Source organism: Microbacterium sp. DMC48, from assembly GCF_056313825.1.
Genome location: NZ_JBQUZN010000005.1, coordinates 505,886 through 561,792 on the forward strand (window position 1 = coordinate 505,886; position 55,907 = coordinate 561,792).

Genomic DNA, 55,907 nt, shown 5'->3' on the forward strand with positions numbered 1-55,907 from the left:
ACTCGTGATGGTCCAGACGCAGCCGATGAAGATGGCTGCCGCCGAGGCGATGTTCAACTCGGCCTGCGGGGCCAATGCCTCCTTCTCGATCTTCTCGATCGGCACCCCCGACGGCACCGGTGAAGTGTGGTCGCTGCGCGTTCCGTACGTGCTCGCGTTCCTGTCGACCCACGACTTCAACGGCTGCGTCGAGGGCATCAACGACCTCAACCAGCTGTACACGACGCAGATGTTCCCGCAGTTCGCCGATCAGGTCGGCGGCAACTTCGCGCCCGTCCTGTGGGTCACCTACTGGGCCTTCCGCTGGATGATGGGCTTCGGCCTGCTGTCCACCGCGATCGCGGCCGCGGGCCTCTGGGTCACCCGCAAGAACGCGAAGCGCCCGGTCGCCGGCTGGATGTGGCGGCTCGCCGTCTGGCAGGCGCCGCTGGCCCTGCTCGGCATCCTCGTCGGCTGGATCTTCACCGAGATGGGACGTCAGCCCTGGATCGTGTTCGGTCTCATGCTCACGCAGGACGGCGTCTCGCCGAACGTGCCCGGCTGGACCGTCCTGATCTCGCTGATCGCCTTCACCGCGATCTACGCGATCCTCGCGGTCGTCGAGTTCGGCCTCATCGTCAAGACGGTCAAGGAGGGTCCGCAGCCCCTGCCCGGACCCGATGACCCCGACCCGTCCGATGTCCCGGTCGATCAGACCCCGTCCACGGTGTACTAGGAGCTGACATGGACCTCGCCTACCTCTGGTTCTTCATCGTCGGAGTGCTGTTCGTCGGCTACTTCGTGCTCGACGGCTTCGACTTCGGTGTCGGCATGTCGCTGCCCTTCCTCGGCAAGGACGAGGTGTCGCGACGCCAGGTGATCAACACGATCGGACCGATCTGGGACCTCAACGAGACCTGGGTCATCGTCGCGGGCGCCTGCCTGTTCGCAGCCTTTCCGGAGTGGTACGCCACGCTGTTCAGCGGCTTCTATCTCCCCCTGCTGCTCATCCTGCTCGCGCTGATCGCGCGCGGCGTCTCGTTCGAGTACCGCCACCAGCGCGACGACCTGCGATGGAAGCGCCGTTTCGACTGGATGATCACGATCGGCTCCGCGGTGCCCGCGCTGCTGTGGGGCGTCGCGGTCGCGAACATCGTGCAGGGCGTGCCGATCGACGCCGACAAGAACTTCACCGGCTCGCTCCTCACGCTCCTGAACCCCTACGGGCTCTGGGTCGGCGTGACGACGCTGCTGCTGTTCTTCCTGCACGGCGTCTACTTCGTGGGCCTGAAGACCGACGGTCAGGTGCACCACGACGCGCAGTCGCTCGGCAAGAAGCTCGCGATCCCGACCGTGATCTTCGCGGCCGGAACCGTGGCCTGGACGATCTTCCTCGCCGCCGGTCGCGGCGCCCCGCTGCTGTGGGCGGTCATCGCCTGCGGTGTGATCGCCGCGGTCGCGCTGCTGCTGTCGGTGTGGTTCAACATCGCCGACCGCGACGGCAAGGCGTTCGCGGCCGGGGCGGTCACGATCGTATTCGCCGTGCTCACCCTGTGGCTGGCTCTGTTCCCCTACGTCATGCCGTCGACGACCGATGACGCCTTCAGCCTGACCATCTCGAATGCGTCCAGCACGCCGATGACGCTGCAGATCATGTCGTGGGCCGCGCTCATCTTCCTGCCGCTCGTGCTCGCCTACCAGGCGTGGACGTACTGGATCTTCCGCAAGCGGATCACCCGCACGACGATCGAGAAGGCGGAGCTGACCGCAGCCCACTGACACTCACCGCCGAGCCGCCACATTCTATTCGAGCCGACATGCTTCGGCCGGCCGGAACGTGGCGGCTCGGCCGTGTGATGGCGGCTCGCGGGGGATGAAGGATGAGGCAGGATCGAAGGATGGCAGACACACGCGTGCGGCCCGTCGACCCGCGACTGGTGCGCTACGCGTCGGCATCACGGGCGTTCTTCGCCGCGATCGCGGTGATCGGCGTGCTGCAGACCGCGGTCGTCGTCGCGTTCGCGTGGCTGCTGACGCGCGCGATCACGCGCGCGATCGACGGGATGCCGTGGGCCGAGCTGACCGCACTGCTGACCGCGCTGGCCGCCGTCATCGTCGCCCGTGCGCTGCTGCTCTGGGCGCGCGAAGCCCTCTCGGCGCGCGCCGCCGCGCGCGTGCAGGCGCAGCTGCGCGCGCAGCTCGTGGATGCCGTCGGCATCCTGGGTCCGGGATGGCTCGCCGGACGCAACTCCGCCCAGCTCGCCGTGACCGCCGGACGCGGGCTGGAGGCGCTGGACGCGTACTTCGGACGCTATCTGCCACAGCTCGTGCTCACCGTCATCGCGACCCCGGTACTGGTCGCCGTGATGTGGTGGCAGGACTGGATCTCCGGCCTCACGGTGTTGCTCACCCTCCCCCTGATCCCGTTGTTCATGGTGCTGATCGGCCTCGCGACGCGAACGGTGCAGCAGAAGCAGTGGCGCACTCTGGGGCGTCTGGCCGCCCGCTTCGCCGATACGGTCCAGGGCCTGTCGACACTCAAGGTCTTCGGGCGTCAGCACCGCGCCGTCCGGTCCATCGAGAAGGTCACCGAGACATACCGGGTCGAGACGATGCGGGTGCTGCGCGTGTCGTTCCTGTCGGGATTCGCGCTCGAACTGCTGGCGTCGATCTCGGTGGCGATCGTGGCCGTGTCGATCGGCTTCCGGCTGGTAGACGGGTCGCTGGCGCTGGCCGTCGGCCTGTTCGTGCTGCTGCTGGCGCCTGAGGCCTACCTTCCGCTTCGCCAGGTGGGCGTGCAGTTCCATGCCGCGGCAGAGGGCGTCGCGGCGACCGAGGACGTCTTCGCGGTGCTCGATGAGGCGCGCGCCGCCGGATCGGCGCACGCACGGCGCGGAGTCGCGGCATCATCCGGTCCGGCGCGCCTCGTGCTGCGCGGCCTGAGGGTGCGGCGGGGCGATCTGCTCCTGCCCGCCGTCGATCTCGTGGCCGAGCCCGGCACCGTGACACTGATCGAGGGCCCGAGCGGCGCCGGCAAGTCCAGCGTGTTCGCCGCGTTGCGCGGCGCGGTGGCCTTCGACGGCGACGCACGACTGAACGACACGCCCGTCGACACCCTCTCCCCCGCGACGTGGCTCGCCTGGGCGGGCCAGCACCCGGGCCTGATCGGCGGCACGATCGCCGAGAACGTCGCGCTCGGCGACGACGAGACGGATGCCGCGTCACGCCGCGATCTGGTGCGGCGTGCCCTCGCCGTCGCACAGGCCGACGCCCTCGATCCGGATCAGGACCTCGGCGTCCAGGGCGCCGGCGTGTCGGGCGGGCAGGCCCAGCGGCTGGCGGTGGCGCGCGCCGTGTTCCGCCACCTCCGCGGCCGTGCGCCGGTCATCGCCCTCGACGAGCCGAGCTCCGCACTGGATGCCGCGACGGAGGCGGCCCTGTGGCACGGCATCCGCGGGCTCGCCGACGACGGCGCCACGGTGCTTCTGATCTCGCACCGACGCAGCGCGCGCGAGATCGCCGACCGCGTCGTGACGCTGTCGGCGACGCGAGCGGAGGTCGGCGCATGACCACCACGACGGACGTACTGCGCCGGGCGATGCCGTCGTTGCGACGATTCTGGCCGGGCGCCGCAGCGGGCTTCCTCTCGGAGGCCTCGGCGGTCGCGCTGCTCGCCTGCAGCGCGTGGCTGATCGTCCGTGCCAGTGAGCAGCCTCCGGTGATGTACCTGTCGGCAGCCGTCGTGGGCGTGCGCGCCTTCGCACTCAGTCGGGCCGCCTTCCGCTACACGGAGCGACTCGCGAGCCACGATGCGGCCCTGCGCCAGCTCGCGGTGACCCGCACCGATCTGGTGCGCCGGCTCATTCCGCTCGCCCCGGACGGGCTGACCCGCACCCGGCGCGGCTCGGTGCTCGGAGCGCTCGTCGACGATGTGGACGAGCTGCAGAACCTGCCGCTGCGCGTCGTGCTGCCTCTCGTATCGTCGGCGGCGGTGGCCCTCGGCGCCGTCGTGCTCGTCGGCATCGTCTGGTGGCCCGCGGCGCTCACGCTCCTCGCCTGCCTCGTCGTGGCGGCCATCGTGGCGGTCGGCTGGGGATGGGTCGCCGGCTCCCGCGCGGAGCGTTCCATCGCGCCTTTGCGCGCCGGTCTCGCCGACGCCGTGCTCGATCACCTCGCAAGCCTGGACGTCCTCGCCGCGTACGGCGCCGACGATCAGAGCGCGCGGCGCATCGCCGCGGCGGACGATGCCCTGCGGCGGGCGGTGACCCGCCGCGCCGGGGCGCAGGCGGGCTCCACCGCCGTCGTGTCAGTACTGGCCGGCGCGGCCTCCGTCGTCGCCGTCCTGGCCTCCGTTCCGGCACTCGGCGACGGCACGATCACCGCCCCCGCCTTCGCCGTGGCCGTGCTCGTGCCGATGGCCGTGTTCGAGGTCTTCACCGCGGTTCCGGCCGCGGCGTCATCATGGCGACAGGTACGCGCCGCGGCCACCCGGATCGCCGAAGCCCTGCCGGGCGAGACTCCGGCGGGCATCCCGCCCGAGGTCGCTCACGATGACGATGGTCACGCACGCGAAGCCGTCGCGCTCGGCGATGGCCTCGTCCTGCAGGGCGTCGCGGCGCGCTGGCCGGGAGCCGCTGACGACGCCCTGCAGGCGGTGGATCTGACGGTCGCCCCGGGCGAGCGGATCCTGGTCGTGGGCTCCAGCGGCGCCGGCAAGACCACGGCGGCGCACGTCCTCGTGCGCTTCTTGGAGACGAGCGCCGGCCGGTACACGATCGGCGGGGTCGATGTGCACGACCTCGACCCCGACACCGTCCGTGAGACGGTGGGTCTGTGCGAACAGCAGCCCATGCTTTTCGACGAGGACATCCGGCAGAACCTCCTGTTCGCCCGTGACACGGCGACGGATGCCGAGCTGGAGGCGGTGCTGCACCGCGTGGGCCTCGGTGACTGGCTGAGCGCGCGCGGCGGCCTGGACGCGCGAGTCGGCGAACGCGGGGCGCTCGTGTCGGGCGGGCAGGCCCAGCGCATCGCGCTGGCCCGGGCTCTGCTGCACGGCTTCCCCGTGCTCGTGCTCGATGAGCCGACCGCCGGTGTCGACGTCGACGCGTCCGACGCGCTGCTGGCCGACCTGCTCGGGGCGGTCGGTCCGGATCGTGCCGTCGTGCTGATCTCGCACGTGGACGTTCCCGCCGGCCTCGTCGACCGCACGGTGCGGCTGACCGGCGGGCGCATCGAAGACTGAGTTCAGCCGCCGATCGCGTTCATCCCGCGCGCCGGCTGCAGGAACGACGGGTCATCGATCGCATGTCCCGGAAGCTTGCCGGCGATGCACTCGTGCAACAGCGCGTCGATCGCGACGTCGTCGGCGCCCGCACGCAGCAGCGGCATGAGGTCGTACTCGTCGTTGGAGAACAGGCAGTTGCGCAGCTGCCCGTCGGCGGTGAGCCGCAGGCGGTCGCAGGCGCCGCAGAACGGCGCCGTCACCGAGGCGATCACGCCGACGGAGGCCGGCCCGCCATCGAGCAGGAAGCGCTCCGCGGGTGCGTCGCCGCGGCCGGGGACGGGCTCGAGGTGCCACCGGGTCGAGAGCGCTGCCAGGATCTCCTCGCGGGTCACCATGCGTGTGCGGTCCCACGTGTGCCCGGCATCCAGCGGCATCTGCTCGATGAAGCGCATCTCGGCGCCGTGATCGAGCGCGAAGGCGACGAGGTCGACGAGTTCGTCGTCGTTGATTCCGCGCATCGCGACCGCGTTGAGCTTGAGGGGGCGCAGTCCCGACGCGGATGCCGCGGCGATGCCTGCCACGACCTCGTCGAGGCGGTCGCGGCGGGTGAGGTCGCGGAAGCGGTCGCGGTCGAGGGTGTCGATCGAGATGTTGAGGCGGCGCAGACCGACGTCGATGAGGACGGGCAGTACGTCGCCGAGACGGATGCCGTTCGTCGTGAGGGCAATGTCGACCGGCCCGTCGGGGCCTTCGACCGCGGCGAGCCGTCGCACGACCTCGACGATGTCGGCGCGCAGCAGCGGCTCGCCTCCCGTGAGTCGGAACGTGGAGATCCCGGATGCCGCGGCGATGCGCGCGACGCGCACGATCTCGTCCGTGGAGAGGATGCTCGTGCGCGCGAGCCATTCGTTGCCCTGCTCGGGCATGCAGTACGTGCAGCGCAGGGAGCAGCGATCGGTCAGCGAGATCCGCAAATCGCGGTGCACGCGGCCGAAACGGTCGACGAGCGGCGCGCCGGGGGCCGTCGGCAGCGCTGATGCGGCGCGTCCCGTACGCAGGGTGAGCGGGACGGCGGGCATGGTCCGAGGCTACCCGGCGAATGGAGGGGGAAGGCCGAATGGCGGATTTCGCCCGCCGAGCAGACGGATCGCCGCACGCTCGCGCACGGCTCGCCGGACGCGCCCCACCGTTCTGAGAGGATCGGTGGATGAGTGAGAGCCTCGACGACGAGTTGGACCGTATCTTCGCGGCACGAGATCGCGATGACATGGCGCCGACGGTCGCGGCGCTCGAGGAGATCCACGCGCGGCATCCCGAGCACGCGCGCGTTCTGTACGAGCTCGCGGGGGCATATGACACCGCCGGCGACGAGAGTGCGGCCGCGGCTCTGTATCCACGCGCGCTCGAAGCAGGCCTCACCGGCGACGTCCGCCGCCGATGCCTCTTGCAGTACGCCAGTACGCTGCGCAACCTCGACCGGCTCGACGACTCCCTCCGGGTGTTCGCCGACGCACGCCGCGAGTTTCCCGACGCGATCTCCCTCGCCGTCTTCCAGGCCCTCAGCCGACATGCCGCCGGCCAGGTCCACGCCGCCTTCGCCGAGTTGCTCGACGTCATCGCCGCGCACGCGCCGGCGACGGAACTGGATCGCTATCGCCCGGCTCTGCGGGCAAACGCCGACTTCCTGCGACACCTCGACACCGCTATCGACACCGAGACGTGACACCAGCACGCCGCCGGCGCCGATTCATGCGGCGGCGATCCGCACGTCGGCGGTGTCCACCGACAGGACCACCCGGTCGCCCTCCGCAATCGCCGCGGCCAGCATCTGTGCCACGGTGAGTTCACAGACGATCGCCGGCGACGCCGTGTGCACGCGCGCGCCCGAGGGCGTTGCCTCGATGCGTTCGACGCGCGCCGACCATGTCGCGACGCCATCGATCGAGCCCGGGCCCGCGACGCCGGCATCCGCGGCATCGAGCCGCACGGCACCGATCGGGATGAGCGCCGCGGCGTCGCCCTCGACGCTCGAGGGTGCGGGCAGACGCAGCCGGTCGGCGGCCCACACGCCGTCCTCCACGCGCCCGGCCGCCCGGTTGACGCCGGCGAGCGCCGCGACGAAGTCCGTCGCCGGCGTCGTCAGGACCTCACGCACCGCACCGGACTGCGTCACGCGCCCGGCTTCGAGCACGACGAGGCGATCCGCGACCGCGACGGCATCCACCACGTCGTGCGTGACGAACACCGCCGTGGTGCCGGCGGCGCGCAGCCGCTCGGCGAGCATCCGACGCAGATCGGCCACCGTGACAGGATCGAGCGCCGTGAAGGGCTCATCCAGCAGAAGCACACGCGGGACGGTCGCAAGCGCACGGGCGAGCGCGACCCGCTGCTGCTGACCGCCCGACAGTTCGGCCGGGCGGCGATGGCCGACCCCGGCGAGCCCCACCTCGGCGAGCGCCCGCTCGGCACGCGAGCGACGCTCCACGCGCGCGGCCGCCCGTGCCCGACCGTCCGGCGCACTCATCCCGAAGGCGACGTTGTCGCGCGCACTCACGTGCGGGAACAGATGCGGTTCCTGCCCCAGGAGCACGACGCCACGGCGCTGCGGCGTCACCTGCGCGCGCGGCGAAGAGACGACCTCGCCGGCGACCCGGACGGCGCCATCGCTCAGCGGCGACAGCCCCGCGATCACCGAGACGAGCGTCGATTTCCCCGCACCGCTCGGGCCCATCACCGCGACGACCTCCCCCGCGGATGCCGAGATCTCGGCATCCAGGACGAAGCCTTCCCGGCGCACGACGACGTGCGCCTCGAGCATCGCCCCGCTCATCGCGTCGCCCCCGGCCGCCACGCCCGCACGGCCAACAGCACCGCGAGCGTCGTCACCAGCAGCAGCAGCGAGAGCGCCACGGCGGTGCCCTGCGAGACCCCCGCACCGTTGAAGGCCGTGTAGATCGCGAGCGGCATCGTCTGGGTCACTCCCGGTGCGTTGCCGGCGAACAGCGCCGTCGCGCCGAACTCGCCGATCGCGCGCGCGAAGCACAGCACCACCCCCGCGATGAGGCCGGGCGCCGCCAGCGGCAGCGTGATCCGCCACAGGATGCGCCACCGGCCCGCGCCCAGGGCCGCCGCGGCACGTTCGTAACCGGTGCCGGTCGCCCGGAGCGCCCCTTCGAGCGCCAGCACGAGAAACGGCAGCGCCACGAACGTCTGGGCGATCACCACGGCCGCCGTCGTGAACGGCACCCGCACGCCGATCACCGCCAGCGCCTGCCCGAGCCACCCGTTGCGTCCCAGCAGAAACAGCAGCGCGACCCCGCCCACCATCGGCGGCAGCACGAGCGGCACGGTGATCACGGCCCGCAGCACCCCCGCCAGCCGCGGTCCCGACCGCGCGATCCACAGCGCCAGCGGGATGCCGAGAACGATGCAGACGAGGGTCGCGACCGCTCCCGTCACCAACGACAGCCCGAGCGCCGACAACGCTGCCGGCGAGGTGACGTCGGCCCAGAACGTCGCGACGTCGACACGCCCGACGAGCGCGGTCAACGGCACCACGAGCACCGCGAGGCCCAGCACCGCCGGCACCGCCAGCACGGTCGGGACGAACCCCCGCGGCTGCGCGCGCCGCCCCGCGGTCGCGACCGTCACGGCGTACCGAAGCCGAGGTCGGTGAGCGTGACGCGCGCGGCATCGGAGTGCACGAAGTCCACGAAGGCCCGTGCCGCCGCGGGATTCGCCGCGTCGTCCAGGGCGACGATCGGGTATGTGTTGACCACGGCATCCGCGCCCGGCGTCGCCACCGTCTGCACGGCGGGCGTCGTCGCGGCGTCGGTCACGTACACGAGACCGGCATCCGCCTCTCCGCTGGCCACTTTCGTGAGGACGGCGGTCACGTTCTGCTCGTAGCTGTCGACGGATGCCGCCACGCCCGCCTTCTGCAGGAGCGTCTGCGATGCCGCACCGCACGGCACCTCGGCCGCGCACAGGACGACCCGCAGCGCCGGCGTGGCGAGGTCGGCGAGCCCGTGCACGCCGGCGGGGTTTCCCGACGGGACGATGAGGGTGAGCACGTTCGTGGCGAACGGCTGCGGTGAGGACGCGAGTCCGGCGGCGACGACCTTCTGCATGTTCTTCTCGTCGGCAGAGGCGAAGACGTCGGCCGGTGCCCCCTCGATCAGCTGGGTCGCCAACGTCGACGATCCGTCATAGCTGATCGGACGGATCGTCACCCCCGGGTGCGCCGTCTGGAACTGATCGGCGAGCCGGGTGAAGGCCGCTTTCAATGATGCCGCGGCGAAGACGGTCAGCTCCCCGGAGACCGCGTCCGACGACGCCGTCGCCGCCCCGGAGGCGGTGCGGTCGGCATCCGCCGATCCCCCCGCCGCGCTGCAGCCGGCGAGCGCCACGACCCCGGCGAGGAGGACCGCGAGGACGTATCGCGATCGTGTGCGCATCACCGCTCCCTCGGGGTCTCGACGATGACGGTCGTGGCTTTGATGACCGCGACGGCGAGCGCACCGGGTTCGAGTCCCAGATCGCGCACCGCTTCCGAGGACATCAACGACACGACGCGGTGCGGGCCGGACTGGATGTCGACCTGTGCCATCACGCCGTCCTGCTGCACGCGCGTGACCAGTCCGACGAAGCGGTTGCGGGCGCTCGAGAGCACATCCGCGGGGTCCGCGGCGGCGTGCGCGAGCTCGACCGCTCGTGCGGCGAGGGCGTCACCGGGGATCTCCACCGGAGAGACTCCCGTCGTCGGAAGGATGCCGTGATCGATCCACCGGCGCACGGTGTCGTCGCTCACACCCAGCAGCCGTGCGGCCTCGGTGACACGATACGAACGCATACCGCCGACCATAGCGCGCATCTGCGGCGAGAGGGCAGTCTTCAACGACGCAACTGCGGATTTCTGCCCCGCGGAGGACTTCTCGGTCGTCGACCCCGCGGGCAGACACGGCGGATACGCTGGCTCCGTGCCGCTGCCTCCTCTCGTCGACCCCGTTCCCGCCCTCGCCCCCGCCGAGCGCGCCCGCACTCAGCGCCACCTCGTGCTCAACGGCGTGGGCGATCTCGGTCAGCGCCGGCTGGCGGCCGCGCACATCGCCGTCGTCGGGGCCGGCGGCCTCGGCTCGCCCGTCGTGATGGCGCTCGCTGCCGCCGGTATCGGCACCCTCACGGTCATCGACGACGACGTCGTCGACCTCAGCAACCTCCAGCGGCAGCTCCTGCACCGACACGTCGACATCGGCGCGCGCAAGACCGCGTCGGCGCAGCGCGTCGCTGCGGACCTGTCGCCCGAGACGGTCGTCATCCCGGTCAACGAACGCCTCACGACCGAGAATGCGGGAGATCTGCTCCACGGCGCCGATCTCGTCGTCGACGGCAGCGACACGTTCGACACCCGGGCAGCGGTCGCCGCCGCGTGCGAACGTCTCGGCATCCCGCTCGTCTGGGGCGTGCTGCAGGAGTTCCATGCGCAGGCCACGGTGTTCTGGAGCGCGCCTCCCGCGGGGACGGAGCCGATCGTACTGTCCGACCTGCACCCGGCCGACGCCGCCGGCACCCCACCCACCTGCGCCGAGGTGGGCGTGCTGGGTGCCCTGTGCCTTCAGGTAGGCGGCATTCTCGCGATCGAGGCGGTCAAACTCATCGTCGGCATCGGCGAGCCCCTGTTGGGCCGCGTGCTCGTGATCGACGCGTTGCACGGCACGCAGACCGAGGTGGCGCTGCGGGCGGCCGCTCCCGCCTCGCCGTCGCCGAGCGTCGCCCCGGCAGAAGCGGCGCCCGCGCCGATCCGCGAACTGACGGCGAGCGAGATGCTCGCCGCGCAGGAGGCCGGGGCCACCCTCCTGGACGTGCGCGAGCCGTGGGAGACGCAGACCGGCGTCGTCGCCGGATCGGTTCTGATCCCCCTCGGCGACCTGCTGGACGATCCGGCGCAGATCGACGACGAGCATGTCGTCGTCATCTGCGCGCACGGCATCCGCGCCCGTCACGCTGCCGAAGCCCTCCGCGCTCGCGGCGTCGACGCCGACATCCTGGTGGGCGGTCTCGCCGCGTGGCAGCAGGCATGACCTCCCACGCGCCGTTGCGCACCGTCGAGGAGCAGCTCGCGGACGTGCTCGCCGCCGTGCGCCCCCTGCCCGCCGTGCGCCTCCCCTTGACGGCGGCGACCGGCGCGACACTGCGCGAGCCCGTGCGCGCAGCTCTGGACATCCCCGTCTTCGACAACTCCGCCATGGACGGCTTCGCCGTGCGCTTCGCCGACGTCGCTCACGCGCGCCCAGAGGATCCGGCCATCCTCCGCGTCGTGGCGGATCTTCCCGCCGGCACGTCCGACGATCCCCCGCTGGCCCCCGGCGAGGCCGCGCGCATCATGACGGGTTCGCCGGTGCCCTCGGATGCCGACGCCATCGTGCCCTTCGAAGACACCGCGGGCGGCCTCGCCGACTCCCTTCGGAACACAACCGTGCGCCGTGCGCCGCGCGCCGCGGGAGCATTCGTCCGCCGCGCCGGCGACGACCTCCGCGCGGGCGACGTGGTGCTCGAGGCGGGCGTCGTGCTCGGACCGCTCCAGATCGCCGCGGCAACCGCCGCGGGCCGTACTCACGCGGTCGTCTCGGCGCGTCCGCGGGTCGGCATCGTTTCGACGGGCAGCGAGCTGGCGCCGGCCGGAACGCCGCTGCGACGCGGGCAGATCCCCGAATCCAACGGGGTGCTGCTCGCCGGCCTCGTCGCGGCGGCCGGCGCAGAGGTCGTCGCTCAGGTCGTCGTGGACGATGAGGGCGAAGCTCTGCGCAACGCGGTGGCCGCGCTGCTGGCGGCACCCGTCGATGCGGTCGTCTTCTCCGGTGGCGTCAGCGCCGGCGCATTCGAGGTGGTGCGCACGGAGCTCGCCGCGGCGATGACCTTCACCCGCGTCGCGATGCAGCCGGGCAAGCCACAGGGATTCGGCACCCTGCCGACGCCGACCGGCATCGCACTGCTGTTCGGTCTGCCGGGAAATCCGGTCAGCGCGGCGGTCTCGTTCGAGGTGTTCGTCCGCCCCGCCCTGCTGACGATGCAGGGTCGACGCACCGTCGAGCGGGCGCGTCTGACTCTGCCGGCCGGCACGTCGTGGCGGACCCCGGAGGGACGGCGGCAGTACCTGCCCGCGGTCATCGACACCTCGGCGCCGACGTGGACGGTGCACCCCGCGACCGCGGGCGGTTCGGGATCGCACCTGGCCGGCGGGTTGGGCCTCGCGCGCGCGCTCGCCGTCGTCGCGGCCGACATCGCGGAGGTGCGGGAGGGCGACCCGGTGCAGGTCCACCTGCTGGAAGGATGGGACGCATGAGGTTCACCCACCTGGACGAGGCCGGCCACGCCCGCATGGTCGATGTGACCGAGAAGCAGCCCACGGTGCGCGCCGCGACAGCCGGCGCCGTGGTCCGCTGCGCTCCCGCCGTCGTCGCAGCGCTCCGCGACGGAACGGTGCCCAAGGGCGATGTGCTGGCCGTCGCGCGCATCGCCGGCATCCAGGCCGCCAAGCGCACACCCGAGCTGCTGCCGCTCGCCCACGTGATCGGCGTCCACGGCGCGAGCGTCGGCCTTGCGATCACGGACGACGGCGTCGAGATCACGGCGACCGTCCGCACCGCCGACCGCACCGGGGTGGAGATGGAAGCACTGACGGCGGCAGCGGTGGCCGCGCTCACGATCGTGGACATGGTCAAGGGCATGGACAAGGGCACGTCCATCGAGAACGTCCGCCTCCTCGCGAAGACCGGCGGCAAGTCGGGCGACTGGGTGCGGGAGTCCTGATGCCGCGGGTCCGATACTTCGCCGCCGCCGCGGAGTTCGCCGGGCGTGCCGAGGAGGTGCGAGCCGAGACCGATCTCGACGACCTGCGCGCCGGCTGGGCGCGGGAGTACCCGGCGCTCGGACGCATCCTTCCCCGCTGCGCCGTGCTCGTCGATGGACGACGCACCGACACGTCGACAGTGTTGGGCGACGACACCCTGGTCGACGTGCTCCCGCCGTTCGCCGGCGGGTGAGCCTCAGCCGCCGATGCCCTTCCAGGCGGCGGCGCCGTCGGCCGTGAGCTGACGCTTCCATACCGGCAGTTCACGCTTGACCGCCTCGATGATGGCGCGGCACACCTCGAACGCCTCGGCGCGGTGAGGGGTGGATACCGCGATGACGACGGCGGCTTCGCCGACCTCTACACGTCCGACGCGATGGCTCACAGCGACGGTCGCACGCGTGTCGCCGATGGCGGTCAGCGCGATGTCGTGCAGCGTCGCCTCGGCATCCGGGTGCGAGGAGTATTCCAGCGCGACGACGGCCGTGTCGGCATCGGGGTCGTGATCGCGGACCGTGCCGATGAAGCTCGTGACAGCCCCCGCGCGGGGGTCGTCGACGGCGGCGAGGTGCGCGGCGGCATCCAGCGGTTCGTCGGTGATGCGGGCGATGCGAACGGCAGTCATCAGTGATCTCCTCCGTCGAGCTGATGCACCACGTGAGCGGCGACCGACAGGATGACGGGCATCCCGGAGGCCACGGCCGCGGGCGATCCGGGCAGGTTGACGATCAGGGCGCGCGCCGCGACCCCGGCACGACCGCGGGAGAGCATGCCGGCCGGCTTCTCGGCGACGCCGCGCCGGCGCAGCTCCTCGGAGATGCCGTCGATCGTGCGTTCGATGACGCGATCAGTGCCCTCGGGGGTCTCATCGCGGGCGGCGACACCGGTGCCCCCGGTGGTGACGATGAGACGCGCGCCGTCGGCGAGCGCGGCGCGCAGCGCCGTCTCGACGCTGTCGGCGCCGTCGGCGACGACCCGGGCGTCGGAGCATTCCCACCCCGCCTCGCGCAGCGCCGTGACGGCCAGCGGGCCCGCCGTGTCGGCACGCGCACCCGCAGCCGACCGATCCGACACGGTGATCACGACGGCGAGGCTGCCCACGCCCCCACCCTACGCCCCCGCCCCCTCCCCCCCTCTCCCTCCCCCCTCCCTCCCCCCACGTCTCATCGCCGAGCCGCCACCTTCCGCGCGAGCCGCCATGCTTCGGCGCGACGTATCGTGGCGGGTCGGCGAAAACATGGCGGCTCGGCGAAGAGGCGGGAGGGGCGCTACAGGAGCATGCCGAAGGCGGCGACGTCCGCGGGAGCGTCCAGGCGCGTGAAGCCCAGACGCTCGTAGAACGCGATGGCGCCGGCGTTGGTGCCGGCGGCGACCAGGTGCACCCCCGGCACGCCCGCGGCCCGAAGCCTGTCCCGCAGCGCCTCGATCAGACGGCGCCCCCAACCCTGGCCCTGGAGTTCGGGAAGCAGATCGATGTGCAGGTGCGCGGGGTAGTGGCGCGCGAAGGGCTCCACACCGGGGCGACGTCCGTACGCGTAGGCGAGCACGGAATCCTGGCGGGTCGCCGCCGCGCCCACCGGCGCCGGCCAGCGCTGCGCGAACCGCGGCCACCACTGGTGCTGGAACCACTCCTCGAACCCATCGGTGTCGCCGGTGGCGACGGCGTAGCCCGCGACCCGACCGTCATCGGTCTCGACCACGACGGCCAGTTCGGGGTGGCGCGCGACGTAGGGCAGCACGAAGACGGCCGCCCAGATGTCGTCGTCGTCCAGGATGCCGGTGGCGTCGCTGCCCGTGTCGGCGGTGCGCAGGCAGATCTCGGCGAGGGCGGGCTCGTCGCCGGGGCGGAAAGAACGCAGATGGGCCACGGCGCGAGTCTAGGCCGCAGCGTCCACGTGCTCGGCGGCATCCGCGTGCTCCGCCGCCGCCGTGATGCGGTTGGCCATCCCCCGGAAGATGAACCCGTGGAACGGCAGCACCGCCAGCCAGTACAACCGGCCCGACAGCCCCGACGGGAAGAAGACCGCGCGCTGGCGGTACACGGCGCCGCCGACGGCGCCCGGCTCGCAGCCGAGGTCGAGCCACGCGAGACCCGGCACCTTCATCTCGGCACGCAGGCGCAGCAGTCGCTCCGGCTCGACCTTCTCGACACGCCAGAAGTCGATGACATCGCCGACGGCCACGCGGCTGCGATTGCGCCGTCCGCGCACGAGCCCCACGCCTCCGACGACCCGGTCCATCCAGCCGCGCAGCGCCCACAGCACGGGCGCGGAGTACCAGCCGTTCTCGCCGCCGATCCCTTCGATGACCTCCCAGAGCCGCGCGGGGCTCGCGGTCGTCGTCGCCGTGCGCACGTCGGTGAACACGGTGCGCCCCGACCACTCCGGGTCGGACGGCAGCGGATCCGACGGCACGCCGCTGACCTCGGCATCCTGCCAGCTCGTCTCCACGCTGTCGGCCGCGACGCGCCCCAGGGCCAGCGCGACGGCCCGGCGATAGGGCGTGAGGCCGCCCGCCGGCGGCGGGATGATGGCGTCGATGTCGTGGTCGTCCATGACGCACTCGTTCTGCAGCGAGGCGATGAGCGGGCGCGCGATCGAGCGCGGCACCGGTGTGACGACGTTCACCCAGTGCGATGCCAGTCCCGGCGTGAGCACCGGCAGGGGCGCGATCGGCCGCTGCGGCAGGCCCGCCTCGACCGCGTAGCCGTTCATCATCTGCCCGTAGCGCAGCACGTCGGGTCCGCCGATGTCGACGGCGCGGTTCACGTCGGCGGCGACGCGCGCGGCGCCCAGCAGGTAGTGCATGACGTCGCGGACGGCGATCGGCTGGATGAAATTGCGCACCCACTTGGGGGCGGGCATGTACGGCAGCACCTCGGTGAGGTGGCGGATCATCTCGAACGAGGCCGACCCCGACCCGATCACGACACCGGCCTGCAGCACGAGCGTGGGCACACCGCTGGCGAGGAACACCTCCCCCACCTCGACCCGGGAGCGCAGATGCGGGCTCAGCGGCACGCCCTCCGGGTGCAGCCCGCCCAGGTACACCAGGCGAGCGACGGATGCCGCGGCCGCCGCCGTCGCGACGGCGCGCGCGGCGGCGAGATCGGCCTGCTCGAAACCGGCGCCGGCCGACATCGAGTGGATGAGGTAGTAGAGCACGTCGACGTCGGCGCAGGCCTGCGCGAGCGCCGGTTCGTCGACGGCCGAGCCGACCACCACGTCGACCTCGTCGCCCCAGGAGAACGCGCTCAGGCGTGCCGCGTCGCGCACGAGCACGCGCACGCGGTAACCGGCCGCGATCAGCCGCGGCACCAGCCGTCCCCCGATGTAGCCGGTCGCACCGAGCACGAGCGCACGCGGCGCCGTGCCGTCTGCGCGCGGCACGGCGCGCAGCTCTTCTTCCCGGCCGGTGGGGCTCGACAGCTCGCTCATGTCCGTCACGCTAGACGGCCGCTGCCCGCGGCGCATCCCCTTGCGCACGGGCTCTTCGCCCGCAAGGGCGAACGTCAGCGGCGGCCGGTGCCGAACAGTCCTCGGATCACCGAGTTGAGGATCGTCTGGGTCGACTTCGAGTTCAGCACCTGCTCGAGCGGCGACTTCTGCGACGAACGCGACGTGCGCGTCGTCCGCGTCGAGCCGCCGGTGGAGCGGAGGATCCGGTCGTACTCCTTCTGCCGCTCGCGCGCGGCGGCGGCATCCGCCTTCGCCTGCGCGGCCTGCTGCTTCTCCTGCTCCTTCGCCGCCTGCTCCTGCGCCTCGGCCCGCTCGGCCGCGGCGTCCGCCTCGGCGGCGGCGTTCATCTTCGCGGTGAGGATCTCGCGCGCCGACTCCCGGTCGATCGGCGTCCCGTAACGGGCCAGCAGCGGCGAGGCGTGCACGGCTCGTTCGATATCGGGGTCGGGGGTCGGCGACATGAGGCCCTGCGGCGCGCGCAGTCGGGTCCAGGCGACCGGGGTCGGAGCGCCCTTCTCGTTCATGACGGTGACGATCGCCTCACCGGTGCCGAGCTCCTGCAGCACCCGTTCGAGGTCGTAACCGCTCTTCGGATACGTGCCGACGGTCGCCCGCAGCGCCTTGGCGTCGTCGGGCGTGAAGGCACGGAGGGCATGCTGCACGCGTGAGCCCAGCTGGCCGAGCACGTCGGAGGGAACGTCCTTCGGCGTCTGCGTGACGAAGAACACGCCGACGCCCTTGGAGCGGATGAGGCGGACGGTCTGGGTGATGGCGGACAGGAACGACTTCGACGCATCGCGAAACAGCAGGTGGGCCTCGTCGAAGAAGAACACGAGCTTCGGTGTGTCGAGATCCCCCACCTCCGGGAGGATCTCGAACAGCTCCGCCAGCAGGTACATGAGAAACGTCGAGAACAGGGCCGGCTTGTCGGCGACGCCCGGAACCTCCAGCAGCGAAATCACACCGCGCCCGTCGGCGGCAGTACGCAGGAAGTCGCGCACGTCGAACTCCGGCTCGCCGAAGAAGACGTCGGCCCCGTCGTCGGCGAAGGTGATGAGCTTGCGCAGGATCACGCCGGCGGTCGCCGACGACAGTCCGCCGAGCGCCTTCAGCTCGTCCTTGCCGTCGTCGCTCGTGAGCCAGGTGAGCACGGCGCGCAGATCGGAGAGATCGACCAGGGCCAGCCCGTTGGCGTCCGCGTAGTGGAAGACGAGCCCGAGGCTCGACTCCTGGGTCTCGTTGAGGCCGAGCACCTTGCTGAGCAGCAGCGGTCCGAACCCCGAGACGGTCGCCCGCACCGGCACGCCCTTTCCGACGCCCCCGAGGGCGAAGTACTCGGTGACGGATGCCGCGGGCGTCCACTCCTGACCGATTGCGGCCGTCCGCGCGAGCAGCTTCTCGCTCGGCTCGCCGGGCGTCGCCACGCCCGACAGGTCGCCCTTCATGTCGGCGGCGAAGACGGGCACGCCCTTCGCGGCGAGCTGTTCGGCGAGCCCCTGCAGCGTGCGGGTCTTTCCGGTGCCGGTGGCTCCCGCGACCAGGCCGTGCCGGTTCATCATCCCCAGCGGGATGCGGATCTGCGCCGACGGCACCGGGTCGGTGTTCATCAGCGCGCCGAGATCGAGGGTGAGGCCGTCGAAGGCGTATCCCTTCGCGATCGCCGCAACCTGCGCGTCGTTCAAGGGACCGGATGCCGCGGCATCCGCCGCCGGCGCCTCGGGAACCGTCTGCGCGGCATCCGCCGCCGGCGCTTCGGGAGGAGATACCGCCTCGGGAGGAGTCGATACGCCCGCGTCGACCTCCGGAGCGGAAATCTCCTCCGCAGGCGCACCCCCGGCAGGCCCGGCAGCGGCAGCCCCCGCCGCGGCACCTCCCGCAGCACGCGCGGCTTGGGCGGCGGCGAGCGCGGCTTTGGCCTGGGCGAGCTTCAGCGCGGCCTCCGCCGCTTCCGCCTCGGCCTGCAGTCGGGCAAGTTCTGCGTCATCGACAGCGCTCATGGCGCTCAGCCTAGCGAGCGCACCCGCTCGTTCTCACGCTCGAGCATGCGCGCGCAGATCGCCGCGACCACGAGGGTCGCCCCCACGCCCACGAGGGTACCGCCGACGGTGTCGCTCAGCCAGTGGGCGTGCACCTGGGTGCGGCTGAACGCCATCGCGAACACCCACGCGCCGCCGACCACGGCGACCCACACCCGCGGAAAGAGGATGACCGCGATCGTCGCGACCGTCGCCGCATTGGCGGTGTGTCCGGAGGGGAAGGAGCCGTGATCGGAGAAGACGATCATGTCCTCGGGGCGCGCACGTCCGAACAGCGCCTTCAGCAGCTGCACGAGCGCGACGCTTCCCAGCGACGCGACGACCACGAACAGCGCGCCGCGCGGACGACGCCGGAACAGCAGCAGCGCGACGCCCGCGAGCGGGACGATGAAGGTGGCGAACCATCCGCCGCCGAGGAAGTTCATCGCGAGGGCGACGCCGTCGAGAAAGGCGAAACGGTCGACGAACACGTTCCACCACTCGTCGACGTTCACGTCGGCTTCGACCACCACCTGGATGCCGAGCCACACCGTGGTCGCGATCAACAGCACCCCCACGACGAGCCGCTGCAGCATGATCGTCGTGACGTCGTCGTCCAGGGGCGCTCTCATCGCCCCATTGTGCCGGACGCCGGCGGCTCAGGGCGCGAGCCGCTCCACGGTCCACGGTCGCACGACCGCCCAGAGCGAGACCGCCCCGATCAGTGCGCACCCCACCATGACCGATGCCATCGTCGTCGCCGTGATGCCGGAGTCCCGCGCGACCCATCCGACGATCGGGGAGATCAGCCCCGCGACGCCGAAGTTCGTCGCCCCGAGGATGGATGCCGCGGTGCCGGCGGCCTTGCCGTGGCGATCGAGCGCGAGCACCTGCACGCAGGGGAAGGTGAAGCCGCACGCCGTCATGAACACGAACAGCGGCACCATGGTGCCCCACAGCCCCCACCCGAGCTGGTCGCACGCGATGATCGCGATCGCGGCGAGCACCAGCACACCGGTCGACACCGACAGCACCCACTGCGGGCCGAAGCGGGCCGCGAGCCGCGCGGCCACCTGCACACCGACGACGAGGCCGAGGGAGTTGGCGGCGAACAGCAATCCGTACTGCTGGGCGTCGAAGCCGTAGGTCTCCTGGAAGAGGAACGAGGAGGACGACAGGTACGAGAAGAGACCGCTGAAGGACATGCCCCCGATGATCAGGACACCGACGAACACCCGATCGCTGAAGACGCCGCGGTAGCGCTGCAGCACCGTGGTCGCCCCGCGCTCTTTGCGCCGCGCGGCCGGCAGCGTCTCGGGGATGAGCCAGATCGCCGCCACGAGCATCACCGCACCGTAGAGCGCCAGGACCACGAAGATGCCACGCCACGGCATGACCGACAGCAGAGCGGAGCCGATGAGCGGCGCGACGACGGGTGCTGCTCCCGACACCAGCGCGAGCCGGCTCAGCATGACCACCAGCCGGCGACCTCCGAACAGGTCGCGGACGATCGCCATCGCGACCACGCCACCGGCTGCGGCCCCGACGCCCATGAACACGCGCGCGATCGCGAGGAGCGTGAGATCGGGGGCGAGAGCCGCAGCGGCACTGGCCACGACGTGAAGGGCGGTGACCGCGAGCAGCGGCACGCGGCGTCCGACCTTGTCGCTGAGCGGTCCGACGATCAGCTGACCGAGCGCGAAGCCGACCATCGTGCCGGTCAGGGTGAGCTGGATCGCCGCGGCGGACGTGCGGAAGTCGGCCTGCAACGTCGGGAACGCGGGCAGGTAGAGGTCGATCGTGAAGGGTCCGAGCGCAGTGAGCGCGCCGAGCAGGATGATGTACACCACGCGGCGTGCGGTGGAGATCGCGTCACCGGGGTGCAGGACGACCGGAGCGGTGGCGGGGTGCGATCCGAGCGTGCGGATGGCACCGGTGGCCGTACGCGCAGCCGCGGGCAGGGGTGTCGAGGCAGTTCGGGGGGCGGGGTTTTCGCGCACGGTTTCCAGACGGGTGGGATGGCGGACAGACGGGCGACGCGGATGCCGCAGCGCAGAGCGCCGCGCGGTCGCGAAGAGGCGTCGAGGCGTCGATCGGAGCGCGATGACGCCGGCGAGGAGGTTCGAAACGATTCGAGAGTCCTTCGATCCTAACCGTTTCCCCAGCATCCGAGTCATTCATGCGCATACGATCGGAAGGCACCCCGTGCCTTGATCACCCCGACCGCGACCCGAGCCGAGGATCCATGACCCCCACGCCGTCCGACCGCAAACGCACGAGCGGCAACCCCGCCACGCGTGCGAACATCGAACTGACCGTCAAGCAGCAACGCGAGCTCCAGAAGCAGGAGAAGCTCGCCGAGTACCAGCGTCAGCTCGCGCGCCGGCGGCGCAGCCGTCTGACCTGGTGGATCGTCGGCAGCACCGCAGCCGTCGCCGTCGTCGCGGTCGTCGCGGCATCCATCGCCTTCGCGCCGAAGCCGGTCACCTACCAGGCCGGAGGAACCGGCGCCGTCATCGACGGCGTCGAGACGTTCACGAACGCCACGCAGCACGTCGCCGGCACGGTCGACTATCCGCAGAATCCGCCGGCGGGCGGCCCCCACAACCAGTTCTGGCTGAACTGCGGCATCTACGACCAGCCCCAGCAGAACGAGAACGCCGTGCACTCGCTCGAGCACGGCGCCGTGTGGGTCACCTACGACCAGACGCGCGTCAGCGGCGCCGATCTCGACGCCCTGAAGGCGCAGCTGCCCTCGTCGTACGTGATCCTCTCACCGTACGTCGGCCTGCCCAGCCCGATCGTGCTGAGCGCCTGGAACGCACAGCTCAAGCTCGACAGTGCGAGCGACCCCCGCATCCCGACCTTCTTCGAGGAGTACTGGCGCAACCAGAACGTCCCGGAGCCGACGGCATCCTGCAGCGGCGCGATCGACGGGCCGGGCAAGCAGTCGTGACCGCACCCGAGCCGGCGACCGGACGCACCCTCCCCCCGTGGTGGGCGGTGCTGCTGGTCGCGCTCGCCGTGGCGGCGCTCGCGTTCGCGATCGGGCGTTTCTCCACCTTCGGCGCGGAGGGCGCGGCGGCGCCCACGTCCGACTCCCCCGAGGCCGGGTTCGCCCGCGACATGCAGCTGCATCACGGCCAAGCGGTCGAGATGGCGATGGACATCTACCGCACGACGCAGAACGACGGCGTGCGAGTGCTGGCCTACGACATCGCGACGACGCAGTCGGCGCAGAAGGGCGAGTTCTACGACTGGCTCGTGAAGTGGGGCCTGCCCCAGACCGGCGGTCCGCTGATGGCCTGGATGGATGCCGCGGACTCCTCTCACCAACACGGCGGCGGTGCGACGCGTCCGACCGACGCGGAGCTGATGACGCAGATGGGCATGGCGAGCGCCGCCGAGCTCGCCGCGATGCGGGCACAGTCCGGCACCGCGGCGGACTGCACGTTCCTCGGCCTCATGATCCGACACCACGAGGGCGCGCTACCGATGGCGCAGGCATTGCTGCGGCTCGGACACGAGCCGCGTGCGCTCGCGGTCGCTCAGGGCGTCATCGCGACGCAGTCCGCCGAGATCGACCTGATGACCTCGCTGCGCGCCGGACTCGGCTGCACGGACTGACGCGGCCGCTCACGCGCAGGCGGGGCACGCCGTTGCCCGGCCGCGCTCCGAGCCTGCGTGCGTGTGAGCGCCGACCACCTCACCGGCGCACACCGTCCACGCGGTGCGCGTGAACCCGATCTCCTCGGGCGCGCCGGCGAACGGATCGCGATCGGCCACCGCGAGATCGGCGGCAGCGCCCGCGCGGATCCGTCCGATGGTGCCGTCGCCGATCAGCTCGTGCGAGCCGCTCGTGTATGCGGCCAGCGCCGCGCTCAGCGGCAGCTCCTCGCCGGAACCGAGCGGCTCGGCATCCGCGACGCCGACTTCGCGGCGGGTGACGGCGACGCCGATCGCCGCCCACGGATCGGGGGTCGAGACCGGCCAGTCCGAGCCCATCGCCAGGGCGGCACCCGCGCGACGGAGGGAGCCGAACGGAAACTGCCATGCCGCGCGCACGGGCCCGAGCAGCGGCTCGGTGACCGTGCGCATCACCTCGTTGCGGCAGGCCCAGAAGGCCTGTGCGTTCACCGTGGTTCCGGTCGCGGCGAATCGGGGCACATCCCGCGGATTGACGACCTGCAGATGCGCGATGTGGTTGCGCACACCGGTCGGGGCGGCACCGGCGGCGAACGCGTCGAGCCCCTGGGTGACGGCGGTATCGCCGATCGCGTGCACGTGCACGGCGAGACCGGCCGCGTTCAGCGCGGCGACGACACGATGCACGAGCTCATCGGAGAAGTAGCGCAGACCAGCCGACCCGTCGGGATAGCCGTCCGCGAGCGCGGCGGTCTTCGATTCGATGATCCCGTCCAGCATGAGCTTGGCGGTGCGCGTGGGAAAGCCCGTGGCGTGCGCGGCGTCGGCGCGCTCCCGCACGCCGGCGACGAAGGCATCGACGCCGTCCACGGTGAGGTCGCGAGGCACCCAGATCGCGCCGGTGGGCCGACCGCGCAGTCCTGCGGCGAGCGCGAGATGGTACGCGTCGGTGAAGTCGGGGATGCTGCCGAACGACGCCAGAGCGGCCTCCTGCCAGGCGGTGACACCGAGGGAGATCAGGTGATCGGCGCCCGCGCGGATGCCGGGTGCCAGCGCGGCGGCACTCGGCTCGGGCGCCACGCGTCCGACGAGGTCGACGGCGCCCTCGCGCAGCGTCCCCTGCGGTTCGCCGTCCGCACGGCGGACGATGCGCCCGTCCGGCGGGTCGGGGGTCGTGCGATCGATGCCGGCGAGGGCCAGTGCGCGCGAGTTCGCCCAACCGCCGTGCCTGTCGCTGTCGAGGAGGAGTACGGGCCGGTCGGGAACGATCGCATCGAGCGCCTCCCGCGAGGGCGTACCGCCCGCGAACCACTCCGCGCGCCAGCCGCCGCCGCGCACCCATGCCTGCGGGTCGTCCAGCGAGTCGGCGTGGGTGCGCACCCGCTCCAGACATCCCGCCTCGCTTCCGGCGTCATCGAGGCTGCAGTCCAGCGCCTCGAGGGCCACGAGGCCCAGATGCACGTGGGCGTCGGCGAACGAGGGCGCGATCACGCCGCCCGCGGCATCCAGCTCGTCGGCGCCCGGGGCGGCCGCGCGGGCATCGGCGAGCGATCCCACCGCGACGATGATCCCGTCGCGCACCGCGACGGCCGTCGCCGGGATCAGTCGCTCCCCGTCGAACACCGGTCCGCCGGTGACGATCAGCGCCGTCATGACCCGGCTCGCAGGACGGGACGAAAGAAGCGGTTCGCCGGCGGTGCCCACACCGCCACGAGCACCGCGGCGTAGACGACGACCTGGGCGACGGACCAGCCGTCCCAGTCGTGGTCGACGACGAGGCTCCACAGCTGCAGGCCGACGAGGGCGACCGCGAGCACGCTGATGAACAGGCGCGACAGTCCGCTGCCGCGGCCCAGCCCGGCGGCGGCGGCCACCGACAGCAGCCCGAACAGGATGATGCCGGCGCCGATCAGCGACACGCTCATCACCAGCGAGCCGGGGACGTCGTAGCGGGTGAGCAGGAACAGGATCCCGAACATGGCGTTCGCCAGGCCGCCGACGTAGACGAGCGCCACGGCGATGGTCACCGGCACCGGCCGCGACACCTCTCGGGTGTGCGAGATGGCGTGCGGCGCGGCATCCTGCAGCGCTCGGGCGACGTAGCGGCGCTGCACCGCCCGCACGATCTCGATCAGCACGATGGCGCCGATGCAGCCGGCCGTCACGACTAGTGCCGTCGTCTGGCCGGGGTCGACGAGCATGAAGAACTGGCGCGAGAGGGCCACCGAGAAGATCACGACCAGAGCGATGAACATGCCTCCCACGACCGCGCCCTTGAAGCGGTTGAGCGGCCGGCTCAGCACCGCGAGGATCCAGATGCCCACGACGGCCAGGATGATCGTCGCCCCCGTCCGCACCTCGTCGACCGGCGTCTCGGCACCCCGCACGATGAGGGTGTAGAGGGTGAGGGTGACCGCCACGATCACGCCCGCCGGAACGGCGAAGCTCAGCGAACGTCGCAGGAACCCCGGAATGTAACGCTGCGCGTTGGGCATGAGCGCGAGGAAGAACGCCGGGATGCCGATGGTCAGCCCGTCGGTGATCGAGAGCTGGCGGGGCAGGAAGGGGAACTCCAGCACGAGCACGCCGAACAGGAGCGCCAGCAGCGTCGCGTACGTCGTCTTGGTGAGGAACAGCATCGAGACGCGCTCGATGTTGGCGATGACCTGCCGCCCCTCGGCGACGACGTCGGGCAGGTGTGAGAACCGCCCGTCGAGCAGCACGAGCCGCGCGACCGCCTTCGTCGCCGCCGCGCCCGAGTTCATGGCGATGCCGATGTCGGCGGTCTTGATCGCGAGCGCATCGTTGACACCGTCGCCCGTCATCGCGACGGTGTGCCCGCGGGACTGGAGAGCGAGCACCATGCGCTTCTTCTGATCCGGCGTGACGCGACCGAAGACGGTGTGCTCCTCCAGCACCGCAGCGAGCGCCTCGTCGTCGTCCGGGAGCGCGCGGGCGTCGTAGCCCTCCTCGGCATCCACGCCCACCTCGCGCGCGATGGCGGCCACGGTGCGCGGGTTGTCGCCGGAGATGATGCGGATGCCGACGCCCTGCGCGCGGAAGTACTCGAGCGTCTGCGCGGCGTCGGTGCGCACCTTCTCGCGGAAGGTCAGCACCGCGACGGCCACGAGCTCGTCGGGCAGGCTCTCCGCCTCGACATCGGCCGTCGTCAGCGGTCGCGGCGAGAAGGCGAGCACGAGGGTGCGGCGGCCGGTCGAGGCGCGCTCGACCACGGCCGCTCCGAGCGGGTCGGCGACGTCGGTCGCGGCGGCGCCGAACACCATCTCGGGCGCTCCGAGCACCCACGTTCCCGCCGGATCGCCGTCGTCGTCGAACGCCACCGCGCTCCACTTGCGCGCCGACGAGAACGCGATGCTCGCCCGCGCGGTGCGCGGCCGGTCCTCCGCCTCGGAAGCGAACGGCTCCCGGAGCGTGCGCGCCGTCGCGTTCGCGTCCGGAGCGCTGCCGTACCAACCGAGCGTCCGCCGCCAGCCGGCGACCTCGTCGAGCAGGTGGGCGTCGTCGTAGGCGATCTCGCCCTCGGTCAGGGTGCCGGTCTTGTCGAGGCAGATCACGTCGACCCGGGCGAGACCCTCCACGGCGGGCAGCTCGTTGACGAGCACCTGACGCGCCGCCAGGCGCGCGGCTCCCACCGCGAAGGTGATCGAGGTCATCAGCACCAGCCCGAGCGGGATCATCGCCGTCAGCGATGCGATCGTATTGACGACGGCCTGCACCCAGCTGCCGGACTCCCACGCGGCGCGCCATCCGCCAGCGACCTGCATCTGAGCGTTCAGCACCAGCAGACCGATCGGGCCGATCGCCCAGCCGACCCAGCTCAGCACACGGTTGATCGAGTCGCGCAGCTCGGAGCCCACGAGGGAGAACCGCTTCGCCTCATCGGCGAACGCATTCGCGTAGGCGTCGGCGCCCACACGGACGACCTGCGCATCGCCCTCGCCCCCGACCACGATCGACCCCGACAGCGCCTCGTCTCCAGGGTGCTTGTCGACGGCATCCGACTCGCCCGTCAGCATCGACTCGTCGATCTGCAGACCTCGCGAGCGCACGATGCGCGCATCGGCCGGCACCTGGTCACCGGCGCGCAGCACGAGGATGTCGGCGAGCACGACGGCCGATTGCGCGACCTCCTGCTCCACGGCGTCGCGTCGCACACGCGCCTGCGCGGCGTTCAGCAGCGCGAGCTTGTCGAGGGCGGCTTTGGCCCGGAACTCCTGCACCGAACCGATGACCGCGTTGGCGACGGCGGCGAAGCCGAAGAGGGCGTCCTGCCAGCGTCCGAGCGCGAAGAGGATGCCGAAGCACGCGAAGACGATGCCGTTGAACAGCGTGAACACGTTGGCGCGGATGATGCTCAACGCACTGCGACTGGTCTCGGCGCGGTAGGCGTTGGACCGACCATCGGCCGTCCGAACATCGACCTCCGCGGCGCGCAGTCCGACCGCGGGATCGACCTCCTCGATCGGTGCGGGCGCCGTGGCGCCGGGGCTGCTCATGGCTTCACACTAAAGGAGCGGCGCGGCTCGCGTGCTCGCGAATCCCGCGCCGCTCCCGAAGTGCCCAGCCGAAAATCAGCCCTTCGTCGCCCCCGCCAGAAGTCCCCGCACGAAGAAGCGCTGCAGGGCGAAGAAGACGACCAGCGGCACGATGATCGAGATGAACGTGCCCGCGGCCTGCAGGAACCACTGATCACCCCACGTCCCCGACAGCGAGTTGAGCGACTGGGTGATCGGAAGCGATGACGACGGAGCGAAGATCGTCGCCACCAGCAGGTCGTTCCACACCCAGATGAATTCGAGGACGGCGAACGACGCGAGCGCCGGCGCCGCCAACGGCAGGATCATCCGGAAGAAGATCTGGCCGTGGCCGGCGCCGTCCACCCGCGCCGCCTCGATCACCTCGCTGGGGATCTCCGCGATGAAGTTGTGCAGCAGGAACACCGCCAGCGGCAGCGCGAAGATCGTGTGCGCGATCCACACCGTCGCGAAACTGTGCTCGAGTCCGCGCAGATCCAGCGCCGGGAAGACGGTGACGTCGCCGATCGTCATCCCTCGGGAGAACAGGCTCAGCAGGGGCACCAGCGCCATCTGCAGCGGCACGATCTGCAGGGCGAACACCGCGATGAACGCGAGGTTGCGCCCCTTGAAGTCGATCCAGGCGAAGGCGTAGGCGAGCAGCGAGGCCACCGCCAGCGCGAAGAACACGACCGGGATCGTGATCGCGAGCGAGTTGAGGAACGACTGGCCCAGAGTCAGCGCGGTGCCGCCCGAGGTCAGCGCCTTCTGGTAGTTCTCCAGCGTGAACGACGGGTCGGTGAACACCGTCCACCAACCGGTGCTCTGCACGTCCGAGCCGGGGCGCAGCGAGGTGACGAACAGGCCGAAGGTCGGGATGGTCCAGAAGATCGCGATGACCAGCGCCGCGATCGTCGCCCCCTTGGAGGTCAGGCGCTTACGCGCCATGGCCTCGTGCTTGCGCGTGTCGCGGGAGACCTGTCGAGCCGAGCGGGTGTCGGTGACGGGCTCGATGATGTCGACTCCGGTGCTCATCGGATCTCCCTCTGCTTGCGGATCTGGATGATGTTGAACACGATCAGCGGCGTCACGAAGATGAACAGCACGACGGCCAGCGCCGCCGCGTGCCCGTAGCTCTGGAAGCGCTGCTGCTGGTTGACCATCTCGAAGGCGAGCACGGAGGTGTTCGCGCGACCGCCGGTCATGACGGCGACGATGTCGTAGATCTTCAGCGACGCGATGGCGACGGTGGTCACCACGACGACGATCGACGAGCGGATGCCGGGGACGGTCACGTTCCTGAACCGCTCCCACGCGTTCGCGCCGTCCAGCTCCGCGGCCTCGACCTGCTCCGGCGGAACCGCCTTGATCGCGGCGGAGAGGATGACCATCGCAAGTCCCGTCTGGCTCCAGATGAAGACGACCATCAGCAGCAGGCTGTTCACGAGCGGCGTGACGCTGAGCCAGGCGACGGGGTCGCCCCCGAACGCCGTGATGATGGCGTTGAGCAGACCCAGCTGGTCGCCCTGACGGTAGTCGTACATGAACTTCCAGATGATGCCCGCGCCGACGAACGAGATCGCGAAGGGCATGAAGATCAGCACTTTCAAGAACCGCTCGCCCGCGGCGCGATCGATGAACACGGCGTAGGCGAGACCCACGATGGTGGCGATCGTCGGGCAGATGAGCACCCAGATGACGGTGTTGATGACCGACCAGGTGCCCTCGGGCTGCGTGAAGACCCACACGTAGTTGTCGAAGCCCACGAACTCGGCACCCGTCTTGTCGAAGAACGACTGCACGAACGTCGCGAAGAACGGGTAGATGAGACCGATCAGCAGCAGCACCGCAGCCGGGGCGGCGAAGAGCACGAGCTGGAAAAGATAGCCGGCGCCCTTGCGTGCGCGGTAGTCGAGCACGAACAGTGCGGCACCGGAGACGAGCGCGATGCCGAGCACGTAGATGAAGGCGTTCGCGTACGGGCGCAGCAGCAGCAGGGCCAGGACCGGGATCGCGAAGCAGGCGACGAGGCGGATCCAGAAGTAGACCCGCCCGGGACGGGGCGCGTACTCGATCAGCAGGAGCAGCACACCGACCACGGCGGCGAAGGCGACGAGGATGATGGGGATCTGCACGATCGGGCCCATCACGCCGAGCCACTGGAAGAACGCGGTGAGCGAGACTCCGGGGATGACGATCTTCGCCGGGTCCTCCACGGGAGTGCTCAGCAGGAGCAGCACCACCAGAGCCAGCAGGATGACGAGCGCACCGGTGGCGATACCGGCGGTGACGCGGGGTGAGAAGGCGCGGCGCGGACCGGGATCAGGCGCCAGCCTGTCCGTCTTGTCTCGCGCGGGCGCGGTGGTGGGTGCGGACATCGATGAGCCTCCGTGTGCTTCGGTGGACGCGGAATGGGAGCGAGACGGGGCGCGGGCGCCACGGGCGGGATGCCGAGGCTACGGCATCCCGCCCGCGGTGTCACGCGGCTGGTGTGACTAGTTGTTGTAGCCGGCCTGGATGTCGCTGAGGACCGTGGCCTGGTCCTTGCCGTCGATCCAGTCGACCATGCCCTTCCAGAACGAGCCGGAGCCGACCGTGGCGGGCATGAGGTCCGAGGCGTCGAAGCGGACCGTGGTGTTCGGGTCCTGCAGCAGCTTCATCGCCTCGGTCAGGAACTCGCTCGAGGCCTTGCTCGGGTCCGCCTTGAGGTTGGCCGAGATCGCGCCGCCCTCGCTGACTCGCGCGTTGGCGAAGTCGGCGCTCGACATGAACTCGAGCACCTTCTGCGTCGCCTCGTTGTCCGAGAAGCCCGCGACGAACTCGCCGCCGACCTCGATCGTGGCCGCGCCCTCCTTGTAGCCCGGGAGCACGAAGGCGTAGACATCGCCGTCGGGTGCGACCTTGGGAGCCTGACCCGACGCCGTCTTCACCGTGAGGAAGTTGGCCGTCAGGAACGACGCCTGGTGGGTCATCGGGCACGAACCGTCGGCGACCTTCGCCGCGACGTCACCGAATGCCGTGCTGTTGATGCTCTTGACATCGCCGAAGCCGGCGTTGACGTACGACGGGTTCAGCAGGATGTCGCCCACCGCGGTGAAGGCGTCGGCGATCGGCTTGTCGGTGAACTTCACCGAGCCGTCGACCCACTGGTCGTAGACGTCGGGGCCGGACTGGCGCAGGACGAGGTCCTCGATCCAGTCGGTGCCCGGCCAGCCGGAGGCGCCGCCCGACTCGAAGCCGGCGCACCAGGGCGCGGCCCCCGTCTTCTCCTGGATCGTCTTGGTCAGCGTGAGCAGCTCGTCCCACGTCTTCGGAACCTCGACGCCCCATTCCTTGAACTTCGCCGGGGAGTACCAGACGTAGCCCTTGATGTTGGCGAGCATCGGCGCGGAGTAGAACGTGCCGTCGATCGTGCCGTACTTCTTCCAGTCCGGCGACCAGTTGGCGTTGACGTTGTCCTCCACCGCCTGCGGCGCCTTCTTGACGTCGCCCGTGCCGACCAGGGTCTTCAGCAGACCCGGCTGCGGCACGATCGCGATGTCGGGCGCGTCGCCACCGGTGACCTTGGTGACGATGTTCGCCTCGAAGCTCTTGTCACCGGTGTACTGCACGGTGATCCCGCTCGTCTTGCTCCAGTCGTCGAAGACCTTCTGGAGGGCGTCGGCCTCGGAGCCGGTGATACCGCCGGAGATGCGAACCGTCCCCCCGGCCGCCCCCGTCCCGCTGGCGCTGCCGCCGCTGCTGCCGCCCTCGGCGCAGCCCGCGAGTGCGAACGCCGCCACGCCCATGACAGCCAGAGGCGCAATCCAGCGCCGCCGTGACATCCCCATGTGATTCCTCCTCATTGAGTGCTCGGATGATTCCTGGTGCACACGGCTCCGTTCCGGAACCGATTCCAGGCCAAGCTATTGGACCCGCTCCCACGACACAACCCGACGATTGTCACAACCCGATAACAACCACTACCACGCGGCATCCCGCGACACGAAGATGAGAGCAACCGGTTCCATACTGAGCCGTGAGAAAGTCAGCGAACAGCGCTCGAGGAGGAGCACCGATGGCCGGCATCGCCGAAGTCGCCGCCCACGCCGGCGTATCGAAAGCGACGGCCAGCCGCGCTCTCAGCGGCGCCGGGTACGTGTCGGAAGCGACCAAGTCGCGCGTCCAGGCCGCCGCCGCAGAACTGGGATACGTGCCGTCGGCGGGTGCGGTGGGCCTTGCGACCGGGCGCACCCAGAACATCGGTGTCGTCATGCCGTACGTCAACCGGTGGTTCTTCGCGGAGGTGCTCGAAGGCATCCAGCAGGCGCTGCTGGAACGAGGTCTCGATCTCACGCTCTACGACGCAAAGCCGGGCACCGAGGGCCGTGCCCGCATCTTCGACGATTTCCTCGCACGCAAGAGATTCGACGGCTTGATCGCCGTCGGTCTGGAACCGGTCGATCACGAGTTGGAGCGGCTGACCCGCATCGACCGCCCCATCGTCAGCGTCGTCGGCTCCAGCGAGCTGACGAGCGTCGTCGCGGTCGACGACGACTACGCGGCGCGGCGGGCGACCGAGCACCTGATCGCCCTCGGCCACCGCGACATCGCGTTCGTCGGCGGTGCACCGCAGAGCCACTGGGCCCACGTCGACCAGGAGCGGCTGTCGGGCTACCAGCACGCGATGACCGAAGCCGGGCTGGCGAGCTTCATCCGTCACGCACACTCCGAAGTGACCCTGCCCGGCGGCTACGCCGCTGCGGCGGATCTGCTGAGCGATACGCGCAGACGTCCGACCGCCATCGTCGGGGTGTGCGACGAAGTGGCGATCGGCGCCATCATCGCCGCACGCCGCCTCGGCATCCAGGTGCCGTCCGCGCTCAGCGTCGCGGGCATCGACGATCACGAGTTCGCCGAGATGTTCTCCCTGACCACTCTGCAGCAGGTCCCCCGGGAGCAGGGGCGGGCTGCGGTGAGCGTCTTGCTCGCCGAGATCGCGGAGCCCGGCCGCGCCCGCACCGAGCTGCGCATTCCGGCGCGCCTGATCGTCCGCAGCTCCACCGCAGGCATCGCTCCGGTCGAGAGCGGCGTCTGAACGCAGAGAACGCGGAAGGCCCCCGGGCGAACCCGGGGGCCTTCACTGCAGTTCTTCGAGAAGAGCTGATTACTTCAGGGTCACCGTCGCGCCGGCTTCCTCGAGGGCAGCCTTCGCCTTCTCGGCGGTCTCCTTGTTCGCGCCCTCGAGCACGGCCTTGGGGGCACCGTCGACGACGGCCTTGGCCTCGCCGAGGCCCAGCGAGGTGAGCTCGCGGACCGTCTTGATGACCTGGATCTTCTTGTCGCCAGCAGCCTCGAGGATGACGTCGAAGGAGTCCTTCTCCTCGACCTCTTCCGCGCCGCCCGCGCCACCCGCAGCGCCGGCAACGGCGACGGGGGCAGCAGCGGTGACGTCGAACTTCTCCTCGAACGCCTTCACGAACTCGCTGAGCTCGACGAGGGTCAGGCCGGCAAACTGCTCGAGCAGCTCCTCAGTGGTGAGCTTCGCCATGATGTATCTCCTAGATAGGTGGGGTGTGGGGAAAGAGCTCGCCGGTCGCTTACGCGGCCTCGGCGGTCTCCAGCTTTTCGCGAAGCGCGTCGATGGTGGCCGCAGCCTTGCCCATCGTCGCCTTCATCATGCCCGCCGCCTTCGCCAGCAGAACCTCACGGCTCTCCAGGGACGCGTACTTGTTGATCTCGTCGGCACTCAGGGCGTTGCCCTCGAAGATGCCGCCCTTGATCACCAGAAGCGGGTTGGCCTTGGCGAAGTCACGCAGAGCCTTGGCGGTGGCGACGAAGTCACCGTGCACGAACGCGACGGCCGAGGGACCCTTGAGGTCCTCGTCCAGCGCCGTGATCCCCGCGTTGTTCGCGGCGATCTTGGTCAGCGTGTTCTTCACCACGGCGTAGCTCGCGTCCTGACGGATGCTGTTGCGCAGCTGCTTGAGCTGGGCGACCGTCAGACCGCGGTACTCGGTCAGCAGTACGGCAGTCGAGTCCTCGAAGTTCTTCGTGAGCTCGGCGACCGATGCATCCTTCTGCGCCATGGTCACTCCTTGATGTGAACGTGACACTCCGCGGTGGCGGAGCATCAGCCGTGATCGCGGCTCTCGCGAGCGACGCCCGCAACACAAAAAAGCTCCGGCGCAAGCGCACGGAGCTGAGAATCGGTTTCCCGGAGACTGTCTGTGACACCTGCGCGGGCCCCTGCGATGCAGAGCTTCGTCGGCATCCACCGAAGCGGACGACGAGACCAGCGGTCTTTGGCTCCATCCAGCATACGTGAGCCGCCCACACGCACCAAATCGCCGGTCGCACGGGTGTCGCGTGCGCCGCCGTCGACGGTCGGGGTTAGCCTCGATGACATGACTCCGGAAGCTTTTGCGCGCCTGGCGCCGGAGCTGGCGGAGCGGATCGTCGCCGACTCCCGCGACCGCGTCGGCTGGATGCGGGCACGCTCGCGCGGCATCACCGCCACGGACGTCGCACAGCTGACGAGCCCCGCCGCCATCGCCCGCGCTGCCGATGCCAAGCTCGGAGCAGGCCGCGGCTTCTCCGGCAACGCCTACACCGACCACGGGCGCCGCCGCGAACCGGAGATCGCGGCGTGGGTCGCGGCGACCCACGGCATCCACCCGTCGTCCGCGCTCTTCCACGCCGTCGTGGAGAAGCGCCATCTCGCCACCCCCGACGGCATCACCGTCGACGCGGACGGGCGCGTGATCCTCGCCGAGATCAAGACCACCAACAAGACGTGGAAGTCGATCCCGCGCACGTACCTTCGACAGGTCTGGTGGCAGCAGCACGTGCTGGGCGCGGAGCGCACCCTCGTCGTCTGGGAGGAGCACGACGGATTCGTGCCCGTCGGCGACGAGCCCCGGTGCGCCTGGGTCGATCGCGACGAGCGCGAGATCGGCAACCTCGTGCGCTTGGCGACCGAGCTGATCGACGAGCTCTACCGCCGCACGATGCGGCGCCGGACGGGCGTGGAGACGGCGATGGATGCCGCCGCATCCCGCCCGCGCGAGCCGTACCGCGCTCTGGCTCTGAGCGACTGATCCGGGCGACATCCCCCACGTGGGAATAGTTGACGTAGGTCAACGTTGAACATATAGTTGACCAAGCTCAACCGTTGACTAACGTCAACTACTTCGCCGCTCTCGGCGTCACCTCCGCAACGCAGCACCTTTAGGAAATCCCTCTATGTCAGAAACGCTCGCCGCCGGCACCGCGCCGCGCATGAACCATCGACAGGTCCTCGAAGCCCTGTCGGGGCTGCTGCTGGGCATGTTCGTGTCCATGCTCGCCTCCACGGTCGTCTCCAGCTCCCTGCCCGTCATCATCCACGACCTCGACGGCAACCAGGCCGCCTTCACGTGGGTCGTCACCGCGACCCTGCTCACGACCGCGATCTCCACCCCCGTCTGGGGCAAGCTCGCCGACCTGACGAATCGCAAGGTGCTCTACCAGCTCGCGATCGTGATCTTCGTCCTCGCGACGGCCGCGGCCGGATTCTCGCAGTCGCCGGAGATGCTGATCGCCTTCCGCGCCGTGCAGGGAATCGGCGCCGGCGGCCTCGCGGCCCTCAGCCAGGTGCTCATGGCCGACATCATCAGCCCCCGCGAGCGCGGTCGGTACATGGGCCTGTTCGGCGCGGTCATGGCGCTCGCGACGATCGGCGGCCCGCTGCTGGGCGGTGTCATCACCGACGCGTGGGGCTGGCGCTGGAACTTCTTCGTGTCGCTTCCCGTCGCCGTCGTGGCGCTGGTCCTGGTGCAGGCGACTCTGCACGTGCCCGCACGACCCCGTAAGAAGACGACCATCGACTACCTCGGGATCGTGCTGCTGTCGGCGGCCGTCTCGCTGCTGCTGATCTGGGTCACCAACGCCGGCACGACCACGACCGGCGACTGGTGGGATCTCGGCAACAACGACTGGTGGAGCCTGACCACCGTGCTGATGGTCGGCGGAGCGATCCTCGCGGCCCTGCTGTTCGTGATCGTCGAACTGCGCTCGCGCGAGCCGCTCGTCCCGCTGACGCTGTTCCGCAACCGCACCTTCACCCTGTCGGTCATCGCCTCGATCGCCACCGGCATCGCGATGTTCGGCGCATCGGTCTTCCTCAGCCAGTACATGCAGCTGGCCCGCGGCGCGACGCCCACCGAGGCGGGCCTCATGACCATCCCGATGATCGCCGGCCTGCTGGTCGCCTCCGTCGGCGTGGGAACCCTCGTCACCCGCTACGGCAGGTGGAAGCCCTACCTCATCGTCGGAGCGGTGCTGCTGATCGCCGGGTCGGCGCTGCTGTCGACCATCCACTACGACACGAACTTCGCTCTCGTGTCGGTGTACATGTTCCTGCTGGGCGCCGGCGTCGGCATGACGATGCAGAACCTCGTTCTCGTCGTGCAGAACACCACCCGGCCGGAGGAGATCGGCGTGGCGAGCTCGGGAGTCACCTTCTTCCGCAGCCTCGGCGGCACGATCGGCGTCTCGGTGATGGGCGCCGCTCTCGCGGCACGCGTCGTGGATCTGGTCGCACAGCGCAAGGAGGACATCACCGCCGCGATCATGGGGCTCGGCGACCAGGCCTCGTACTGGGCGCAGCAGCTGCAGACCGGCTCGCTGCCCAAGGTGTCGGCCATGCCCGATACGCTTCGAGTCGTGTTCGAGGACATCTACGCCAACGGCATCTCGCACTCCTTCCTGATCGCGGTGCCCTTCGCGGTGGTCTCGCTCATCGCGATCGCGTTCCTGCCCAACAAGCCGCTCACGACGATGACCACCGTCGAGCGCATGCAGGCCAGCGAGGCCGATCTCGCCACGGTCTCGGTTCCCGAGGCGATGGAGACGCTCACCGCCACCGGCGCCGTGCGCACCGTGCCTGCCGGATCCCGGAACGATGGCTGAGACGACCGAAGACTCCGGTTCCCGCACCGCCGCGGTGCGGGAACTGGAGTCCGAGTTCGGTGAGCTGATCACCCGCTTCCAGCGGGTGATCAGCGAGATCGCGAACCGGGTGAGCCCCGGCCTTCTCCCCGGCGCCTACAAGGTGTTCACGACGATCGCGCGCCGCGACGGCGTGACGCTGTCGTCCCTGTCCGATCTGCTGATGATGGACAAGGGCCAGCTGAGCCGGACCATCCGCGAACTCGAGTCGCTCGGCCTCATCTCCCGTTCCCCCGACCCGGCCGATGGCCGCTCGAGCCTCCTCGCCCCGACGCCGGAGGGTCTTGCCCGTCTCGAGGCGGCCCGCGCGCCCCAGCAGGGACTGCTGCTCGACGCGATCGTGGACTGGCCGCTGGACGACATCAACGCCCTCACCCGGCTGCTGCGGGCGCTCGGCGACAGCGTGACCCGACGCTGACGGAGATGCCGCTCGGCGCCGAGGAGATGAGCCGAGGAGATTAGTCGCCCGGTAGCACTCGCGTAACACGGTCGAGACATCTCCGGGGTTGACTGTCTTCACGGGGGCACCGCGCCGCCGCGGCAGCACGTGCAGCCAACGCCGACACGCACGGGAAGGAGCGACCAGATGGTCTCTCACCGTCTCACCAGATTCCGGCCGCTGCGATCGGCATCCACGAAGGATGCCGCCGGACAGGCCTCCGTTCCCGAGCCCCCGGCGCACATGCGCGCGATCGTCTTCGACGAGCCCGGCGCGGCCGACGTGCTGCGCGAAGACACCGTCCCGGTGCCGACACCGGTGCTGAGCGAACTGCTGGTGCGCGTGATCGCGGCCGGCGTGAATCCGATCGATGCCAAGACCCGCTCCGGCGCCGGCGTGTACGGCGCCCTCTCCGACCAGCCTCACAGTCTCGGCTTCGATTTCAGTGGCGTCGTCGTGTCGACCCCGTACGAGTCGCACCCGCTGCCTCCCGGAACGGAGGTGTTCGGCATGACGGCCTTCCCGCGCTCACCCGGCTCGTACGCCGACTACGCCGTCGTCCCCACCCTCGCCGTCGCCCGCAAACCCGCCGCCCTCTCCCACGTCGAGGCGGCCGCCGTTCCCTTGGCGGCTCTGACGGCATGGGGGCTGGTGGTCGAGACCGCGCACGCCCACGAGGGGCAACGGGTGCTCATCCACGCCGGTGGCGGCGGGGTGGGCCACTTCGCCGTGCAGCTGGCCTCGTACTTCGGCGCGCAGGTGATCGCGACCGGATCGGCCGCCAATCTGCCCTGGCTGCGCGAGCTCGGCGCCTCGGTCGTCATCGACTACGCCTCGACCCGCTTCGAAGACGTCGTCGGAACGGTCGACGTGGTGATCGACCTCATCGGCAACGTCCACGATGACACCGGAACCCGATCGCTGTCGGTCCTGCGTCCCGGCGGACTGTACATCCTCGTGCCGACCGGCGCGTGGCCCGGCTACGCGGATGCCGCGGAGGCGGCCGGTGTGCGGGCCACGTCGTACAAGGTCGTACCCGACGGCAGCGTGCTCGCGACCCTGGCCCGACTGCTCGATTCGGGGGCGATCCGGGTCTTCGTGGATCGCGTCTACGACCTCGCCGAGGCCGAGGCCGCCCATCGCGAGATCGAGCGCGGCCACACGAGGGGAAAGATCGTGCTCTCCGTCAGCGATTGCTGATCCGACCGGAGGGATCCACCGGGGCGAGAACCCGACGACCCTCCGCGACGAGCTCCTCCGCCACGGCATCCAACATCTCGGAGCGCAGATTCCACTGCTGCCAGTACAGCGGCACGCGAATCGGCTCACCCTCCAGCGCGACGAGCGTGCCGTCATCCAGCGCCTGCTGCGACTGCAGCCGCGGCAGCAGCGCCCATCCGAGACCCAGCTGCACCGCCGTGGCGAAGTCGTGCGAGGCCGGCACGCGGTGCCGCGGTGGCGCCGCCGGATCGATGCCGCGTGCGCGCAGCCACCTCGTCTGCAGGTCATCGCGTCGATCGAAGTCGATGAGCGGCGCGTCGCGCAGGCGCGCGGCAGCATCGGGTGCCCCCGTGTCGAGCCACCGATCGCGGAAGGCGGGAGTGGCGACGGCTTCGTAGACCAGCTCGCCGAGGGGAACGACGCGGCATCCGGCGACGGGGTGTGCACGCGAGGTCACCGCGCCCGTCACCGTCCCGGACTCGAGGAGCGCCGCGGTGAAGTCCTGATCGTCGCGGTGCAGGTCGAAGACGACCGGATGCCGCTCGGCGAGCCGGGCCAGCGGTGGCAGGAACCACGTGGAAAGCGAGTCGGCGTTGACGGCGAGCGGCATCCGAACCGGCTCGGCGTCGTGGCCCAGCGCCCGCGCCGCATCGGCTTCCAGCAGCGCGAGCTGACGCGCGTACCGCACGACGGGGTGCGCGGCCTCGGTCGCCTGCACCGGCTTGGTGCGCACGAGCAGGACGCGTCCGAGGATCTCCTCCAGCGCTTTGATGCGCTGGCTGATCGCAGACGGGGTCACGTGCAGGCGGCGGGCGGCGCCGTCGAGAGTGCCCTCGTCGAGCACCGTGACGAGCGTGTGGGCGAGCTCGGCCGGAATCCGGATCATCAGCTCAGCTTATGGTGCTTCAGAATCATGAACTGGGCTTGCGCCGTGTGCCGGTCTACGCTCGCGTGCGTGCTCCCCTCTGCGCTGGCCGGCCTCGGCCTCGGCCTGTCTCTCATCGTCGCCATCGGCACGCAGAACCTGTTCGTGCTGCGCCAGGGGATCCGCCGCCAGCACGTCACCGCGGTGGTGGTCGTCTGTACGGTCTCCGATGCACTGCTGATCGTGCTGGGCGTCTCCGGCGTCGGTGCGCTCCTGCAGACGCTGCCGGGCCTCATCGACGTCGTTCGCTGGGCCGGTGCGCTCTTCCTCGCGGGCTACGCCCTCCTGGCAGCGCGTCGAGCTCTGCGCGGATCACCGACCGGCCTGACGGGCGAGAGCCCGCCATCCGAGGTCTCCCGCCGCGCGGCGGTCGTGCTGACCTGTCTGGCCCTCACCTGGCTCAACCCGCACGTCTATCTCGATACGGTGTTCCTCCTCGGCACGGTCGCCAACACCCACGGGTCGATGCGGTGGGCCTTCGCCGCCGGTGCCGTCACGGCCTCGGTCGCCTGGTTCAGCGCGCTCGGCTTCGGTGCGCACCACCTGGGCCGACGCCTGTCGACACCGCGCGCCTGGCGGGTGCTGGACGGTACGATCGCGATCGTCATGCTGGGACTGGCGATCGGGCTCGTCCTGCCCCGGTGAACACGGCTAGCGCGCGCCGACCGTCCGAAACCCGGCATTGCCCATGGACGAGTCCGGGGTGTTCGAGGAGCGGGCCGCGTTGCGATAGCGGTTGCAGTACGACGCGTGGCAGAGGTAGCTCCCCCCGCGCAGCACCCGCGCGCTCCCCTGCTCCGGGCCGCGCGGATCCTCCCGCGGCGAACGACGGTACGTGTCGGCGGAGAACCAGTCCGCACACCACTCCCAGACGTTGCCCACGGGCTGCCAGAGGCCATACCCGTTCCGGGTGAAGGAACGAACCGGCGCGGTCGCGACCCATCCGTCTTCTGCCGTGTTGACGTTCGGGAAATCGCCCTGCCAGATGTTCGCACGCCACCCACCGTCGTCGACGGCGGCGTCGCCCCACGGATAGGTCGCACCCTCGAGGCCGCCCCGCGCGGCATACTCCCACTCCGCCTCGGTGGGCAGGCGCCGTCCCGCCCACGCACAGTAGGCCTGGGCGTCGTTCCAGCTCACGTGGACCACGGGGTGGTCGTCGAGGCCGTCGACCGAGGAAAGCCGACCCCCGGGGTGCGACCAGTCCGCGCCGCGGACGGCACGCCACCACGGAGTGCCGCCCAGGGGTGCCGACACCTCGTCGTCCGCTGCGGCGACGAGCAGGTGGAACACCGCGGACGAGCCGAACACCTCGGCCTCGGTGCGATACCCCGTCTCCTCGACGAAGCGCGCGAACGCCGCGACGGTGACCGTCGTGGCATCGATCTCGAACGCGGCCAGCTCGACCGCATGTCGCGGCACCTCGCCGTCGAGCGGGTTGCGATCTCCCGAGGCATCCCCCATGACGAAGGTTCCGGCGGGCACGGACACCTGCGCGATCGAATGAGACCCCCTCGTCGGGGCCGCGCGGACGGGCAGCAGAGGCCGTGACGGCACCGCACCGCGGGCCGGCGCCGCGCATCCGCAGCCGCAGCCGGAAGAGGGGTCGTCGGCGGTCGGCACCCCTCGACGCTACCCTCTGAGGCTCGGCGCGGGCAGGATGGACCGATGACACGGGTTCATCTGATCGCCTCGGGCGGCGTGCAGGGCGTCGGCTTCCGCTTCACTCTGCAGGCGGTGGCGACCCGGGCGGGCGCGACGGGATGGGTGCGCAACCGCGCCGACGGCACCGTCGAGGCCGAAGTCGAGGGCCCGCCCGAGGCGGTCGCCGCCGTCGTGGAGTGGGCACGAACGGGACCGCGCGGCGGGTGGGTCGATCAGCTGCGCGTCACGGATCTACCCGAGGAGGGGTCGAACGTCTTCGAGATCCGCCGCGACGGGTGATCGCACGACGACGATGGGGCCCCACCCGAAGGTGGAGCCCCATCGTGACGTCGATCCGAGGATCAGACGAGGGAGTTGACGTCCAGCGGGATGCCGGGACCGAAGGTGGTCGACACGGCGCCCTTCTGGATGTAGCGGCCCTTCGAGCTCGAGGGCTTCAGACGCACGATCTCCTCGACCGCCGCGGTGAAGTTCTCCTCCAGCTGCTCGGCCGTGAACGAGGCCTTGCCGACGACGAAGTGCACGTTGGCGTGCTTGTCGACGCGGAACTCGATCTTGCCGCCCTTGATCTCCTCCACGGCCTTGGCCGGGTTGGGGGTCACGGTGCCGGTCTTGGGGTTCGGCATCAGGCCGCGGGGGCCGAGGACCTTACCGAGTCGACCGACCTGACCCATGAGCTCGGGCGTGGAGACGGCCGCGTCGAACGCGGTCCAGCCGCCGGCGACCTTCTCGATGAGCTCGGCGCCGCCGACCTCGTCCGCGCCCGCGGCGATGGCGGCCTCGGCGGCCGGGCCCGTCGCGAACACGATGACGCGGGCGGTCTTGCCCGTGCCGTGCGGGAGGATGACCGTGCCACGGACCATCTGGTCCGCCTTGCGCGGGTCGACCGCGAGCTTGAGGGCGACCTCGACGGTCGAGTCGAACTTCTTCGACCCCGTCTCCTTCGCGAGCTTCACGGCCTCGGTGGACGTGTAGAACTTGTCGCGGTCGATCTTCGCCGCGGCTGCTTCGTAAACCTTGGACTTAGCCATTGTGCGTTCCCCCTCAGTCCTCGACCGTGATGCCCATGGAGCGGGCGGTGCCGGCGATGATCAGCGAGGCGGCCTCGATGTCGTTCGCGTTCAGGTCGGGCATCTTCGTCTCGGCGATCTGACGGACCTGGTCCTTGGTGAGCTTCGCGACCTTGACGGTGTGCGGGGTCTTGGAGCCCTTCTGCACGCCGGCGGCCTTCTTGATGAGCTCCGCGGCGGGCGGGGTCTTCAGGATGAACGTGAAGCTGCGGTCCTCGTAGACGGTGATCTCCACGGGGATGACGTTGCCGCGCTGCGACTCCGTCGCGGCGTTGTACGCCTTGCAGAACTCCATGATGTTGACGCCATGCTGACCGAGCGCGGGGCCGATCGGCGGCGCCGGGTTGGCGGCACCGGCGTTGATCTGAAGCTTGATCAGGCCGGTCACCTTCTTCTTCGGTGCCATTCTCTTTCCTTCTGTCGAGCGCACGTCGGCCGGAGCCTCGGGGCGCGCTTCCACACGATCGGCGGACCCGAAAGGTGGTGGGGATGTCGCGCGACGCGCGCGCAACCTGATGATTCTACCGGATGCCGCGGCATCCGGTATGGATCACTGCTTGGTGACCTGGTCGAACGACAGCTCGACCGGCGTCTCACGCTCGAAGAGGGAGACGAGCACGGTGAGCTTGCCGCTCTCGGGCTTGATCTCGCTGATCGATCCGGGCAGGCCCGCGAACGAGCCTTCCTTGATCGTGATGGTCTCGCCGATCTCGAAGTCGACCTCGGTGATGACGCTGCGCGCGGGAGCCGACGCCCCCTTGCCGGCGCCGCCCTTGACGGGGGCCGTCTCGGTGACCTGCACGAGCGACTTCAGCATGTTGAAGGCTTCTTCGAACCGCAGCGGCGTCGGGTTGTGCGCGTTGCCGACGAAGCCGGTGACGCCGGGCGTGTGACGCACGACCGACCAGGTGTCTTCGTTGAGCTCCATCCGCACGAGGACGTAGCCCGGGATGCGCACCCGGTTGACCATCTTGCGCTGGCCGTTCTTGATCTCGACGACGTCCTCCATCGGGACCTCGACCTGATAGATGTCCTCTTCGACCTCGAGCGAGTTCTTGCGCTGCTCGATGTTCGCCTTCACCTTGCGCTCGAAGCCCGCGTAGGAGTGGATCACGTACCACTTGCCGGGCAGCGAACGCAGTTCGGCGCGGAAGGCCTCGTAGGGGTCGTCGGGGGTCGCGTCCTCCGCGGCGTCGACGACGTCGCCGGCCTCAGAGACCTCGGCGACGAACTCCTCGTCCAGCGCGGGCGCGTCCGGCTCGCCGTTCACGTCGGGGCCGTCGTACGGCGCGATCTCGTCGGCAGCCTGGGCGGCGGCCTCGGCTTCTTCCTCGGCGAGCGCGTCGGTGAGCACCTCGGCGGCAGCCTCGGCCTCGGCCGCCTCGTCGATCTCGAGTGCGTCGTTCACGATGGCGTCTGCCTCCGGGTCGTCGATGTCGATGTCTTCGTCTTCGCCCTCGACGTCGTCTTCATCGTCGACGACGTGCACGGCGAGGTGCTCTGCAGGCTCCGAGGAGAGCTCCTCGGCGGCGAGGATGTTGCCTTCCTGCGCCTCGTCGTCCTCGCTGGACTGCTCGGCGGCGGTGGCCCAGTCGACGTCGTCGGTGTACTTCTCAGACACGTATGTCCTCTTCCCTCGGGGGTCGTGCGGTGACAGCTCAGGCGTCGGCTGGATCAGCTCGGTGTGCCGAAGACGACCTGCACCACCCAGGTGAAGAGCAAGTCGAGGCTGTAGACGACGGCCATCATCACGACCACGAAGCCGAGGACCACACCGGTGAACTTCAGGAGCTCCTGACGCGTCGGGGTGACGACCTTGCGGAGTTCGCCGAAGACCTGGCGGATGAAGAGCGCGATCCGCTGGAAGAAGTTCAGCTTCTTCTCACGGGGCGTGCCGCCTGCTGCGACGACCTCGCCGTGCGCCTCTTCCTGGACCATGTACCCACCCATGTGACGTGCTCGGACGTGCTCGGACTTGCTTCCCACGCCGGCGTGAACCGGCGCGACCTGCGGTGTCAGCTGATCGCTGACGCGCAGGGCGGACAGGAATCGAACCTGCAACCTGCGGTTTTGGAGACCGCTGCTCTGCCAATTGAGCTACCGCCCTAGAGATCGTGAGATCCCGGGGTGAAGACCGCTTCCCTGCCCGAACGTCACGCGAAGCGCGGGCACGGCGAAAGAATGCAGACTTCAACTGCACTGTCCAGTGTACGTCATGCCATCTGGACGCGCGAACCGTCAGTACTGCTGCACCCCGTAGCGGTCGGGTTCGGGCCCCCTGCGAAAGTCTCGGCCCGACACGGATGCCGCGCGCACCCGGACGTAGTTGTACTTGACGGTGGGGATCCAGGGCCGAAGACCCAGCTCGTCGGCGGCGCGGACCTCGTCGGCGGTCGTGAGCCGCTGCGCGTGCCCGCGGATCACGACGCTCCACGCGTCGGTGTCGCTGTACTCGTCGACCTCGAACAGGACGTCGTCGTTGATCGTCAGCTCGGTCAACTTGCTGCCCTCCGCCGTGCGGAACACCACACTGTCGCCGTCGACGATGTAGTTCACGGGGAAGATGTCCAGCACGGCGCCGACGTGGGTCACCAGGCGCCCGAGTTCTTGTTCGGCGAGCCGCTGCCAGCACTGCCGGTCATCGAGGAAGCTGACCGCATCCGAGGTGTCCATGGCCACATCATTCTCCGCTCGCGACCGGATCGCCAGCCTGCGCGCCGGGCAAAATTCTCGAATAGCCTGGACAGGTCCCCGACGCTCCACACCGAGGTATGACGCTGAACGAGAACGCCGCCGCCCATCAGTTCCAGGTCGATCTGCGCGGGGTCATCGACCTGCTCAGCCGACACATCTACTCCGGTCCCCGGGTGTACCTGCGGGAGCTGCTGCAGAACGCTGTCGACGCGATCAGTGCCCGTCGAGGCATCGACGGCGGGGGCGGGCGTGTGCGGATCACACCCGTCAGCGCGGCATCCGACGAGTTCGTCCTCCGCGACGACGGCGTGGGCCTGACGGCCGCCGAGGTCGCCGACCTGCTCGCCACCGTCGGCCGCAGCTCCAAGCGCGACATCTTCGATCTGCCGCGCGGGGACTACCTCGGGCAGTTCGGCATCGGGATGCTGTCGTGCTTCATGGTCTGCGACACCATCGTCATCCGCTCCCGCAGCGCGGTCACCGGCGAAGCCGTGGAGTGGGTGGGTCACTCCGACGGCACCTTCCGCGTCGGGCCGTGCACGCAGGACATTCCCGTCGGCACCAGCGTGCACCTGTCCCCCCGCGCGGAGACACGGACGCTGGTCGAGACGGCCACGGTGCGCGAGCTGGCGGAGACGTTCGCGGCCTATCTGCCGGTGACGATCGTGGTGGACCTGCCCGCCGGCGGCGAGATGACGATCACGACCGAGCCGCCGTTCCTCGCCGACGACCGCGACGCCCGTCTCGCCTACGGCCGTGACCTCATCGGCGCCGAGCCTCTGGACGCCATCGCGCTGTCGGTGCCGGCCACCCTGACCCGCGGGGTCGCCTACGTGCTGCCCTATGCCCCTCCCCCGACGGGCCGGCAGAGCACGCGGGTATACCTGCACCGGATGCTGCTGACCGAGCGGGCCGACGACATCCTCCCCGACTGGGCGTTCTTCGCTCGGGCCGTGATCGATTCGGAGGGCCTGCACCCCACCGCCAGCCGGGAATCGCTCGTCGATGACGATGCCCTCGAGCAGACGCGGCGAGAGCTCGGCGACGGCATCCGCCGGTGGATCCTCGAACTGGCGCTGCACGACCCGGCACGCCTGGCGCAGTTCGTGGCGATCCACGAGGTGGCGCTGAAGTCGCTCGTGCGCCACGACGACGAGCTCGCCCGCTTCATCGTGCGATGGCTGTCGGTGGAGACCACGCAGGGACGGCTGCGCATCGAAGAGCTGGTGCGGCGCTATCCGCACGTGCGCTACACGGAGACGGTCGACGAGTTCCGTCAGGTCGCGAGCGTCGCCGACACGAGCGGTGTGCTGGTGGACGGCGGCTATGTCTACGACGCCGATCTCGTGCGCCTGCTGCCGAGGCTGTTCCCCGAGATCACCGTCGAGCGTGTCGACGTCGTCGATGAGATCGACCGTCTCGATCTTCCCCCGCTCGACGATCGCGACGCGGCGGTCGTCCTCGAACGGCGCGCGGCGGCGACGCTGGCCGACGTCGAGGTCATCGTGCGCGTGTTCGAGCGCACCGAGCTGCCGGGGCTGTTCGTCTCGGACCCGGCCGTGCTGCGCGCCCTCGACCGGGGACGGGCGCGCAGCGCGGGTGGGACCCTCTGGGGAGGCGTGCTCGACCGCGCCGCCGCGGTCGCCCGGGACGGGGAGCGGTCGGCGGCCTCGGCGTCGCGGCTGTGCCTGAACTGGAACAACGATCTCGTACGCCGGCTCGCGACGACACCCCGCGACACCGGCGAGCGGGTCTTCGCGCTGAGCGTGCGGCTGCTGTACGTGCAGTCGCTGCTGGCCGGACACCACCCCCTCGGCGCGGCGGACCGCGCGCTCATGACCACCTCGCTGTCAGAGCTGCTCGAGCACGCCCTGCGCGCCCAGACCGACGAAGAACAAGGAGAATCATGACGAGCTACGGCACCCGCATCCGCGCCCTCTTCGACGAGATCGACCGCACGCCCTGGGGCCCCGAGGAGCGGGCTCTCGTCGCCGAGGCCGTCGCGCTGGCGCAGGAGAGCGGCGACGAGCGCCTCGAGTACGAGGCACGACTGCGACAGACGTCGAGCGCGAACATGTCGGGCGACACCGACCTCATGCTGACCTCGTTCGCGTGGTGCCTGGCCCACCACGACGCCGACCCCGAGCGCTTTCCCGCCGTGCTCGAGCCCGCGGGCGATCTGCTCTGGCAGTACAAGTGGATGGCCGGAGCGCTGTCCAACTCCCCCGAGTTCGCTCCCGCCCAGATCGCCGCTGTGCTCGATGACATGCACGAGCACTACCGCCGCGCGGGTGTCGGCGAGTCGGGCGTGCTGATGGCGCGCTTCGAAGATGCCTGGTCGGCCGGACGTGTCGAGGAGGCGACCGCACTGCAGCGCACGCTGGAGGCGACGCCGCGCGACGATTACAGCCACTGCGACGCCTGCGTGCGCAGCCAGTTCGCCGGCTTCTTCGCCGAGACGGGGCGGGAAGAGGACGCCATCCGTCTGGTGCAGGAGATGATCGACGGCGGGTTCTCGTGCGGCGAGGAGCCCGAGCACGCCCTCGCCCGCATCCTGCTGCCCTACCTTCGCGCCGGCATGCTCGACCAGGCGCGGGCGGCCCACCTGCGCAGCTACCGGCTCGCGAAGGACAACCCCGCCAACCTCGCCATCATCGCCGACAACGTCGTCTTCTGCGCGGTGACCGGCAACGAGGCCCGCGCTCTGGCGCTGGTGGAGAAGCACCTGCCCTGGCTCGTCCACGACGGGCTGGATGCCGCCGCGCACGAGACCGCTCTCGCGTCCTTCGCCGTCGGCCTGGACGCGGTCGCCGCCGCGGGCCACCCCGACACCCCGGTGCGCGGCTCCGACGCGGAAGACCTCCTCGCATTGTGGGGCCCGCACGATGGAGCGTGGACCGCGTCCGCCCTGGCGAGCCGCGCGTGGGAGCTCGCCGACACGATCGCCGCCGCGTTCGACGCGCGCAACGGCACCGACGCGCATCGACGCGCCCTCGCCCGCCTGCGCGACGCCGCGCGCGAACGCTACGACGTGCCGATCCACTCGCACGAGTTCTCCGCGCGCGCCGCCTCACCGGCTCCGTCTGCACGGACGCCCGCGGAGCGCGTGCAGCACGCGCTGGTGCTGACCGGCGCCGGCTCGAGCGCCGCGATCGACGCGATCCGCGCAGCGCTTCCGGACGCCGTCGGCGAGGACCGCGTCGCACTGAGTTCGCACCTGCTGTCGGCCCTGTGCTCGTACGGACGCACCGAGGAGGCCGCAGCAGAACTGCCGGCCCGTCTCGCGGTGCTCCGAGAGGCGGGCCGCGACGTGCAGGCGGGCCTCGAGGAGCGTCTCGGGCTCGTGCTCTTCGGCGTCGACCTCGTCGAATCGCTGCCGCGGGTGCAGGAGGAGCTCGACGCGCTCGGCGACGAGCACCTCCTCGAGCGCGCCGACCTGCTGTCGACGCTCGCGATCGGCCGGATGTGGGCGGGCGCACACGCCGACGCCGCCGAGCCCGCCCGCGCCGCCGCCGCACTGTTCGCTCAGGCCGGCGACACCCGCCGCGCTCACGGCATGCGCCTGTTGGAGGCCGACGCTGTCTCCGCCGACGGCGACACGGCCCGCGGCGCCGACCTGCTGGACGCGCTGCTCGGCGACCCTGCGCTCGAGGACGGGCGCCGGGTGCGGGTGCTCGCGACCCGCGCCCGTCTGCACGGGGTCGCCGAGGAGTTCACGGAGGGTGCCGCGGCCGCCGACGAGGCGGCGCGGGTCGCGGTGTCGATCGGTGTGGACGACGCGATGGTCTCGGAGATGTTCCTGCTGGCGGCCATGCTGCACGAGGACGACGGCGAGCCCTCGGCCGCCGTGAGCCGCTACCGGGTCGCGGCGGAGCGGCGCGACGCGGTGGGTCTGCCCAGCGTCGACGTGCGCTTCCGCCAGGGCCGCGCGATGCTGGCGGCCGGTTACGCTGCGGAAGCGGTGGACACGCTCAACGACGTGCTGCGCGAAGAGAGCGAGAACGGCGTGGAGCCGGGATCGCGGGCTCTGACCGCGGTGCTGCTCGCTCAGGCGCTGCATGCCGCCGAGGAGTACGGCAACGCGGTCGGCGCCTGGGCCTACGCGGCCGACCTCCGAGAAGAGGCCGAGGACGCCGTCGGACGCGCGTACGCGCTCGTGCAGCAGGGACGCCTGCTCGGTCGCTTCGGGGCCACGGACGACGCCATCGAGGTTCTCACCGAGGCCGTCGATCTCGTCCGCGGCAACGAGGACGAAGTGGGACTGCTCGCCGACGGCCTGCACGTGCTCGCGCAGGCGCACCAGCAGCGCGGCGACGACGAGGCGGTGACGCTCATCGACGAAGCGCTGGAGCTCGGCCGCCGGCACGAGGCGACGTGGTTCGTGGCCGACGTCCTGGACACGCGCGCCCGGCTGCTCGCCGGTCAGGGACAGACCGATGCCGCCGTGGCGACTGCGCTGCAGGCCGCGGACACGTTCGCGGATGCCGGCGACCCGGCATCCGCCGGAGGGTCCGAGCTGTTGGCCGCGCGGGTGCTGCGCGAAGCCGAGCGCGCCGACGACGCCGTCGCGCTCTACCGCGCGGCGTTCGAGCACGCGAGCGACGCGGAGCCGCTGCGGCAGGCCGTCGCGCTCGAGCTCGGCGACCTGCTCGAGGCGCTCGGGCGCCACGGCGAGGCCGCGGACGTCCGCGCGGTGCTGCCGGCCTGAGCCGACCGGCAGCACCGGCGCGTCAGCCGGCGATGCGGATGAGCTTCTTGTTGACGAATTCCTCGGCGGCCAGCAGCCCCATCTCGCGTCCGGTGCCGCTGCGCTTGATGCCGCCGAAGGGAAGCTCGGGCGAGTCGGCGAGGACGATGTTGACGTAGACCATGCCGGCGTCGATGCGATCGGCGATGCGTTCCGCCTGCTCCTCGTCGGTGGTGAAGACGTAGGAGCCCAGACCGAACTCGGTGCCGTTGGCGATCTCGATCGCCTCGTCCTCGCCGCTGACCCGATAGACGACGCCGACGGGTCCGAAGAACTCCTCGCGATACGCGTCCATGTCCGACGTCACACCCGTGATCACCGTGCCGGGGAAGAACGCCCCGTCGCGCGAGCCCCCCGTGACGACCGTCGCGCCCTGCGCGACGGCGCGGTCGACCTGGTCCTGAAGCCGCTCGGCGGCGGCGAGCGAGGAGAGCGGCCCCAGGACAGTGTCCTCGGCGAAGGGATCGCCGACCTTGGCCCCCTCCAGCGCGGCCGCGAACTTCTCGACGAAAGCGTCGTGGAGCTCGTCGGCGACGAGGAAGCGCTTGGCGCCGTTGCAGGACTGTCCGTTGTTGTCCAGGCGCGCATCGACGGCGGCCTGCACCGCCGCGTCGAGGTCGTCGGTCGACAGCAGGATGAACGGGTCGGATCCGCCCAGCTCGAGAACGACCTTCTTGAGGTTGCGCCCGGCGATCTCGGCGACGGCGGCACCGGCGCGCTCGCTGCCGGTCACCGAGACGCCGTGCACACGACGATCGGCGATGACCTCCGCGGCCTGGTCGTTGGTGAGACGGACGTCCACGTACGCGCCGACGGGGAAGCCCGCGTCGGCATAGATCTGGGCGATCGCAGCCGCGGACTGCGGACACTGCGGTGCGTGCTTGAGCAGGATGGTGTTGCCGATCGCCAGGTTCGGCGCCGCGAAGCGGGCGACCTGGTAATAGGGGAAGTTCCACGGCATGATGCCCAGAAGCACGCCCAGCGGCGAGCGGCGGATCACCGCGGTGCCCTCCCCGAGGATGTCGATGGGCCGGTCGCCGGTGATCTCGTCGATGTGATCGGCGTAGAACTCCGTGATGTCGGCCGCGAAGTCGACCTCACCTTCGGCCGCTGCGAGCGGTTTGCCCATCTCCCGCACGATGATCGCGGCCAGCTCGTCGCGGCGCTCGCGATGCAGTTCGGCGACCCGGCGCAGCAGGGCCGCACGCTCCGCCGGCGTGGACGTGCGTCCCCATGCCTGTGCCGCCTCGTGCGCGGCGGCGACGGCGGCCTCGACCTCGTCGGCCGTGAAGTCGGGATAGGTGGCGAGGGTCTGGCCGGTGGCGGGATTCACAACCGCATACGTCATCGTCGTTCTCCGTTTCGTGTCGACTGAGGGTCGGTTCGCGTCAGTGGGGATCGGGCAGGGATCAGGCGGGGATCAGCGTGTACTTGGTCGAGAGGAACTCGTGGATGCCTTCGAGGCCTCCCTCACGGCCCACGCCCGACTGCTTCACGCCGCCGAACGGCGCGGCCGCGTTCGAGACGACCCCTGCATTCAGGCCCATCATGCCGGTTTCCAGGCGATCGATCATCCGCATGCCGCGCGCGAGATCCTCGGTGAAGACGTAGGAGACCAGGCCGTACTCCGTGTCGTTGGCGAGCCGCACGGCCTCGTCCTCGTCGGTGAACGTCGCGATCGCGAGCACGGGGCCGAAGATCTCCTCGCGGAGGATGTCGCTGCCGCCGACCACGTCGGTGATCACCGTGGGCTCGAAGAACGTTCCCGGCCCGTCGACGGCAGATCCGCCCGTGAGCAGGCGCGCGCCGCGCGCGACGGCATCCGAGACGAGCGCTTCGGCGCCTTCCACGGCCTTCACGTCGATCAGCGGACCGATCTGCACGCCCTCCTCGGTTCCCCGTCCCACGCGCATCGCGTTCACGCGTTCGGTGACCCGGCGCGCGAACTCGTCGACGACCGAGGTGTGCACGATGAAGCGGTTGGCGGCGGTGCAGGCCTGCCCGATGTTGCGGAACTTGGCGAGCATCGCGCCGTCGACGGCCTTGTCGAGGTCGGCATCGTCGAACACGACGAACGGGGCGTTGCCGCCCAGTTCCATCGACACGCGCAGCACGCCTTCGGCCGCCTGGGCGATGAGCTTCTTGCCGACCGGCGTCGAGCCGGTGAACGAGAGCTTGCGCAGGCGCGGGTCGGCGATGATGGGTGCCGACAGCGCCGCCGAGCGGGTCGTGGTGACGACGTTGACCACGCCGGCGGGAAGCCCCGCCTCGACCAGGATGTCGACGAAGGCGAGCGTCGTCAGGGGGGTGAGCTCGGCCGGCTTGATGACCACGGTGCACCCGGCGGCCAGTGCCGGGGCGATCTTGCGCGTGGCCATCGCGAGCGGGAAGTTCCACGGGGTGATGAAGAAGCAGGGGCCGACGGGACGCTGGCTGACGATCATGCGTCCCGTGCCCTCGGGGTTCGAGCCGAACCGACCCGAGACGCGCACCGCCTCCTCGCTGAACCAGCGCAGGAACTCGCCGCCGTAGGTGATCTCGCCGCGGGCCTCCGCGAGCGGCTTGCCCATCTCGAGCGTCATCAACAGGGCGATCTCGTCGGCGCGCTCCATCAGCAGGTCGAAGGCCCGGCGGAGGATGTCGCTGCGTCGCCGCGGCGCCGTCGCCGCCCAATCCTCCTGCGCCGCGACCGCCGCGTCCAGGGCGCGGATACCGTCCTCGGGCGACGCGTCCGCGATCTCGATGAGCGTGTCACCGGTCGCGGGGTCGACGACGGGGAAGGTGCCGGCCGAGCCCTCGACCCACTCGCCGCCGATGAACAGGCCGCGGGGAACCTTCTCGAGCAGTGCGCTTTCGGTGATCAACGTGCGGCCTCCTTCAGGCGACGGGTGCTGGCAGGCGCGTCCGTGGCGAGGGTCTCGCCGCGGAAGAACGCGGGACGCGTCACCGACTGCCAGATCATGAGGACGATACCCACCACGATGATGAGCATGCCGAGGATGAAGACGATCCCGACGCCGCCGACGTTGGCGCCCGAGCCGTAGCCGGGATCCATGGAGTCGATGAGCGTGGTGAAGAACAGGATGCCGAGGATCACGCCGCCCACGAGCGGGAACAGGAACGTGAAGAACACGTTGCGCACAGAGTCGAACCACTGCTTGCGGAAATACCAGACGCACGCGAAGGCCGTGACGCCGTAGTAGAAGCAGATCATCATGCCGAGGGTGAGGATGGTGTCCCACAGGGTGTTCTCGCTCACCACGCGCATCACCGCGTAGAACGCGGAGGCGACCACCGCCGAGACGATCGTGGCGAAGCCGGGCGTGAAGAAGCGCGGGCTGACCCGGGCGAAGGCGGGCGGCAGCGCGCCGTAGTGCCCCATCGACAGGAGCGTGCGCGCGGGGCCCACGAACGTCGACTGCAGCGACGACGCCGACGAGGTGAGTACCGCGAGCGACACGAGGAACGCGAGGGGCCCCAGGATCGGCCCCGACAGGTGGAAGAACACGTTGCCCTGGATGTCTTCGTTGCCGAGGCCCAGCTCCCCCGTGCCGACACCGGCGTACATGATCATCGCGACCGCCAGCAGAAGGTAGATCGAGACGATCGTCAGCACCGTGATGGTCGCCGCACGACCCGGCGTCTTCTCGGGGTCCTTCGTCTCCTCGTTCATCGTGAGGGTGACGTCCCACCCCCAGAAGATGAAGATCGACAGCGACAGGCCCGCGGCGAACGCGCTGAACGAGCTGACGGCGAACGGGTTGAACCACCCGATGTCGAACGGCTGGAAGTCGAAGCCCTTGCCGCTGACGGCCTCCACGATGGCGGCGATCGCGAAGAACAGCAGCACCGCGACCTGGAAGGTCACGAGCACGTACTGCAGCTTCTGGGTCGTCTGCATGTCGCGGTAGGAGATGAAGGTGGCCGCGAGCATGAACAGCAGGCAGACGCCCACGTTGATCCAGGTGTTCGAGGCGAGGTCGGCGATCTCGGCGTTGCCGGTCACCTGCGACAGCAGCAGGAAGAGGAAGTCGACCGCGACGCCGGCGAGGTTCGACAGCACGAGGATCGTGGCGACGACGAGTCCCCACCCGGCCATCCAGCCGACCCACGGCCCGAAGGCGCGCGCCGCCCAGGTGAAGCTGGTGCCGGCATCCGGCATGCGGTTGTTCAGCTCGCGGTAGCCGAAGGCGACCAGGAGCATCGGGATGAATCCCACGAGGATGATCGCGGGGATCTGGGCGCCCACCGCGGATGCCGTGGGGCCGACGGCGGCCGTGAACGTGTACGCCGGGGCGATGCAGGAGATGCCGATGACGACCGCACCGATCAGACCGATCGTTCCGGCGCTGAGTCCCTTGCGGGAGAGTGCGCCGGTCGTGGCGTCGGCGTCGGTCGTGGAGGGTGCGCTCATCGTCGAGACTCCTCGGAGTGGGTTCGGGGCACGACGATCACCGGCACGGTGATCTCGTGCAGCATCTTCGCCGCGGTCGAGCCGAGGAACAGGCGGCGCGGCTGGGCGAGGCGGCTCGATCCGACGAGCACCACCTCGCCCGGCTGCCAGTCGAGATAGGACACCGCCTCCTCGATGCTCTCGCCGGCGGCCACCGCGACGTCGGTGTGCAAGCCGGCGGGCAGCTCCGCCCGGGCTGCCGCCAGCACCTCGTCGGCTTTCGTGCTGCTGGCAAGGCGGATCGCTCCCGTATCTGCGGACGGCGGCAGATCGACCGGCAGCAGCGACAGCAGTCGGACGGGCACGCCGAGTCCCTGCGCGAGCGCCGCGGTCTCGGCGATGAGGGCATCGGCCCCGGGCCGCGTGCCGACCGCGACCGTCAGCCGCGTGATGCCGGTCTCGGGGGCGATCTTGCGCGCCCCCCGCGGGACGAGCACGACGGGGACGTCCGACGAGTGCAGCAGCTCGGTCGTCGTCGATCCGAGCCGGTGACGACCGCGCGAGGCCCCATCGGCGGCGCCCACCACGACGTACGAAGCACGCAGCTCGTCGGCGATCTCGATGAGTCCCTCGGCGAACGATTCCGCCGGGCGCACATGCGCGTGGGCGACGACGTCGGCGGGAATCCGATCGATCGCCTGGGCGATCCAGGTCTGCGCCTGCGCGCGCAGATGCCGCTCGTACCCGGCATCCGGGGGCGTGATCACGCTGCGGTCCGAGCGGGGCAGGATGATCGCCACGTCGAGCACGGCGTCGAGGGCCGCCGCCAGCCGCGCGGCGAACGCGACGGCGTCGCGTCCGGGCTTGGTCGCGGTGTACCCGACGACGACGTGCCCGCTCATGTGTGGATCTCGTCCAGGATCTGCTGCGCGGCCAGGCGCCCCATGCGGATGGCGCCGTCGACGTGCTGGTAGCCGGCGCCGGCCATGTCGCTGCAGGCGAAGTGGATCGGGCCGACGGGCGTCCGCAGGTCGGCGCCGTACCGGTGCAGGCCGCCGAGGTCGAAGGATGCCGCGTACGCGCCGCGGGTCCACTCCTCGCTGCCCCAGTCGCTCTCGTAGTAGACGACCGGATCCTTCGCCTCGGGTCCGTAGTAGTGACTGAGCGATTCGAGGATGCGCTCCTTGCGCTCCTCGGCGCTCAGACGGAACAGGTCATCGGCGGTGCGGTCGGAGACGAAGCCCACGAGCGTTCCGCGCTCGTCGCCGTGGTTCGTGTTGTCGTACGCCTCGTGCGACAGCTCGTAGGGGCTGAACGCCGTGCCCGACAGGCCCTTTTCGCGCCAGAAGGGCGTCTCGTAGACGGCGTGCACCTTGATGACGAAGCCCATCGAGATGTGCTGGTGCATCTGGTGCTGAAGGCGCGGCAGCGGCGGCACGAACGAGATGCGGTTGTACAGCACCGGCGCGAGCGCGAGGATCGCGTGGCGGGCGCGGACGGTGACGCCGTCGGCGATGGCCACGACACCCTCCCCCTCGGTGTATTCGAGGGTGCGCACCGGCTGACCGAGGAAGACGTCGTCGCCCAGACGCTCGGCCAGCAGCAGCGGCACCTGCTGCAGGCCGCCGACGACGCGCTTGTCCAGGATGAAGTCGGCGTCGACCAGGTTGGTGTAGCTACCGGCGGATGCCGCCATCAGCAGCGACTGCAGCAGCGAGAACGAATGGGTCGGCTTCGTGAGCATTGCCGATCCGGTGGGGAAGGCGAGGTTGCGGATGGCCTCGTCGTCGTCGGTCTGCTCGCGCAGCCAGGCGTCCCACGAGACGGTGTCCCACTCCGCCGCCTGCGGATGGACCCACGGACGGTCGGGGTCGATCTCGGCGACCATGGCGTCGAGGCGGGCGGTGACGTCCGCGATGACCTTCTCGGTCTCGGCGCTGACGGGGAACATCTCACCCGTGTAGCGGTGGGCGACCCCATCGGGGCCGATGTAGACGCTGTCGCCGTCGCGGTAGCGGTCGAAGGTCTCCAGACCCAGTTCGACGATGGTCTCCTTGAGCGCGTCCTGATCGGGCGAGACCCACTGGCCGCCGATCTCGAGCATCGCTCCCTCGATCGTGTCGGTCCACAGCCGCCCGCCCACGCGGTCGCGGGCTTCGAGCACGGCGACCGACAGGCCCGCCTTCTTGAGCTGGTTGGCGGCGGTCAATCCCGCCGCACCGGCGCCGATGACGACGACGTCGCGCGTGATCTCGGTCATGGTGTCTCCTCTGTCGTGGATCCGGATGCGTGGTGCTCCCGCATCATGTCCCGATAAGCGCTGTCAGAGTGGCCTCGAGGAGACCGAAAGTGGGACATCGCCGGGCGCAAGTGGGACATGGGGCGGGGTGTGGGTGGGATGCCGGGGCGGGGTCAGTGGGCGGCGAGAGCGGCGACGACGACGTCGATTCCCTCGGAGAGCAGCTCGTCGGAGATCGACAGGGGCGGCAGGAAGCGGATGACGTTGCCGTACGTGCCGCAGGTGAGCACGATGACGCCCTCGGCGATCGCCGCCTTCGCGACGGCGGAGGTCAGCGCGGCGTCGGGAGCCTTCGTCTCGGGGTCGACGAACTCGACCGCGATCATCGCGCCGGCTCCGCGCACCTCGGCGATGCGGGGGTCGGACTGCTGCACGGACTCGAAGCGGGCGCGGAGGATCCCCCCGATCTCGCGCGCCCGCTCGAGCATCCCGTCGTTCTCGAACGCGTCGATCGCCGCGAGGGCGGCGGCGCACGCCACCGGGTTGCCGCCGTAGGTGCCGCCGAGGCCACCGCCGTGGGTGGCATCCATGATCTCGGCGCGACCGGTGACCGCCGCCAGCGGCATGCCGCCCGCGATGCCCTTGGCCGTCGTGATGAGGTCCGGCACGATGCCGAACAGTTCGCTCGCGAACATCGCTCCGGTGCGGGCGAAGCCCGTCTGCACCTCGTCGGCGATGAAGACGACGCCGTGGGCGCGGCACCAGTCGACGACCGCGGGAAGGAATCCCTCGGCGGGCACGATGAAACCGCCCTCGCCCTGGATCGGTTCGATGAT

52 protein-coding genes and 1 tRNA gene (2 of these 53 running past the window's edge) are annotated in these 55,907 nt (G+C 70.4%); 20 read left to right on the top strand and 33 right to left on the bottom strand.

Going from position 1 to position 55,907, the window contains the following annotated elements:
- The 4 genes from ACT53O_RS11545 to cydC form a co-directional block, all read left to right on the top strand.
- Window positions 1-715, top strand: the end of a protein-coding gene (locus ACT53O_RS11545; RefSeq protein WP_039411509.1) for a cytochrome ubiquinol oxidase subunit I. It extends 731 nt beyond the left edge of the window; only the last 715 of its 1,446 coding nucleotides appear in the window; its start codon lies beyond the left edge, outside the window; it ends in the stop codon at window positions 713-715.
- An 8-nt stretch (window positions 716-723) separates the two neighbouring features.
- Window positions 724-1,758 carry a cytochrome d ubiquinol oxidase subunit II gene (gene cydB, locus ACT53O_RS11550; RefSeq protein ID WP_294977948.1) on the top strand — a complete coding sequence of 345 codons (1,035 nt, stop codon included), beginning with the start codon at window positions 724-726 and terminating at the stop codon, window positions 1,756-1,758.
- Window positions 1,759-1,877: 119 nt separating this feature from the next.
- Window positions 1,878-3,548, top strand: coding sequence for a thiol reductant ABC exporter subunit CydD (cydD, locus tag ACT53O_RS11555; RefSeq protein WP_476152514.1), 1,671 nt, complete (start codon window positions 1,878-1,880; stop codon window positions 3,546-3,548).
- Window positions 3,545-5,224 (top strand): thiol reductant ABC exporter subunit CydC, encoded by a 1,680-nt coding sequence (gene cydC / locus ACT53O_RS11560; RefSeq protein WP_476152516.1) that lies wholly within the window; start codon window positions 3,545-3,547, stop codon window positions 5,222-5,224. The genes cydD and cydC overlap by 4 nt, the downstream gene beginning before the upstream one ends.
- Window positions 5,225-5,226: 2 nt before the next feature.
- On the opposite strand, the gene moaA is transcribed toward cydC, so the two are convergent.
- Window positions 5,227-6,285 (bottom strand): GTP 3',8-cyclase MoaA, encoded by a 1,059-nt coding sequence (gene moaA / locus ACT53O_RS11565; protein WP_476152518.1) that lies wholly within the window; start codon window positions 6,283-6,285, stop codon window positions 5,227-5,229.
- 128 nt (window positions 6,286-6,413) lie between these two features.
- On the opposite strand from moaA, the gene ACT53O_RS11570 reads away from it, so the two are divergent.
- Window positions 6,414-6,929 (top strand): tetratricopeptide repeat protein, encoded by a 516-nt coding sequence (locus tag ACT53O_RS11570; protein ID WP_036314981.1) that lies wholly within the window; start codon window positions 6,414-6,416, stop codon window positions 6,927-6,929.
- 24 nt (window positions 6,930-6,953) lie between these two features.
- Here the strand turns inward: ACT53O_RS11570 and ACT53O_RS11575 are convergent, their stop codons facing one another.
- From ACT53O_RS11575 to ACT53O_RS11590, 4 genes are read right to left on the bottom strand one after another with little or no spacing between them, the layout of a single operon-like run.
- Complete coding sequence (locus ACT53O_RS11575) at window positions 6,954-8,036, bottom strand: sulfate/molybdate ABC transporter ATP-binding protein (RefSeq protein ID WP_347877429.1); 1,083 nt, start codon at window positions 8,034-8,036, stop codon at window positions 6,954-6,956.
- A complete protein-coding gene (locus ACT53O_RS11580) occupies window positions 8,033-8,857 on the bottom strand; it encodes an ABC transporter permease (protein WP_476152521.1) in 825 nt (274 codons plus the stop codon). Before ACT53O_RS11580 ends, ACT53O_RS11575 begins: the two co-directional genes overlap by 4 nt.
- Entirely contained in the window at window positions 8,854-9,663 is an 810-nt protein-coding gene (gene modA, locus ACT53O_RS11585) for a molybdate ABC transporter substrate-binding protein (RefSeq protein WP_476152523.1), read from the bottom strand. Before modA ends, ACT53O_RS11580 begins: the two co-directional genes overlap by 4 nt.
- Complete coding sequence (locus ACT53O_RS11590; RefSeq protein ID WP_036314997.1) at window positions 9,663-10,058, bottom strand: TOBE domain-containing protein; 396 nt, start codon at window positions 10,056-10,058, stop codon at window positions 9,663-9,665. The genes modA and ACT53O_RS11590 overlap by 1 nt, the downstream gene beginning before the upstream one ends.
- Before the next feature lie 127 nt (window positions 10,059-10,185).
- Here ACT53O_RS11590 and ACT53O_RS11595 point away from each other — a divergent pair, with 127 nt between their 5' ends.
- From ACT53O_RS11595 to ACT53O_RS11610, 4 genes are read left to right on the top strand one after another with little or no spacing between them, the layout of a single operon-like run.
- Entirely contained in the window at window positions 10,186-11,286 is a 1,101-nt protein-coding gene (locus ACT53O_RS11595) for a ThiF family adenylyltransferase (RefSeq protein ID WP_476152525.1), read from the top strand.
- A complete protein-coding gene (locus ACT53O_RS11600) occupies window positions 11,283-12,548 on the top strand; it encodes a molybdopterin molybdotransferase MoeA (RefSeq protein WP_476152527.1) in 1,266 nt (421 codons plus the stop codon). Before ACT53O_RS11595 ends, ACT53O_RS11600 begins: the two co-directional genes overlap by 4 nt.
- The gene (moaC, locus tag ACT53O_RS11605; RefSeq protein ID WP_295776259.1) at window positions 12,545-13,015 is read left to right on the top strand and encodes a cyclic pyranopterin monophosphate synthase MoaC; all 471 of its coding nucleotides are present in this window, start codon (window positions 12,545-12,547) and stop codon (window positions 13,013-13,015) included. Before ACT53O_RS11600 ends, moaC begins: the two co-directional genes overlap by 4 nt.
- Complete coding sequence (locus ACT53O_RS11610) at window positions 13,015-13,248, top strand: MoaD/ThiS family protein (protein WP_295776262.1); 234 nt, start codon at window positions 13,015-13,017, stop codon at window positions 13,246-13,248. Before moaC ends, ACT53O_RS11610 begins: the two co-directional genes overlap by 1 nt.
- Before the next feature lie 3 nt (window positions 13,249-13,251).
- Here the strand turns inward: ACT53O_RS11610 and ACT53O_RS11615 are convergent, their stop codons facing one another.
- The 7 genes from ACT53O_RS11615 to ACT53O_RS11645 form a co-directional block, all read right to left on the bottom strand.
- Complete coding sequence (locus tag ACT53O_RS11615; RefSeq protein ID WP_295776264.1) at window positions 13,252-13,680, bottom strand: molybdenum cofactor biosynthesis protein MoaE; 429 nt, start codon at window positions 13,678-13,680, stop codon at window positions 13,252-13,254.
- The gene (locus ACT53O_RS11620; RefSeq protein ID WP_476152530.1) at window positions 13,680-14,156 is read right to left on the bottom strand and encodes a MogA/MoaB family molybdenum cofactor biosynthesis protein; all 477 of its coding nucleotides are present in this window, start codon (window positions 14,154-14,156) and stop codon (window positions 13,680-13,682) included. Before ACT53O_RS11620 ends, ACT53O_RS11615 begins: the two co-directional genes overlap by 1 nt.
- 167 nt (window positions 14,157-14,323) lie before the next feature.
- The gene (locus ACT53O_RS11625; protein WP_295776266.1) at window positions 14,324-14,923 is read right to left on the bottom strand and encodes a GNAT family N-acetyltransferase; all 600 of its coding nucleotides are present in this window, start codon (window positions 14,921-14,923) and stop codon (window positions 14,324-14,326) included.
- 9 nt (window positions 14,924-14,932) lie between these two features.
- On the bottom strand, window positions 14,933-16,492 hold the full coding sequence (locus tag ACT53O_RS11630) for an SDR family oxidoreductase (RefSeq protein ID WP_476152533.1): 1,560 nt from the start codon (window positions 16,490-16,492) through the stop codon (window positions 14,933-14,935).
- Window positions 16,493-16,566: 74 nt separating this feature from the next.
- Complete coding sequence (locus ACT53O_RS11635; protein WP_476152535.1) at window positions 16,567-18,510, bottom strand: helicase HerA-like domain-containing protein; 1,944 nt, start codon at window positions 18,508-18,510, stop codon at window positions 16,567-16,569.
- Between the two features lie 5 nt (window positions 18,511-18,515).
- The gene (locus ACT53O_RS11640) at window positions 18,516-19,160 is read right to left on the bottom strand and encodes a phosphatase PAP2 family protein (RefSeq protein ID WP_476152537.1); all 645 of its coding nucleotides are present in this window, start codon (window positions 19,158-19,160) and stop codon (window positions 18,516-18,518) included.
- A gap of 27 nt (window positions 19,161-19,187) precedes the next feature.
- A complete protein-coding gene (locus ACT53O_RS11645; RefSeq protein ID WP_476152539.1) occupies window positions 19,188-20,528 on the bottom strand; it encodes a multidrug effflux MFS transporter in 1,341 nt (446 codons plus the stop codon).
- A gap of 245 nt (window positions 20,529-20,773) precedes the next feature.
- Here ACT53O_RS11645 and ACT53O_RS11650 point away from each other — a divergent pair, with 245 nt between their 5' ends.
- Window positions 20,774-21,484: a DUF3105 domain-containing protein gene (locus ACT53O_RS11650; protein WP_295819087.1), complete on the top strand. Its 711-nt coding sequence runs from the start codon at window positions 20,774-20,776 to the stop codon at window positions 21,482-21,484.
- Entirely contained in the window at window positions 21,481-22,155 is a 675-nt protein-coding gene (locus tag ACT53O_RS11655; RefSeq protein ID WP_347417623.1) for a DUF305 domain-containing protein, read from the top strand. The genes ACT53O_RS11650 and ACT53O_RS11655 overlap by 4 nt, the downstream gene beginning before the upstream one ends.
- Window positions 22,156-22,164: 9 nt before the next feature.
- On the opposite strand, the gene ACT53O_RS11660 is transcribed toward ACT53O_RS11655, so the two are convergent.
- The 5 genes from ACT53O_RS11660 to ACT53O_RS11680 form a co-directional block, all read right to left on the bottom strand.
- Window positions 22,165-23,826, bottom strand: a complete 1,662-nt coding sequence (locus tag ACT53O_RS11660; RefSeq protein ID WP_476152542.1) for an amidohydrolase — start codon at window positions 23,824-23,826, stop codon at window positions 22,165-22,167.
- Window positions 23,823-26,690: an HAD-IC family P-type ATPase gene (locus ACT53O_RS11665; RefSeq protein ID WP_036314766.1), complete on the bottom strand. Its 2,868-nt coding sequence runs from the start codon at window positions 26,688-26,690 to the stop codon at window positions 23,823-23,825. Before ACT53O_RS11665 ends, ACT53O_RS11660 begins: the two co-directional genes overlap by 4 nt.
- Window positions 26,691-26,765: 75 nt before the next feature.
- A complete protein-coding gene (locus ACT53O_RS11670; RefSeq protein ID WP_112930843.1) occupies window positions 26,766-27,743 on the bottom strand; it encodes a carbohydrate ABC transporter permease in 978 nt (325 codons plus the stop codon).
- Entirely contained in the window at window positions 27,740-29,086 is a 1,347-nt protein-coding gene (locus ACT53O_RS11675) for a carbohydrate ABC transporter permease (protein ID WP_112930842.1), read from the bottom strand. The genes ACT53O_RS11670 and ACT53O_RS11675 overlap by 4 nt, the downstream gene beginning before the upstream one ends.
- Before the next feature lie 117 nt (window positions 29,087-29,203).
- Window positions 29,204-30,538 (bottom strand): ABC transporter substrate-binding protein, encoded by a 1,335-nt coding sequence (locus tag ACT53O_RS11680; RefSeq protein ID WP_036314783.1) that lies wholly within the window; start codon window positions 30,536-30,538, stop codon window positions 29,204-29,206.
- A gap of 227 nt (window positions 30,539-30,765) precedes the next feature.
- On the opposite strand from ACT53O_RS11680, the gene ACT53O_RS11685 reads away from it, so the two are divergent.
- Window positions 30,766-31,785: a LacI family DNA-binding transcriptional regulator gene (locus tag ACT53O_RS11685; protein WP_112930840.1), complete on the top strand. Its 1,020-nt coding sequence runs from the start codon at window positions 30,766-30,768 to the stop codon at window positions 31,783-31,785.
- 69 nt (window positions 31,786-31,854) lie between these two features.
- On the opposite strand, the gene rplL is transcribed toward ACT53O_RS11685, so the two are convergent.
- Complete coding sequence (gene rplL, locus ACT53O_RS11690; protein ID WP_005051460.1) at window positions 31,855-32,238, bottom strand: 50S ribosomal protein L7/L12; 384 nt, start codon at window positions 32,236-32,238, stop codon at window positions 31,855-31,857.
- Window positions 32,239-32,287: 49 nt separating this feature from the next.
- Window positions 32,288-32,776, bottom strand: a complete 489-nt coding sequence (gene rplJ / locus ACT53O_RS11695) for a 50S ribosomal protein L10 (protein ID WP_005051470.1) — start codon at window positions 32,774-32,776, stop codon at window positions 32,288-32,290.
- Window positions 32,777-33,094: 318 nt separating this feature from the next.
- Between rplJ and ACT53O_RS11700 the strand changes: the two genes are divergently transcribed.
- From ACT53O_RS11700 to ACT53O_RS11715, 4 genes are all read left to right on the top strand, one after another.
- Window positions 33,095-33,787: a YqaJ viral recombinase family protein gene (locus tag ACT53O_RS11700; protein WP_112930839.1), complete on the top strand. Its 693-nt coding sequence runs from the start codon at window positions 33,095-33,097 to the stop codon at window positions 33,785-33,787.
- 145 nt (window positions 33,788-33,932) lie between these two features.
- A complete protein-coding gene (locus ACT53O_RS11705; RefSeq protein ID WP_135949476.1) occupies window positions 33,933-35,639 on the top strand; it encodes an MDR family MFS transporter in 1,707 nt (568 codons plus the stop codon).
- The gene (locus ACT53O_RS11710; protein WP_036316898.1) at window positions 35,632-36,096 is read left to right on the top strand and encodes a MarR family winged helix-turn-helix transcriptional regulator; all 465 of its coding nucleotides are present in this window, start codon (window positions 35,632-35,634) and stop codon (window positions 36,094-36,096) included. The genes ACT53O_RS11705 and ACT53O_RS11710 overlap by 8 nt, the downstream gene beginning before the upstream one ends.
- Before the next feature lie 168 nt (window positions 36,097-36,264).
- Window positions 36,265-37,317 carry an NADP-dependent oxidoreductase gene (locus ACT53O_RS11715; protein ID WP_294978021.1) on the top strand — a complete coding sequence of 351 codons (1,053 nt, stop codon included), beginning with the start codon at window positions 36,265-36,267 and terminating at the stop codon, window positions 37,315-37,317.
- On the opposite strand, the gene ACT53O_RS11720 is transcribed toward ACT53O_RS11715, so the two are convergent.
- A complete protein-coding gene (locus tag ACT53O_RS11720; protein ID WP_476152548.1) occupies window positions 37,304-38,224 on the bottom strand; it encodes a LysR family transcriptional regulator ArgP in 921 nt (306 codons plus the stop codon). The genes ACT53O_RS11715 and ACT53O_RS11720 overlap by 14 nt on opposite strands.
- 27 nt (window positions 38,225-38,251) lie before the next feature.
- Here ACT53O_RS11720 and ACT53O_RS11725 point away from each other — a divergent pair, with 27 nt between their 5' ends.
- Complete coding sequence (locus ACT53O_RS11725) at window positions 38,252-38,908, top strand: LysE/ArgO family amino acid transporter (protein WP_347417629.1); 657 nt, start codon at window positions 38,252-38,254, stop codon at window positions 38,906-38,908.
- Between the two features lie 6 nt (window positions 38,909-38,914).
- Here ACT53O_RS11725 and ACT53O_RS11730 read toward each other — a convergent pair whose 3' ends face one another.
- Window positions 38,915-39,886 (bottom strand): formylglycine-generating enzyme family protein, encoded by a 972-nt coding sequence (locus tag ACT53O_RS11730; RefSeq protein WP_476152550.1) that lies wholly within the window; start codon window positions 39,884-39,886, stop codon window positions 38,915-38,917.
- A 45-nt stretch (window positions 39,887-39,931) separates the two neighbouring features.
- On the opposite strand from ACT53O_RS11730, the gene ACT53O_RS11735 reads away from it, so the two are divergent.
- Complete coding sequence (locus tag ACT53O_RS11735; protein WP_347417630.1) at window positions 39,932-40,207, top strand: acylphosphatase; 276 nt, start codon at window positions 39,932-39,934, stop codon at window positions 40,205-40,207.
- 62 nt (window positions 40,208-40,269) lie between these two features.
- On the opposite strand, the gene rplA is transcribed toward ACT53O_RS11735, so the two are convergent.
- The 6 genes from rplA to ACT53O_RS11765 all read right to left on the bottom strand — a co-directional run bounded on the left by rplA (window position 40,270) and on the right by ACT53O_RS11765 (window position 43,671).
- Window positions 40,270-40,959: a 50S ribosomal protein L1 gene (rplA, locus tag ACT53O_RS11740; RefSeq protein WP_005050012.1), complete on the bottom strand. Its 690-nt coding sequence runs from the start codon at window positions 40,957-40,959 to the stop codon at window positions 40,270-40,272.
- 13 nt (window positions 40,960-40,972) lie between these two features.
- Window positions 40,973-41,404, bottom strand: a complete 432-nt coding sequence (gene rplK, locus ACT53O_RS11745; RefSeq protein ID WP_005050009.1) for a 50S ribosomal protein L11 — start codon at window positions 41,402-41,404, stop codon at window positions 40,973-40,975.
- Window positions 41,405-41,548: 144 nt separating this feature from the next.
- Window positions 41,549-42,619 carry a transcription termination/antitermination protein NusG gene (gene nusG, locus ACT53O_RS11750; protein ID WP_476152554.1) on the bottom strand — a complete coding sequence of 357 codons (1,071 nt, stop codon included), beginning with the start codon at window positions 42,617-42,619 and terminating at the stop codon, window positions 41,549-41,551.
- 53 nt (window positions 42,620-42,672) lie between these two features.
- Window positions 42,673-42,936: a preprotein translocase subunit SecE gene (gene secE, locus ACT53O_RS11755; RefSeq protein WP_036316892.1), complete on the bottom strand. Its 264-nt coding sequence runs from the start codon at window positions 42,934-42,936 to the stop codon at window positions 42,673-42,675.
- 96 nt (window positions 42,937-43,032) lie between these two features.
- Window positions 43,033-43,105: transfer RNA gene (locus ACT53O_RS11760), tRNA-Trp, on the bottom strand.
- 131 nt (window positions 43,106-43,236) lie between these two features.
- Window positions 43,237-43,671, bottom strand: coding sequence for a pyridoxamine 5'-phosphate oxidase family protein (locus ACT53O_RS11765; RefSeq protein WP_039411433.1), 435 nt, complete (start codon window positions 43,669-43,671; stop codon window positions 43,237-43,239).
- 98 nt (window positions 43,672-43,769) lie between these two features.
- Between ACT53O_RS11765 and ACT53O_RS11770 the strand changes: the two genes are divergently transcribed.
- Both ACT53O_RS11770 and ACT53O_RS11775 read left to right on the top strand, forming a co-directional pair.
- Window positions 43,770-45,602: an HSP90 family protein gene (locus ACT53O_RS11770; RefSeq protein WP_347417631.1), complete on the top strand. Its 1,833-nt coding sequence runs from the start codon at window positions 43,770-43,772 to the stop codon at window positions 45,600-45,602.
- Window positions 45,599-48,400: a tetratricopeptide repeat protein gene (locus tag ACT53O_RS11775; protein ID WP_347417632.1), complete on the top strand. Its 2,802-nt coding sequence runs from the start codon at window positions 45,599-45,601 to the stop codon at window positions 48,398-48,400. Before ACT53O_RS11770 ends, ACT53O_RS11775 begins: the two co-directional genes overlap by 4 nt.
- A gap of 22 nt (window positions 48,401-48,422) precedes the next feature.
- Here ACT53O_RS11775 and ACT53O_RS11780 read toward each other — a convergent pair whose 3' ends face one another.
- The 6 genes from ACT53O_RS11780 to gabT all read right to left on the bottom strand — a co-directional run.
- Window positions 48,423-49,787: an NAD-dependent succinate-semialdehyde dehydrogenase gene (locus ACT53O_RS11780; protein WP_294978033.1), complete on the bottom strand. Its 1,365-nt coding sequence runs from the start codon at window positions 49,785-49,787 to the stop codon at window positions 48,423-48,425.
- 61 nt (window positions 49,788-49,848) lie between these two features.
- Window positions 49,849-51,303, bottom strand: a complete 1,455-nt coding sequence (locus ACT53O_RS11785; protein WP_294978035.1) for an NAD-dependent succinate-semialdehyde dehydrogenase — start codon at window positions 51,301-51,303, stop codon at window positions 49,849-49,851.
- Window positions 51,300-52,853: an APC family permease gene (locus tag ACT53O_RS11790; RefSeq protein ID WP_112930828.1), complete on the bottom strand. Its 1,554-nt coding sequence runs from the start codon at window positions 52,851-52,853 to the stop codon at window positions 51,300-51,302. Before ACT53O_RS11790 ends, ACT53O_RS11785 begins: the two co-directional genes overlap by 4 nt.
- The gene (locus ACT53O_RS11795; RefSeq protein WP_476152558.1) at window positions 52,850-53,734 is read right to left on the bottom strand and encodes a universal stress protein; all 885 of its coding nucleotides are present in this window, start codon (window positions 53,732-53,734) and stop codon (window positions 52,850-52,852) included. The genes ACT53O_RS11790 and ACT53O_RS11795 overlap by 4 nt, the downstream gene beginning before the upstream one ends.
- Window positions 53,731-55,092: a flavin monoamine oxidase family protein gene (locus tag ACT53O_RS11800; protein WP_476152560.1), complete on the bottom strand. Its 1,362-nt coding sequence runs from the start codon at window positions 55,090-55,092 to the stop codon at window positions 53,731-53,733. The genes ACT53O_RS11795 and ACT53O_RS11800 overlap by 4 nt, the downstream gene beginning before the upstream one ends.
- 152 nt (window positions 55,093-55,244) lie before the next feature.
- Window positions 55,245-55,907, bottom strand: the 3' end of a protein-coding gene (gene gabT, locus ACT53O_RS11805; protein WP_135949488.1) for a 4-aminobutyrate--2-oxoglutarate transaminase. It continues 687 nt past the right edge of the window; 663 of the gene's 1,350 nt are visible here — the last part of the coding sequence; its start codon lies beyond the right edge, outside the window; it ends in the stop codon at window positions 55,245-55,247.

Excerpts from the sequence above, each read along its gene's own strand:
- cydB (WP_294977948.1), top strand. The coding sequence starts at position 724 with ATGGACCTCGCCTACCTCTGGTTCTTCATCGTCGGAGTGCTGTTCGTC.
- cydD (WP_476152514.1), top strand. The coding sequence starts at position 1,878 with ATGGCAGACACACGCGTGCGGCCCGTCGACCCGCGACTGGTGCGCTAC.
- cydC (WP_476152516.1), top strand. The coding sequence starts at position 3,545 with ATGACCACCACGACGGACGTACTGCGCCGGGCGATGCCGTCGTTGCGA.
- moaA (WP_476152518.1), bottom strand. The coding sequence starts at position 6,285 with ATGCCCGCCGTCCCGCTCACCCTGCGTACGGGACGCGCCGCATCAGCG.
- ACT53O_RS11570 (WP_036314981.1), top strand. The coding sequence starts at position 6,414 with ATGAGTGAGAGCCTCGACGACGAGTTGGACCGTATCTTCGCGGCACGA.
- ACT53O_RS11575 (WP_347877429.1), bottom strand. The coding sequence starts at position 8,036 with ATGAGCGGGGCGATGCTCGAGGCGCACGTCGTCGTGCGCCGGGAAGGC.
- modA (WP_476152523.1), bottom strand. The coding sequence starts at position 9,663 with ATGCGCACACGATCGCGATACGTCCTCGCGGTCCTCCTCGCCGGGGTC.
- ACT53O_RS11590 (WP_036314997.1), bottom strand. The coding sequence starts at position 10,058 with ATGCGTTCGTATCGTGTCACCGAGGCCGCACGGCTGCTGGGTGTGAGC.
- ACT53O_RS11600 (WP_476152527.1), top strand. The coding sequence starts at position 11,283 with ATGACCTCCCACGCGCCGTTGCGCACCGTCGAGGAGCAGCTCGCGGAC.
- moaC (WP_295776259.1), top strand. The coding sequence starts at position 12,545 with ATGAGGTTCACCCACCTGGACGAGGCCGGCCACGCCCGCATGGTCGAT.
- ACT53O_RS11610 (WP_295776262.1), top strand. The coding sequence starts at position 13,015 with ATGCCGCGGGTCCGATACTTCGCCGCCGCCGCGGAGTTCGCCGGGCGT.
- ACT53O_RS11615 (WP_295776264.1), bottom strand. The coding sequence starts at position 13,680 with ATGACTGCCGTTCGCATCGCCCGCATCACCGACGAACCGCTGGATGCC.
- ACT53O_RS11630 (WP_476152533.1), bottom strand. The coding sequence starts at position 16,492 with ATGAGCGAGCTGTCGAGCCCCACCGGCCGGGAAGAAGAGCTGCGCGCC.
- ACT53O_RS11635 (WP_476152535.1), bottom strand. The coding sequence starts at position 18,510 with ATGAGCGCTGTCGATGACGCAGAACTTGCCCGACTGCAGGCCGAGGCG.
- ACT53O_RS11640 (WP_476152537.1), bottom strand. The coding sequence starts at position 19,160 with ATGAGAGCGCCCCTGGACGACGACGTCACGACGATCATGCTGCAGCGG.
- ACT53O_RS11650 (WP_295819087.1), top strand. The coding sequence starts at position 20,774 with ATGACCCCCACGCCGTCCGACCGCAAACGCACGAGCGGCAACCCCGCC.
- ACT53O_RS11660 (WP_476152542.1), bottom strand. The coding sequence starts at position 23,826 with ATGACGGCGCTGATCGTCACCGGCGGACCGGTGTTCGACGGGGAGCGA.
- ACT53O_RS11665 (WP_036314766.1), bottom strand. The coding sequence starts at position 26,690 with ATGAGCAGCCCCGGCGCCACGGCGCCCGCACCGATCGAGGAGGTCGAT.
- ACT53O_RS11670 (WP_112930843.1), bottom strand. The coding sequence starts at position 27,743 with ATGAGCACCGGAGTCGACATCATCGAGCCCGTCACCGACACCCGCTCG.
- ACT53O_RS11675 (WP_112930842.1), bottom strand. The coding sequence starts at position 29,086 with ATGTCCGCACCCACCACCGCGCCCGCGCGAGACAAGACGGACAGGCTG.
- ACT53O_RS11680 (WP_036314783.1), bottom strand. The coding sequence starts at position 30,538 with ATGGGGATGTCACGGCGGCGCTGGATTGCGCCTCTGGCTGTCATGGGC.
- ACT53O_RS11685 (WP_112930840.1), top strand. The coding sequence starts at position 30,766 with ATGGCCGGCATCGCCGAAGTCGCCGCCCACGCCGGCGTATCGAAAGCG.
- rplL (WP_005051460.1), bottom strand. The coding sequence starts at position 32,238 with ATGGCGAAGCTCACCACTGAGGAGCTGCTCGAGCAGTTTGCCGGCCTG.
- rplJ (WP_005051470.1), bottom strand. The coding sequence starts at position 32,776 with ATGGCGCAGAAGGATGCATCGGTCGCCGAGCTCACGAAGAACTTCGAG.
- ACT53O_RS11700 (WP_112930839.1), top strand. The coding sequence starts at position 33,095 with ATGACTCCGGAAGCTTTTGCGCGCCTGGCGCCGGAGCTGGCGGAGCGG.
- ACT53O_RS11705 (WP_135949476.1), top strand. The coding sequence starts at position 33,933 with ATGTCAGAAACGCTCGCCGCCGGCACCGCGCCGCGCATGAACCATCGA.
- ACT53O_RS11710 (WP_036316898.1), top strand. The coding sequence starts at position 35,632 with ATGGCTGAGACGACCGAAGACTCCGGTTCCCGCACCGCCGCGGTGCGG.
- ACT53O_RS11715 (WP_294978021.1), top strand. The coding sequence starts at position 36,265 with ATGGTCTCTCACCGTCTCACCAGATTCCGGCCGCTGCGATCGGCATCC.
- ACT53O_RS11720 (WP_476152548.1), bottom strand. The coding sequence starts at position 38,224 with ATGATCCGGATTCCGGCCGAGCTCGCCCACACGCTCGTCACGGTGCTC.
- ACT53O_RS11725 (WP_347417629.1), top strand. The coding sequence starts at position 38,252 with ATGAACTGGGCTTGCGCCGTGTGCCGGTCTACGCTCGCGTGCGTGCTC.
- ACT53O_RS11735 (WP_347417630.1), top strand. The coding sequence starts at position 39,932 with ATGACACGGGTTCATCTGATCGCCTCGGGCGGCGTGCAGGGCGTCGGC.
- rplA (WP_005050012.1), bottom strand. The coding sequence starts at position 40,959 with ATGGCTAAGTCCAAGGTTTACGAAGCAGCCGCGGCGAAGATCGACCGC.
- rplK (WP_005050009.1), bottom strand. The coding sequence starts at position 41,404 with ATGGCACCGAAGAAGAAGGTGACCGGCCTGATCAAGCTTCAGATCAAC.
- secE (WP_036316892.1), bottom strand. The coding sequence starts at position 42,936 with ATGGTCCAGGAAGAGGCGCACGGCGAGGTCGTCGCAGCAGGCGGCACG.
- ACT53O_RS11765 (WP_039411433.1), bottom strand. The coding sequence starts at position 43,671 with ATGGACACCTCGGATGCGGTCAGCTTCCTCGATGACCGGCAGTGCTGG.
- ACT53O_RS11770 (WP_347417631.1), top strand. The coding sequence starts at position 43,770 with ATGACGCTGAACGAGAACGCCGCCGCCCATCAGTTCCAGGTCGATCTG.
- ACT53O_RS11775 (WP_347417632.1), top strand. The coding sequence starts at position 45,599 with ATGACGAGCTACGGCACCCGCATCCGCGCCCTCTTCGACGAGATCGAC.
- ACT53O_RS11780 (WP_294978033.1), bottom strand. The coding sequence starts at position 49,787 with ATGACGTATGCGGTTGTGAATCCCGCCACCGGCCAGACCCTCGCCACC.
- ACT53O_RS11790 (WP_112930828.1), bottom strand. The coding sequence starts at position 52,853 with ATGAGCGCACCCTCCACGACCGACGCCGACGCCACGACCGGCGCACTC.
- ACT53O_RS11795 (WP_476152558.1), bottom strand. The coding sequence starts at position 53,734 with ATGAGCGGGCACGTCGTCGTCGGGTACACCGCGACCAAGCCCGGACGC.
- ACT53O_RS11800 (WP_476152560.1), bottom strand. The coding sequence starts at position 55,092 with ATGACCGAGATCACGCGCGACGTCGTCGTCATCGGCGCCGGTGCGGCG.